Consider the following 53,786-nt stretch of genomic DNA (forward strand, 5'->3'; position numbering starts at 1 on the left):
AGGGTCGCCTTTCTTTTGCCTACGTTTCTTTGGCGAAGCAAAGAAAAGTAGGTCGGCCGCCGGGCCGAGACCCGGCCTCGGGAAAGAACAAGAAAAGCGCCCCAGGAATCACCCCCGAAACCGCTTCCGAGTCAAAGCCAACGCAATCCAAAAAGCAACGACCGCATACAAAGCCAACACACCCGCATGCACCCACCACCCTTCAGGCCACCGATCCATAAACAACGGCCGCACCAGTGCCACAGCATTCGTCAAAGGCAACCAAGCAGCCACAGACCGCACAACAGAAGGCAGCTGCTCCAGCGGGAAAAACACCCCACTCAAAAACATCATCGGCGTCATGAACAGCGTGAAGTAGTACGTAAAAAAGTCATACCCCTTAGCCAACGCATTGAAGATCAACGCCACAGAAGAAAACGTGATCCCACATCCAATCAACACCATCCAGGCCACGATCAACTTAGGGCTGTGACTGATCCCAAGTCCAAGCATCACGAACAAGATCGCAGTCACCGTAAAGATCGACTTGAACGCCGCCCACAACATCTCCGCAAGCACGATGTCATCCAGCCCCACCGGCGCATTCATGATCCCGTCCCAAGTCTTCTGCACATGCATCCGGGAAAACGCCGAATACAGCGCCTCGAAGCTCGCCGCATTCATCGCACTCATGCAGATCGACCCACTCGCCAGGAACAGGATGTAGGGCACTTGCGTGCCATCCACCGTCACCTGCCCCACCAAAGCGCCCATCCCGTAGCCAAACGCCACAAGCCAGATCAGCGGCTCCGCGATGTTCCCGATCAGGCTAGGTAAAGCAAGCTTGCGCCACACCAGCAGGTTGCGCAAAAACACCGGCCACCATCGCATCGACAGTTCAGGCGCGCGCCACACGGAGGGTGAAGGCGGCACAGGTGCCTCGGGAGAAACGGCAGAAGAAGCGGTAGTGGTTGTGTTCATAGAAAGAAGGCCTAGCCATCCTGGCGAATCTGCCGACCGGTGAGCTTGAGGAAAAGATCTTCCAGATTGGCCGGCCGATGAAAGGTGCGCAGCCCGCCGTGCTGCGTCAGCGCATCGAGCAGACGCCGCGCATCCTGCGTGTAGAAGAACACCGTCTCCCCGCTCACCTCCACGCGCGCAGCCAGCGCCTGCAGCTCGGCAGATCCGGCCAGCGACAGCGCTCCATTGCCATACACCTCGACCACATCAGGCTCCAGGTGCTCGGCGATCAGGTCGCGCGGCCGGCCTTCGGCGATCTTGCGGCCGTGGTCGAGCACCAGCAGCCGCGAACACAGGCGCTCGGCCTCGTCCATGAAGTGCGTGGTCAACAGGATCGACTTGCCCTGCTGCAACAGCACCTGCAACCGCTCCCACATCAGGTGCCGCGCCTGCGGGTCGAGCCCGGTCGTGGGCTCGTCGAGCAGCAACAACTTGGGGTCGTTCACCAGCGCACGCGCCAGCGACAGGCGCCGGCGCATACCGCCCGACAGCTCGCCGGGCTTGGCGTCGGCCTTGTGCGAGAGCGCGGCGAACTCCAGCAGCTGCGGCACGCGCGCACGCACATGCGCCTTGCTGAAGCCGAAATAACGGCCGTACACCACGAGGTTCTCGGCGCAGCTGAAGTCGGGGTCGAGGGTGTCGAACTGCGACACCACGCCCAGCTGCGCCTTGATGGCCAGCGCGTCGCGCGGCATCTGCAGGCCCAGCGCCTCGATGCTGCCGCCGTCGGGCGCGGTGAGGCCCAGGCACATGCGGATGGTGGTGGTCTTGCCCGCGCCGTTCGGCCCGATCACGCCCAGGCACTCGCCGGGCGCGATCTCGAACGAGAGGTCGTCGACGACCGTGGTCTCGCCGTAGCGCTTGCGCAGCCCACGGACCTGGAACAACGGGGAAGACGACGAAGAAGAGGGCGAGGAGGGGGTGGTGTGGGATGGCACGCGGCCATTCTGACGCAGCCGGCCGATTGGCGCAGCAGCTACATGCGCAAGCCGCTGAACTCGCTTTTCATCCAGTCGATGAAGGCCCGCGTGCGCGCCGGCAGCAGCCGCGCGTTGGGGTAGATCACGCTCACGGGCCGGGGCGCGGGCTCGTAGTCTTCGAGCACCAGCTGCAGCCGGCCCTGCGCCACGTGCGGCAGCACCTGGTAGGAGAAGAAAGTGCCGAAGCCCATGCCCGCGGCGCAGGCCTCGATGGCGGGCGCGAGGTGGTTGAACTCCAGTCGGTTGTCGGGCGTGACGTGCACGGTCTTGCCGCCATCGCGGAACGCCCATTGCGACGGTGCATCGATGCGCCCGCGCACGCAGGGTGCGCCCGCCAGGTCGCGCGGATGACGCGGCACGCCGTGCTGCGCCAGTAAGGCGGGGCTGGCCACCACCACGCGGCGGATGGTGCCCAGCGTCTGCGCCACCAGCGACGAGTCTTCGAGCGGGCTGATGCGGATGCCGACATCGATGCCCTCCTCGAGCAGGTTCACGGTGCGGTCGTGCAGCCGCACGCTGCAGCGCACCTTCTCGTGGCGCTGCATGAAACGCACGATGGCCGGCGCCACGTACATGTGGCCGAACAGCACCGGCGCGGTGATGACCAGCTGCCCCGCGGGTTCGCGCGCCTCGGCCTTCAGCGCCTGGTCGGCGGCGTCGGCTGCGAGCAGCACCTCGCGCGCGCTCGGCAGGTAGTGGCGGCCTTCCTCGGTGAGCGACAGGCGCCGCGTGGTGCGGTGGAACAGGCGCACGCCCAGGTGCGCCTCGAGCGCGGCGAGCGCGCGCACCACGGCGGGCAGCGAACTGCCGAGCGCTTCGGCGGCGCGGGTCAGGCTGCCCTGGTCGGCAATCTGCACGAAGGTCTGCATGGCTTTGAAGCGATCCATGGCGCGATTAAACCGGAAAACGCAGCAGTCAAATCCGACAAAGGCTATTCATTCATTTGATGGAAGAGAGAAGAATCGAGGCCACACCCACCCGAAGGACTCTTCATGACCGAGAACAGCAGCAACACCCGTCAGCCCGCCCAGCCCATCCAGCTCTTCGGCAGCGCCATCTCGGGCCACGTGCACCGCGTGCGCTTCTTCCTCTCGGTGCTGGGCCTGCCCTTCGAGATCGTCGAGCTCAACCTGCGCCAGCGCGAGCACCGCACGCCGGAGTTCCTGGCGCGCAACCCCTTCGGCCAGGTGCCGGTGATCGAGGACGGCGAGGTCACGCTGGCCGACTCCAACGCCATCCTCGTGTACCTCAACGAACGCTACGCCCCCGACCCGGCGCGCTGGATGCCGCGCGACCCGGTGGGCGCGGCGCGCGTGCAGCGCTGGTTCTCGGTGGCGGCCGGCCCGCTGGCCTACGGCCCGGCGGCGGCGCGCATCATGGTGCTGTTCGGCGTGGACGCCGACCGCACCGAGACCGTCAAGCGCTCGCACGCGCTGCTCGCGGTGATGGAGACCTGCCTGTCCGAGCAGCCCTTCCTCGCGGGGCCGTCGGCCACGCTGGCCGACATCGCGAACTACGCCTACGTGGCGCATGCACCCGAGGGCAGTGTGTCGCTCGACGCCTACCCGCAGCTGCGCGCCTGGCTGGCGCGCGTGGAAGCCCTGCCCGGGTTCGTGCCGATGGTGCGTTCGCCGGTGGGCCTGGCGGTGGCGTCATGATCGCTGCGCCCTTCCACGCCGGCGAGCGCGCGCTGCAATCGCTCGTGGGCTCGCGCGAGCAGATGGAGGCGGTGGGCCCGCGCGTGATCCGCGACTACATGCCCGACCAGCACCGCGAGTTCTTCGCACTGCTGCCGTTCCTCGTGGTCGGCAGCCTCGACGCCGACCTGCAGCCGTGGGCCAGCATGCTCGCCGCGCCGGCCGGCTTTGCGCACTCGCCCGACGCGACCCACCTGCGCATCGACGCGCTGCCGGGCGCCGGCGATCCGCTCACGGGCCAGCTCGCGCCCGGTGCCACGCTGGGGCTGCTGGGCATCCAGCCGCACACGCGGCGGCGCAATCGCATGAACGGCACGGTCGAGGCGCTCGATGCAGCGGGCTTCATGGTCGAGGTGCAGCAGAGCTTCGGCAACTGCCCGCGCTACATCCAGGCGCGCGAGCCGGTGTTCGCCGCGCCGCCGGCCCACGAGCCCGCCGTGCAGTGGCTCGACACGCTCGACCTCGCGGCCGAACGGCTCATCGGCGCGGCCGACACGCTGTTCATCGCCACGGCGTATCCCGACGCGGTGGCGGTGGGCGACGCGGCCGATGCGCGCTCGCACGGTGTCGACGTGTCGCACCGCGGCGGACGGCCGGGCTTCGTGCGCGTCGATGCGGGCGGCGTGCTCACGGTGCCCGACTTCAACGGCAACCGCTTCTTCAACACGCTCGGCAACCTGCAGGCGCACCCGCGCGCGGGCCTGTTGTTCGTCGATTTCGACACCGGCGAGCTGTTGCACCTGAGCGCCACGGCGGAGATCGTCACGGACGGCCCTGAGGTGGCGGCATTCGAGGGCGCGGAGCGGCTGATGCGCTTTCATGTCACCCGCGCGCTGCGCCGCCCGGCGGCGCTGCCACTGCGCTGGGGCGAGGCCGCGTTGTCGCCGCACCTGGCGGGCACGGGCCGCTGGGCCGCGCACTGACTCAGTCGAAGACGGGAATGCGTCCGTTGACCGACGGGCGGTAGTGCCAGCCGAGCGTGTCGAGATCGGGTGCGCTTCGTTGGCGCAACAGCGCTTCGAGGCCAGCAGCTGCCAGCGTGCAGGCCAGCGCCAGCCCCGGACACGCATGCATGCCATGGCCGAAGCCAAGCACGCGCCGCTGCGCACGCACGGGCATGAAGCGGTCGGGATCGGGGTTGAACGCCGGATCGCGCTGCGCCGAGGCCAGCAGCACAAGCACCGCGTCGCCCGCCGCCAGCGAGGTGCCGGCGATCTCGACGGGCTCGATCGCGAAGCGGCGCGTGTTCTGCACCGACGGGTCATGGCGCGACGTCTCCTCGACGATGGCGAGCAACCCGTCGCGCGTGCGTGCCAGCGGGCGCAGCGCGGGCTCGCGCACCAGTGCGACGAGGCTGTTGCCCAGCAGGCCCGCCGTGGCGTCGCAGGTCTGCGAGAGCAGGCCGACGAGGTTCGCCAGCAGCGCGCGAGAGAGCGGCGCGCTTGCCGCGCTTTCGGCCAGCACCGCCGCCAGCAGCGTGCCGTCGCGCGGCGAGGCGTTCGTGCTCAGGGCTTCGAAACGGTTCATCAGCGCGCCGGCCGCCACGCTCGCCGCCTGCAACTGGTCGGCGTTCGACAGCGGAGAAAGACAGGCGACGAAGTCGCGCATCCAGCGGTCCACTTGCGGCAACGTTGCCTCGTCGAAGCCCAGCAGGTGCGCCATCGCCCGCACGGGCAGCGAGAACAACGCCTCGGACAGCGGCGCCTGTGCAGGCAGCTGTCGCGCCACGTCGAGCGCGGCGGCGTGCGCCGCCTGCAGGTCGAGCCCGGCCAGCGCGCGTTGCAACGCCGGCCGGTGCGCCTGGTGCGCGGGGCCGTCGTTCATGCGCACGAGGTGACCGAACACCTCGCCCGCCGGGCTGCCCACGATCGCGCGCGGCACGGGCTCGGCGGCGGGGCGCACGCGCAGCGCGCCGTGGGTCTGCAACACCTGCATGACGACATCGGCGCGGCTCGCGACCCAGACGCGCAAGCCCTCGTGCCACGCGAGCGCCGGGCCGTCGCGCAGGGTGGCGTAGTACGGGTACGGGTCGGCGTGCGTGGCGGCGGCGACCGGGTCGGCGGGATGAGTGAGCGTGGCGGTAGTCATGGCGCGCAGTGTGCGTTCGCCGCCGCCGGCACACTTCGGCCGCGAACGAAGTGTGGGAAGCGGCGCCGCCTTAGGATGCCCGCATGGACGACACCACCGCTTCCGACTTCCAGCTCGCCCGCCTCGCCGGCGCCATCGCCGAGCCGGCCCGCGCCCGCATGCTGAACTGCCTGATGGACGGCCACGCCCGCACCGCCACCGAGCTGGCCACCGTGGCCGAGGTGGCCGCCTCGACCGCGAGCGCGCACCTCGCGCGCCTGAAGGAAGAGCGGCTGGTCGAGGTGCTCGTGCAAGGCAAGCACCGCTACTTCCGCCTGGCCAGCGACGACGTGGCCGCCGCGCTCGAAAGCCTCATGGTCGTGGCCGGCGCGCCGCGCCCCGCGGCCACCGCCTTCCAGCCCAACACGCCGAGCCGCCTGCGCAGCGCCCGCACCTGCTACGACCACATGGCCGGCACCGCGGGCGTCGCGCTGCACGACCGGCTGCATGCGCAGGGCTGGCTCAGCGGCCTTGCGAGCGGCTCGTACGAACTCACGCCCGACGGCGCGATTGCATTGGAGAGCCTGGGCGTCGAGGTCGACGCCGTGCGCCGTTCGCGCCGCCGTTTCGCCTGCGCCTGTCTCGACTGGAGCGAACGCCGCCCGCACCTGGGCGGCGCGCTCGGCGCCGCGTGGCTGCAGCTGTCGCTGCGGCGCGGCTGGGTGCGGCAGGAGCTCGACGGGCGCGCGCTCACGCTGACGCCGAAGGCGCAGCGGGAGATGCCGGAACTGTTTGCTTGAAGGAGAGGGCGCTCAGGCCTTCAGCTTGAGCAGATAGATCAGCGGGCCGGCCATCGCCGTGTCGAGTTCGAGAAAGCTCTCGAAGTCCTTGCCCGCCATCCAGTACGGGTCCCAGTTGTTGCGCTTGATGGTCTTCTGCCAGAGGTCGTGCGTGGTGGCGCGTTGCACCGCCTCGAGCAGCTGGCCGCGGCGGTAGGGCGGCACCTTCTTGCCGGTCATCACGCCGCGCCAGTTGGCCAGGTCGGCGTCCACGCCCTGCTGGCGCACCGAGGCGATCCCCTGGAACGGGTGCTTGGACGACACGCCGATGGCGCGCAGCTTGCCGTTGGCGATGTTCTCGGCGAACTCGCTGTAGCCCGAGATACCGACCGCCGCCTTGCCCGTCTCGAGCGCCTCGACCACCTGCGCGCCGCCCGGGTGCGGCTGGTAGTTCAGCGACGCCGAGGCGCCGGCCACGCGCGCCAGCATGCCGGCGAACATGTGGTCCACGCCGCCGGCCGAGCCGCCCGCGATGACCGTGTTGGCGGCATCGGCGCGCAGCTGGGCGACGAGGTCCTTGGGGGTCTTGATGGGCGAGTCGGCCTTGACGGCGACCACCTCGTAGTCGCTGGTCAGGCGCGCCACGGGCGACACGTGCGCCAGCGTGACGGCGGGCTTTTGCAGCGCCACCGCGCCGACCATCACCATGCCGCTGACCAGCAGCGCCTCGGGGTCGGCGTCGTACTTCTCGACGTACTTGGCCAACCCGATGGTGCCGCCCTTGCCGCCGATGTTCTCGTAGGTGACGGTGCCCACGGCGCCCGAGGCCAGCAGGGCGGCGCCGAGGGCGCGGCCGGTCTGGTCCCAGCCGCCGCCTTCGTTGGCGGGAATGACGATGCGCAGCTTGCTGCTCAGCGGCGCGTCGGCCGCGCGGGCGTTGCCGGCCCACAGCGCGGCCTGGCCCGCACCGGCGGCAGCGGCCGAGGCTGCCAGCCAGGTGCCGAAGCGGCGGCGGGACAGGGGAAGGGCGGCGGCAGCAGGCGGCGAAGACGGGCGCATCGTGTTTCCAGTTGTGTACGTGACAGCCAATGATGTCCGCGAAACAAGGCAAACACGCCCTCGCCCGCACAGGGAGAAACCCTGAGGGGGAAAGAGGGGCGAAAGGCGTCGGAGCCTACTGGAAAGCCACTTCCGCGAAGCTTCGCAGCTTGCGGCTGTGCAGCCGGGTGGTGCCTTCCTGGCGCAGGATCTCGATGGCGCGCATGCCGATGCGCAGGTGCTGTTCCACGCGCTCGCGGTAGAAGTGGTTGGCCATGCCGGGCAGCTTGATCTCGCCGTGCAGCGGCTTGTCGCTCACGCACAGCAGCGTGCCGTAGGGCACCCGGAAGCGGAAGCCGTTGGCCGCGATGGTCGCGCTTTCCATGTCCAGCGCCACGGCGCGGCTCTGGCTGAAGCGGCGCTGCGGCTGGTTGCCGGGCAGCAGCTCCCAGTTGCGGTTGTCGGTGCTGGCCACGGTGCCGGTGCGCATGATCGTCTTCAGGTCGGGGCCCTCGCACTTCGTGACGTCGGCCACCGCCTGCTCGAGTGCCAGCTGGATCTCCGACAGCGCCGGGATCGGCACCCACAGCGGCAGCTCCTCGTCGAGCACGTGGTCCTCGCGCACATAGGCGTGGGCCAGCACGTAGTCGCCCAGCTGCTGCGTGTTGCGAAGGCCGGCGCAGTGGCCCAGCATCATCCAGGCGTGCGGGCGCAGCACGGCGATGTGGTCGGTGATGGTCTTGGCGTTGGCCGGGCCGACGCCGATGTTGGTCATGGTGATGCCGCTGTAGTCCTCGCGCACCAGGTGGTAGGCCGGCATCTGCGGCAGGCGCGGCGGCGCGGTGCCCTGGCTGCCGTCCAGCAGGTGGGCGAAGGTGTCGCTGCGGCCCGCGGCCAGCCCGCGCCGGCGCGTGATCACGTTGCCGGGCTCGATGAAGGCGATGTACTCGCTGTTCTCGTCGGCCATGGCCTCGTGGCCCAGGCGCACGAACTCGTCGATGTAGAACTGGTAGTTGGTGAACAGCACGAAGTTCTGGAACCACTCGGGCGCCGTGCCCGTGTAGTGGCGCAGGCGGTGCAGCGAATAGTCGACGCGCGCCGCCGTGAACAGCGACAGCGGCTGCGGCTCGCCGGGCAGCGCCTCGAAGGTGCCGTTGGCGATGCCGTCGTCCATGGCGCCCAGGTCGGGCAGGTCGAACACGTCGCGCATGAGGGCGCGGCGCTCGGCACTCATGGTGCCTTCGATGTGGTCGTTCTCGGCGAACGAGAAGTGGATCGGAATGGGCTGCGTGCTGGTGCCCACCTCGATCTCGACCTGGTGGTTTTCCAGCAGCAGGCGGAACTGGTCCAGGTAGTAGCGCGAGAACAGGTCGGGCCGCGTCAGCGTGGTCTCGTAGCGGCCGGGGCCGGCCACGAAGCCGTAGCTCAGACCGGCGTTGGCCGGCGGCGTGTGGCGCGAGACGGTGTGCGTGTGCACCCGCACGAACGGGTAGCAGGCCCGCACCCGGCCCGGCAGCGCCTCGCCGGCGACAAAGCGCAGCATCGATTCGCGCAGGTGGGCCAGGCCGCCCTGGTAGATGGCTTTGACCTGGTCGAGCGCCTCGGCGGCGTCGGTGAAGCGGGCGGGAGCGACGAAGGTGGGCATGTAGGGCATGCCGTCATTGTGCAATGCGCCCGTGTCGATGGGGAGGCCGGAAACAGGGTGAGCGGGCCTCAGTCCAGCAGGCAGGCCAGCACCTTGGCCAGCATGTCGTCCACGTCCGTGGCCTGCACCGCGCCGGGCAGGGCGACGTCGCCGTGCATCACGAACACCGGCTTGCCCCATTTGAGGCCCATGGCCATCTCCGACAGCGTGCCCATGTTGCCGCCGATGGCGACCAGGCACACGCCGCTGCGCGCGATGATGCCGTTGCGCATCTCGCCCATGCCGGTGGGAATGGCCACGCTGAGCCATTCGTTGGCATGGCGGTCGTCGTCCTCGGGCAGGATGCCCACGGCGATGCCGCCGGCTTCCACTGCGCCGCGCGAGGCCGCGGCCATCACGCCGCCGCGCCCGCCGCAGACCACCGCCATGCCCGCGCCGGCCAGCGCATGCGCCACCGCGTAGGCGGCTTCGCATTCGGCCGGGCCGCCGTCGCCCGGACCGAGCATCGCCACCGGCTGGCGGTGGCGCTGCGGCCCCCACTGCCGTTGCGCCAGGCGCGTCAGCGCCTCAGTGACCGGCGCCGACAGCACCGCGCTCGCGCCTTCGTGTAAAGACATCGCCCACTCCCATCACGACCACACACACCACCATCAGCACCAGCGACAGGGCCGCCGCCACCGCGAAATCGGACCCGCCGTCGCCCACCTGCGCGAGCAGCATCAGCGGCAGGATGTTCAGCTGCGTGCCCACCAGCGCCAGCGCCGTGCCATAGGTGCCCATGGCAATCGCGGCCACCATGCAGGCGTTCGACAGCACCGAGGGCAGCACCTCGGGCAGCACCGTGTCCCGGAAGGCGCGCGCCTTCGAGGCGCCCAGCGTGCGCGCCGCCTGCGCCGGGCGCAGGTCGAGGTTGGCGAACACGGGGTACAGCGACAGCGCCACGCGCGGGATCAGGTAGTAGGCATACGCCAGCCCCAGGCCCGACACGCTGTAGATCCAGCTGCCGATCACGGCCGGGTCGGCGCCCAGCCCCGCGAGCAGCTGCGTCACGAAGCCCGCGCGGCCGAACGCGAGGATGAAGCCGTAGGCGATCACCAGCCCCGAGAACGCGAGCGGCAGGCCCAGCAGCGTCATCATCCATTGGCGCCGGCCTTCGGGCTGGCGCGCCAGTTCGATGGCGATGCAGGTGCCCACCAGCGCCGAGATCGCACCCGCCGCCAGGCCCAGGCCCAGCGTGTTGCGCAGCGCGCCCAGGAACAGCGGGTTGCCGAACAGCCGCCCGAAGGCACTGCCGCCCTCGCCGAAGGCCTCGGGCAGCAGCGCCGCCAGCGGCACCGCGAAGAACAGCGCCATGAAGGCCCAGGCGGGCCAGGCGCCAAAGCGTCGCATCACGGCCTCTTACTTGCCCAGCGCGGCCTGCGCCCAGAGCTTGTCGACCTCGGCCTTGCGCTCCGAGGCCTTCACCACGTCCAGCGGCTTGATCTGCGGCGCGGCCGGCATCTTGGCCGCGACATCGGCCGAGAGCGGCGTGCCCGGCACGGCAGGGCGCACGAAGCCCTGCGCGAACAGCGACTGGCCGGCCTCGCTCATGATGAAGTTGAGCCACAGCTTGCCGGCGTTCGGGTTCGGGCCGTTCTTCACCAGGCTGATCGCATACGGCGCTGCCACGCTGGCTTCCTTCGGGATCACGACCTCGACCGCGTCGCCCATGCCGTCGACGTGCTTGGCCTTGAGGCCGTCGTTCTCGTAGCTGATCCATACCGGGATCTCGCCCTTCAGGAACTTGGCATACGGCGTGGTGCCTTCCACGCGCAGCACGTTGCCGGCCGCGTGCAGCTTGCCGAGGTAGTCGGTGCCGGGCTGCACGTTGTCGACGCTGCCGCCGTTGGCGTAGGCCGCGGCAAAGGTCAGCACCTGGCCGATGCCGGTGGAGCGCGGGTCGAGGTAGACCACCGTGCTCTTGAACTCGGGCTTGAGCAGGTCGGCCCAGCCCGTGGGCACGTTCTTCACCAGCTTCTTGTTCACCAGGAAGGCGATGTTGAGCGTGTGGATGGTGAACCAGCGGCCCTCGGCCTCGCGGAACACGGCGGGCAGCTTGTCGAAGTTGACGGGCTTGAAGGGCGCGACCACGTCCTTCTTCGCGGCATCGACGGCCGAGGCGGCGAAGTAGTAGGCGGTGTCGGCCTGCGGGCGGCGCTTGGTCTTCTCGAGCGCGACGACGGTCGCGGCCGAGCCGATGTCGTTGTAGGTCAGCTCGATCTCGGGGTAGCGCTTCTTGAAGTCGCGGAACAGCGACTTCCAGTTGGCCCACTCGGGGCCGGTGTCGAAGGAGACGCACAGGCCTTCCTTCTGCGCCTCGGCGTACAGCGCCTTCTCGCCCGCGTAGAGCTCGGGGCCGTCGAAGGCGAAGGCGGTGCGCGCGAGGGACAGCACGGGCAGTGCGCCGGCGGCCTGGATCAGATGTCTGCGTTGCATGGGGGGCTCCTTGGAAGGAAAAGGTCAGTGGTCGAGCAGGCGAAGATGTTCGGGGGCGATGGCGATCGCTTCGGCCGCCGGCGCGGCCGACTCGGCGAGGAAGGGCTTGCCCGCGCCCGCCACGTCGAAGTCGTAGCGCGTGAGCGCGCCCAGGTAGCGCTGCGCGCCGGTGCGGCCGACCAGGCGGTTCACGCTGTCGGGCGCCGGGTCGGGGCGGATGTGTTCGGGCCGCACCAGCACATGCACCGGCGTGCCGAAGGAGCGGCTGCCGGTCTCGGCGAAGAGTTCGGCAAAGCCCATGTCGAGCCGGCCCGGCGAGGCCACCTTGGCGGGCAGGATGGTCGAGAGCCCGACGAACTCCGCCACCGCGCGGCTGGCAGGGTGCTCGTAGATCTCGCGCGGCGTGGCGATCTGCAGCAGGCGGCCGTCCTTGAGCATCGCCACGCGGTCGGCCATCACCAGCGCTTCTTCCTGGTCGTGCGTGACCAGCAGCGTGGTCGCGTTGAAGCGCTGCTGGATCGAGCGGATCTGGTCGCGCAGGTGGCCGCGCACGCTGGCGTCGAGCGCCGACAGCGGTTCGTCGAGCAGCAGCGCACGCGGATCGATGGCGAGCGCGCGGGCCAGGGCCACGCGCTGCTGCTGGCCGCCCGAGAGCTGCGCCACGGCGCGCTGTGCGTGGTCGCCCAGCCCGACGATGTCGAGCAGCTCCTGGGCGCGCTGGCGGCGCGGGGCCGTGTCCACCTTGCGCAGCTTGAGCCCGTAGGCCACGTTGTCCAGCACGCTCAGGTGCGGAAAGAGCGCATAGCTCTGGAACACCATGCCGATGTGGCGCTGGTGCACCGGCGTGCGCGACATGTCGTCGCCGCCGAGCACGATGCGGCCCGTGTGGCCGGTCTCCAGCCCCGCCACCAGCTTGAGCAGCGTCGACTTGCCTGAGCCGCTGGGCCCGATCACCGCCACGAGCTCGCCCGTGCGCACGTCGAGCGACACGTCGTGCAGGCCGTGCGCGCTGCCGGGGTAGTTGTAGCTGACGTTGTCGAGTAAGAGGCTCATGCGCGCTGCTTCACCAGAGAAGAGGAAAGAAGGGCCGACGCGCTCGCCAGCACGAGAAGGATGACGGTCGCCGCGCAGGCAAAGCCCGTCGCGCCGTAGAAGGCCTGCAGCAGCACCACCGGGTAGGTGCGGTTCTGGAAGCTCGTGAGCAGGTTCGACAGCCCGAACTCGCCCACCGAGATGGCCGCCACCATCACCAGCCCGCTGATCAGGCTCTGGCGCAGGCTGGGCAGCACGATGCCGGTGAACTGCTGCCAGCCCGAGGCGCCGAGCGTGGCGGCCGCCTGCTCCAGCCGCCCGAGGTCCAGGTGGCGCAGGTCGGTGAGCAGCGTGTTGGTGAGGTAGGGCAGCGTGAGGATCGCGTGCGCCGCGATCAAGAGCGGCATCGAGCCCAGCCACGGCGCGAGGTCGGTGTTGAACACGATCATGTAGCCGAAGGCCAGCGTGATGGTCGGCACCGCGACCGGCGTGGCGCTCACGATGCGCGCCGCGATGCTGCTGCCGCGTCGCGCGCCGTGGTACAGCGCATAGGCCAGCGGCAGCGCCAGCACCGTGTTGATCGCGCAGGCCGCCATCGCCACCACGAGGCTGCTCACGAAGGCCTTGCGGAACGAGGTGTCCAGCCACAGGTCGACATACCACTGCCCGGTGATGCCCGTGGGCAGCAGCGTGTTGGTCCAGTTGCCGCCGAAGCTGCCGATCGCCAGCAGGGCGATGGGCAGCAGCAGGTACAGGCCGTAGACGAGCGAGATGCCGCGAATCAAGGGGGTGTCTCCGAAGGTCTTGCGCACCCGGCATACTTTCCGGATGCTCTACTTTTTGCCCACGGCGGATTGCCGCGTTCCAGCGAATTCTAGGAAGCAGATGCACACTTATGGGTGAAAGTTGGATGACGACACTTGAGCAATCGGCAAGTGTTTTTCACGCGACTTTCATCAACCGGAGCCAGGCATGAAACGCGACTGCCCCACCATCCAGGAACTGCTGGCCTTCGACGCCGTGGCGCGCCAGCAGAGCATCACGCTCGCGGCCGGTGCCCTGTGCATCACCGTGAGCGCCGTCAGCAAGCAGATCGCGGGGCTCGAGGCTTTCCTGGGCCGCGAGCTGTTGCAGAAGAACGGCCGCGGCGTGCAGCTCACGCCGCAGGGGCGCGTGTACTGGCAGAAGATCTCGGGCGGCCTGCGCGCCATCGAGACCGCGACCTTCGAGGCCCGCTCGGGCGATGCCGGCGCCGGCCTGCTCACGCTGGCCAGCGTGCCCACCTTCCTCACCAAATGGCTCATTCCGCGCCTGCCGGCCTTCAGCCAGAAGAGCCGCCACGTGATGCTGAGCTTCAGCCGCCACCTGGAGCCCAGCGACGGCATCCCGGCCGGCGTCGATGCCGCCATCCGCTACGGCCCCGACGGCTGGCCCGGCGTGGTGTCCGAATACATCGCGGGGCGCGAGTTCGTGCTGATCGTGGCCCGCGCGCTGGTCGAGGGGCGCCACCGCATCGTGCAGCCCATCGACATCGTCGGCCACACCTTGCTGCACCACGAGGGCGCACCCACCGCCTGGCGCCAGTGGGCCGCGCAGCACGGCGTGCCCGAGGTGCAGACCGTGGCCGGCCCGCGCTTCGCGCAGTACTCGGCGCTGATCCAGGCGGCGCTCAACGGGCTGGGCATCGGCCTCGTGCCCAAGCTGCTGGTGCAGGAAGAGCTGGCCGAAGGCGCGCTGCTGAGCCCCTGCGGCACGCCGGTGCGCGTGGACCAGGGCCACTACCTGTGCTACCGGCCCGACCGCCTCGACCTGCCGGCCTTCGCGGCGTTTCGCGAATGGATCATGGACGAAGGGCAGAAGTCGCGCGGCGTGGAGACCGAGGCATGAAGCGGCCGTCTTCGCTACGCTCTGTCCACGGAACAACCAAGGAATCGAATCGATGAAAGTCGCAGTCATGGGTGCCGGCGCGGTCGGCTGTTATTACGGCGCCATGCTGGCGCGCGCGGGTCACGAAGTCGTGCTGATCGGCCGGCCTTCGCATGTGGAGGCGGTGCGCGCAAGCGGCCTGCGGCTGGAGACCAAGGCCTTCGATGAACAGGTGCGCCTCGATGCCAGCACCGAAGCGGGCGCCGTGCAGGGCGCCGACCTGGTGCTGTTCTGCGTGAAGTCCACCGACACCGAATCGGCTGCCGCGCAGATCCAGCCGCACCTCGCACCCGGCGTGCTGGTGCTCACGCTGCAGAACGGCGTTGACAACGACGCGCGCGTGCGCGCGGCGCTGCCGTCGCACGACGTGGCCGCCGCCGTGGTCTACGTGGCGACCGAGATGGCGGGGCCGGGCCATGTGAAGCACCACGGCCGCGGCGAGCTGGTGATCGCGCCGTCGCGCCGCAGCGACGAGGTCGCGCAGGCACTGATCGCGGCCGGCGTGTCCACGCAGATTTCCGACAACGTGCGCGGCGCGCTGTGGGCCAAGCTGGTGCTCAACTGCGCCTACAACGCGCTGTCGGCCGTGTCGCAGCTGCCGTACGGCGAGCTCGTGCAGGGCACGGGCGTGACGGACGTGATCCGCGACGTGGTCGCTGAATGCCTCGCGGTGGCGAAGGCCGAAGGCGTGGTGATTCCGGGCGATGTCGATGCGGCGGTGCGCGGCATCGCGCAGTCGATGCCCTCGCAGTATTCGTCGACCGCGCAGGACCTCGCACGCGGCAAGCGCAGCGAGATCGACCACCTCAACGGACTGGTCGTGCGGCGCGGCGAGGCGCTGGGTGTGCCGACGCCGGCGAACCGGGTGTTGTTCGTGATGGTGAAGCTGCTCGAAGGAAAACAACAGCCTCGTTGATGACGTCTTCGCGCGGAACACCGCGGAACCGGCTTTGCCGGGCCGCTGGTGTTGCCCCCGGTAGGGGGTTGGCGAAGCGACACGAAGTGCGCGAAGACTGGGGGTGAGCCTTTATCCCGGCATCGGTTCGCGCATCGTCACGAACTCTTCAGCAGCCGTCGGATGGATGCCGATGGTGCTGTCGAACAGCGCCTTCGTCGCGCCCGCCCGCATCGCCACCGCAAAGCCCTGCACCACCTCGCCCGCGTCCGCGCCCACCATGTGCAGGCCCACCACGCGGTCGCTCTTCTTGTCGACCACGAGCTTCATGAAGGTGCGCTCGCTGCGGCCCGAGAGGGTGTGGCGCAGCGACTTGAACTCGCTGGAGAACACGGTGACCTCGCCGAACTTCGCGCGCGCGTCGATCTCGCTGTAGCCGCAGGTGCCGATGTTGGGGTGGGTGAACACGGCGGTGGGAATGAACTCGTAGTCCATGCCGCGCTTGCCCTTGCCGAACAGCGCATCGACCACCACCATCGCCTCGGCCAGCGCCACGGGCGTGAGCTGCACGCGGGTCGACACGTCGCCCACCGCGTAGATCGACGGCACCGAGGTGCGGTAATGCGCATCGACCGCGATGGCGCCCTTGTCGTCGAGCTTCACGCCCGCGGCCTCGAGGCCGAGGCCCTGCGTGTTGGGCACGCGGCCGGTGGCGAAGAGCACGGTGTCGGCCTCGATCTGCTGGCCGCGCGCGAGCGTGACCACGAGGCCGTCGGGGCCGCGCGCGATCGACGAGGCCTCGCAGTTCAGGCGCACGTCGACGCCAGCCTTGCCCATCTCGTTGGCCAGAAACTGGCGCACGTCGTCGTCGAAGCCGGTAAGCAGGTGGGCGCGGCGGTGCAGCTGCGTCACCTTGGAACCCAGGCCGTTGAAGATCGATGCGAACTCGCAGGCGATGTAGCCGCCGCCCACCACCAGCAGGCGCTTCGGGAACGGGTCGAGGTCGAACATCGCGTCGGAGGTCACGATGTGTTCGCGGCCTGGAATCTCGGGCACGAAGGGCGTGCCGCCGGTGGCCACCAGCAGGTGGCGCGCGGTGTGGCGCTTGCCTTCGATTTCCACCGTGTGCGCATCGACCAGCTGGGCCCAGCCGGTGACGAGCGTGACGCCTGAATTTTTCAGCAGCGAGCCGTAGATGCCGTTGAGCCGGCTGATCTCCTTGGCGCGCTGGGTCTTGAGGTGCGCCCAGTCGAACTGCGGCGCCGCGGGCAGCTTCCAGCCATAGCCTTCGGCTTCCTCGAAAGACTCGGCATAGCCGGCCGCATAGCTGTAGAGCTTTTTCGGGATGCAGCCCACGTTGACGCAGGTGCCGCCGAGCTCGGCGGCCTCGGCCAGCGCGACGCGCGCACCGGTCTGCGCCGCCATGCGCGCGGCGCGCACGCCGCCGCTGCCGCCGCCAATGACGAAGAGGTCGAAATCGAATGGTTGCATGTGAAAGACGCTCCTTGCGGCCGACTGTAGCGGCGGGGCGATGGCGGCGCTTCGCGCGCGGGCATGGCCGTGAAGCACCGCGGCCTGCGAGGGTCTTTGCCGGGGGGCGCTTGACCCTGAAGCTGCTTCAGGGAATCCACTGCAGTCAGGCCCACGGGAATTCATCGCCACCGGCGACGTTGCCAGCGGCCTGTTGCACGACGCAAGGGAGAAACACATGGGCATGCTGGAACGACTCTTCGGTGGACATGGCGGCGCGCGCCACGGCGGTGGTGGCGGGCACCATGGTTCGCAAGGTGGCTATGGGTACGGCCGCGACGTACCGCCACCGCCACCCGGCGGCAGTGCCTGCCCGGCCTGCCGCGCGATGAACGCAGCCGGCGCACGCTTCTGCCAGCAATGCGGCACGTCGATGCTGCCCGCGGCCTGCCGGCAGTGCGGCACGGCGCTGGTGCCCGGCGCGAAGTTCTGCGCGCAATGCGGCCAGTCGACGCAGGCGACGTAGCGCGGCTGACGCGCGAAAAAGTGGCGGGCCGCCAGCGAGAATTCGCGGTTGTCGGCTATGAAGGGGGAGCCCCATGAAGAACGATTCCAACAGGCAGAAGAAAGACGGCACGGCGCTGGCGTGGCTGCCGGTCCTTGCGTTGTGCGCGGTGGCCGTCGCGCCGGCCGGCGCGCAGCTCGCGCGCAAGCCGTCGTACTACCAGCAGCAGAACCAGTCGCAGCCCGAAGGCCCGGCCGCGCAACTCGTGCCGCGCCCCGCCGTGCCCGCCTCGCTGCCGGCACTGCGCAGCCAGGGCGATTTCGACACGCTGGCGCGCGTCTACGACGCCGGCACGCCGATGCAGCTGGCCCATGTGCTGTTCGCGATCGACCGGCAGGCCAAACCGGCGCGCATGCACTACATCGACACGCCGCGCTTCCAGCTGCATGTGCGCTTCCTGCGCGACACGCGGCTCACGCCGAACACGATCAAGCGCGAGATCGACCGCAACTACCTCGTGCCCGACCGCCGCTTCCTGTTCGGCACGCTGAGCTGGCAGCAGAACATCGGCACCTTCACCTACGAGTTCTGGGAAGGCGACCGGCTCACGGTGCCCTTGCTGCGCGAGGCCGAAGCGCAGGTGAAGGCCAGCTTCTTCGCGCCGGTGAAGTTCAAGACCAACTCCACGCTGCACGAGCGCATCGCGAAGGAGGCCGGCATCGACTTCGTGAGCCAGGAGGCGCTGATCCGCGAGCAGCCCTACCTGCCGATGAACCTGGGCACCGCCACCGGCCGCGTGCGCATCGTGAACGACGCCTCGGGCCTGAACGCGCTGCTGCCCGACGACATCGCCGTGCTGCGCGAGGTGCCGATCAACCTGCCGCCGGTGGCCGGCGTGCTCACCGAGCGGCCGTCCACGGCGCTGTCGCACGTCAACCTGCTGGCCAAGGGCTGGGGCATTCCGAACGCCTACGTGCGCGATGCCGCCACGGTGCTGAAGGCGCACGCGGGCCAGTGGGTGGCGCTGAAGGTGGCGGCCTCGGGCTACCAGCTGCGCCGCCTCACGCCGGAAGAGATCGCCGCGCTGCCGCCGCGCGCCGTGCGTGCCGCCGCCACCGGCGCGCTGCCCGGCAGCAAGGCCGCGAAGCCGGACCTGCGCGAAACGCGCCTGCTGCCGCTGGCCTCGCTGCGCGCGCGCCACAGCGTGCAATGCGGCTCGAAGGCGGCCAACCTCGGCGCGGTGCTGGCCGCGCGCATTCCCTCGACCACCGTGCCTGACGGCTTCTGCATTCCGTTCGCGCACTACGACCGCTTCATGCGATCGAACGGGCTGGCCGAGCGCATCGCGCGCATGCAGCAGCAGCCGGGCTTCGCGGGCGACCCGCAGGTGCGGCAGAAGGCGCTGGCGCAGCTGCGCGACGAGATCGTGCAATGGCCCGTCGAGCCCGCCACCGCGGCGGCCTGGCGCGCGGCGTGGCAGGCGCAGCTGGGCGGGGGCGGCGTGTTCGTGCGCAGCTCGTCCAACTCGGAAGACCTGCCGGGCTTCAGCGGCGCGGGGCTTTACACCACGGTGCCCAACGTGAAGACCGGCGACGCGCTCGAGCTCGCGGTGAAGAAGGTGTGGGCCTCGGTGTTCAACCCCGAGGCCTGGGAGGCGCGCAGCGCCGCGGGCTTCGGCGCCGAGTCGGTGCTGATGGGCGTGTTCGTGCAGACCGCCATCGACTCGACCAACGCCGGCGTGATGATCACGCGCGACCCCTTCGACGCGGGCCACCCGCACGTCACCTACATCTCGGCCAAGCGCGGCATCGGCATCCGCGTGGTCGAGGGCAAGCGCGTGGCGGAGCAGGTGATGTACTCGAGCTGGTCCAAGGCCATCCAGGTGCTCAGCCGCTCGGCCGAAGAGACGGCACTGCAGCTGGACAAGGACGGCGGCGTGAAGGAAGTGCCCGTGGAAGTCGGCCGCCACGTGCTGACCGACGAGCTGGTGGTGCGGCTCGCCGCCGTGGGCGCGGCGGTGAAGCGCACCTTCAACGCGGTCGACCAGGACATCGAGTGGGCGACCGTGGGCGACAAGATCGTGCTGCTGCAGGCGCGGCCGTATGTGGAGCGGCGGCGCTAGTTCACGGCGCTCTCAGCCCGGCGTGGCGCGCGGGCGGTGGCCCGGCAGCGTGTTCAACGGAATGCGCAGGTAGGCCACGCCGTTGTCGTCGGGCGGCGGCAGGCGGCCGCCGCGCACGTTGACCTGCATCGACGGCAGGATCAGCGTCGGCACTTCGAGCGTGGCGTCGCGCGCGGTGCGCATGCGCACGAACTCGTCTTCACCGATGCCGTCGCGCACATGGATGTTGTGGGCGCGCTGCTGCGCCACCGTGCTCTGCCAGCGCGGCTCGCGCGAGGCGGGCGGGTAGTCGTGGCAGACGTACAGCGTGGTCTCGGGCGGCAACGTGAGCAGCCGGCGCATCGAGCGGTAGAGCTCGCGCGCGTCGCCGCCCGGAAAGTCGGCGCGCGCGCTGCCCAGGTCGGGCATGAAGAGCGTGTCGCCGACGAAGACCGCGTCGGCGACGAGGTAGGCCATGTCGGCCGGCGTGTGGCCGGGCACGCGCAGGGCCTGCGCCTCGATCTCGCCGATGTGAAAGCGTTCGCCGTCCTTGAACAGGTGGTCGAACTGGCTGCCGTCGGGCAGGAAGTCGCGCTCCAGGTTGTAGAGGTGGCGGAACGTGGCCTGCACCGTGCGGATGTGCTCGCCGATGGCGATGCGCCCGCCGGCCTGCGACTGCACATGGCGCGCGCCCGAGAGGTGGTCGGCGTGCGCGTGGGTCTCCAGGATCCAGTCGACCTGCAGGGCCTGCGCGTGAACGTACGCCAGCAGGCGGTCGGCCGATGCGGTGTCGGTGTGGCCGGAGCGGAAGTCGTAGTCGAGCACCGGGTCGATGACGGCGGCGCGCTTCGTCGCACGGTCCCAGACCACGTAGGACACCGTGCCCGTCGCGGGATCGAAGAAGGCCTGGGTGGTGGCGCGTGGGGGCATGGGGGGCGGGGTCATCGGCGCTCCTTCTGCGGTGCCTGGAGGCCAGGCACTCATTCAATCAATCAAGCGACAAATATTATATGAATTCATATAATGTTATTTCGCGAACTGTCATCCTCCCATGAAGACCCCGACCCACGCCATCGACCCCCAACTGCTGCGCAGCGCCGCCGGCCAGGCCGTCGCCGTGCTCAAGCTGCTGGCCCATGAGGCCCGGCTGCTGCTGCTGTGCCAGCTCTCGCAGGGCGAGATGTGCGTGAGCGACCTCGAAAGCACGCTGGGCATCCGCCAGCCCACCCTGTCGCAGCAGCTGTCGGTGCTGCGCACCGAAGGCGTGGTGGACACCCGCCGCGAGGGCAAGAACATCTACTACCGCGTGGCCGACCCGGCCCTGCTCGAGATCCTGGCGGTGCTGTACCGCCTCTACTGCCCGAAGGAGAACTGAAGATGCCCACCATCGACTGGCCTCATTTCACGCCCTGGGCCGCACTGGCCGGCGGCGTGCTCATCGGACTTTCCGCCGCGATGTTCGTGCTGCTCAACGGGCGCATCGCCGGCGTCAGCGGCGTGCTGGGCGGCTTGCTGCGCCCCATGAAGGGCGACATGGCCTGGCGCGCGGCCTTCGTGCTCGGGCTGGTCGGTGCGCCGCTCGTCTACGGGCTGTTCGCCGTGCTGCCCGCGGCGCAGATCGACGCGGGCTACGGCACGCTCGCGCTGGCCGGCCTGCTGGTGGGCGTGGGCACGCGCTACGGCGCGGGCTGCACCAGCGGCCACGGCGTGTGCGGGCTGGCGCGGCGCTCGCCGCGCTCGCTGGCCGCCACGGTGGCTTTCATCGCCGCAGGGGTCGCCACGGTGTTCGTGATGCGCCACCTGCTCAACCTGTCGTGAACCGGGAGACCTGCCATGTGGACCGCCATTGCTTCCTTGCTCGCCGGCCTTGTCTTCGGGCTCGGCCTCATCGTCTCCGGCATGGCCAACCCGGCCAAGATCCTGGGCTTTCTTGACGTGGGCGGGGCCTGGGACCCGTCGCTCGCCTTCGTGATGGCCGGCGCGGTGGCGGTGAGCACCGTCGGCTTCCTGCTGGCCGGCCGTCGCAAGGAGTCGCTGCTCGGCGGGCCGCTCGCGCTGCCCAGCCTGCGCCACATCGACCGCCGCCTGGTCGGCGGCAGCCTGCTGTTCGGCGTCGGCTGGGGCATCGCGGGCTTCTGCCCCGGGCCCGCGCTGGTTTCGCTCGGCACGGGCGAGGTCAAGGCGCTGGTCTTCGTGGGCGCCATGCTGCTGGGCATGGGCCTGTTCGAACTGCTCGAGCGCCGCCGCTTCGCGCGGCGCCCGGCCTCAGCCTGAGAAGGCGCGCGCGTTCAGCCGTACAGGTACTGCGGCAGCCACAGCGTCAGCCCCGGCCAGATGTACATGAACACCATGCACAGGATGACGATCAGCATGTACGGCATCATCCCCGCGAAGATCTGGTTGATCGTCACGTGTGGCGGTGACACCCCTTTCAGGTAGAAGGCCGACATCGCCACTGGCGGTGACAGGAACGCCGCCTGCAGGTTCACGAACACCAGCACGCCGAACAGCAGCGGGTCGATCTGGAAGTGCGCCAGCAGCGGCAGGAAGATGGGCACGAAGATCACGATGATCTCGGTCCACTCCAGCGGCCAGCCCAGCACGAAGATGATCGCTTGCGACAGCAGCAAAAACTGCAGCGGCGACAGGTTCATGCTCAGCACCCACTCCTCGACGATGCGCTGGCCGCCCAGCAGCGCGAACACCGCCGAGAACAGCGCCGAGCCCACGAAGAGCCAGCAGACCATCGAGGTGGTCTTGAGCGTGAGGAACACCGCCTCCTTGATCTTCTTGAAGTTCAGCGTGCCGGCCTGCCACGCCATCAGGAAGGCACCGGCCGCGCCGACCGCCGCCGACTCGGTGGCGGTGGTGATGCCGAACAGGATCACGCCCAGCACCACCAGCGTGAGCGTGGCCAGCGGCATCACCGACGACACCAGCATGCGCAGGATTTCGAACTGCTCGGCGTCCATGCGCCAGTAGTACCAGCCCAGCAGCGCGAGCGTGAAGAGGCAGGCCACCCAGAAGCCGGTGTAGAAGGCCTCGGGCACCGCCGCGGTCTTGGGTGCTTCGACCGCGTCGCCCAGCTGCTGCAGGCCACCCTCACTGGCAGGGGCGGCGGCGGGCTCGCTGCCCGGAGGTTCCTCGACGCCGCCGGGTGGCTCCTGCAGGCCGCTGCTTTCGGTGGTGTTCGCGGGTTCGTCGGTGCTCGGCGGCTCGGCCAGACCGGTGCCGGACGGCGCGGCTGCAGCCGGCGCGGCGGCTGCGGGTTCGCCGGTCTTCTGCGTCGCCTGCTGCGTGGCCACGGGGGCCGCCACGTTGTTGTCCTTCTGCGAGTAGATGGTCACGTACCACCACACCGAGCCCAGTGTGACGGCGGCCAGCGCCAGCGGCACCAGCGCGCTGAGCAGGCCTCGCAGCAGCATCCACCAGCTCAGGCGCACGCCCTCGACCGCGCCGCGCAAGGCACGCCCCGGCGCCACCACGGCCGCGGCGAGCGCGGGCAGCATGCGCGGGGAGTAACTGGCCGCGAGATGGGCCACCCACGGCGTGATCGGTGCGCGTTGCTGGTCGATCGGCATCTTGGGCGCCACCTTCGGTTGCAGCACGGCCCAGCCGATCACGTAGATCAGGTACAGCAGGGCGAGGAAGAAGCCCGGGAACATCGCCGCCGCATACAGCTTGACCACCGACTGCCCGGCCACGGCCGCGTACACGATGATCATCACCGAGGGCGGAATGAGAATGCCCAGCGTGCCGCCGGCCGTGATCACGCCGGCTGCCAGGCGCGTGTCGTAGCCCGCGTTGAGCATCGGGCGCATGGCGATCACGCCCATCAGCACCACCACCGCGCCCACCAGACCGCTCGCGATGCCCCAGAAGGTGCAGACGATGAGCGTGGTCACCGCCAGCGAGCCCGGCACGCGGCGGAAGGCGAGCTGCACGCTGTGGAACATCTTGTCGACCAGCGCGCCGCGCTCCATCACGTAGCCCATGAGCACGAAGAGCGGGATGGACAGCAGCGTCTCGTTGGTCATGGCCCCGAAGGCGCGCTGCACCATCAGGTCGAAGACCTTGTTGTCGAGCCAGGGCGAGGCGGGGTCGTAGAAGGCGATGAAGCCGAAGAACATGCCCAGGCCCATCAGCGTGAACGCCGTGGGAAAGCCGAGCATGATCACGAAGACGATCAGGCCCAGCATCAGCAGGCCGAGTGCGGGTTCGCTCATGCCGCACCCCCGTTGCCCGTGTCGCTCTTTCGCTGCTGCGCGGCCTGTTCGATGGCGTGGGCCTTTTCGATCACCTCGCGCTTGTCGGCCTCGTTCACGTAGCTGCTGCCGGCGAGCTGTTCGCCGACCACGTCCATTTCTTCCGCGTCCTTCAGGCGCGGCGTCCACACGCCGGTCTTCAGGCACAGCGCGCAGCGCACCATCTCGGCGATGCCCTGCAGCAGCAGCACCGCACCGGCCACGGGGATCACGAACTTGAAGGGGTACACCGGGATGGGGTCGGCGTTGAAGGTCTGTTCGTGCATCGCGAGCGATTCACCGAAGTAGGTCCAGCCCGACCAGGTGAGCGCCACCACGCCGGGCAGGAAGAAAACCGCGAACAGCACGAGGTCGAGCGCGGCCTGCGTGCGCGGCTTCATGCTGCCGTAGAAGAAATCGCCGCGCACATGGCCGGCCTGCGAGAGCGTGTAGGCGCCGCCCATCATGAAGAGCGTGCCGTACAGCATGTTGTTGGCATCGAAGATCCAGGCCGTGGGCGCGTTCAGCGCGTAGCGCTTGAACACCTCGCCGCACACCAGCAGCATCAGCGCGACGATGAGCCACGAGAAGGTCTTGCCCACCAGCATGCTGAACCGGTCGACGGCGTGGAGGAAGCGTTGGATGGTCATGTTGATGCGGGCCAGGCCCATTCCAGGAACACCGTGGAACCGGCAATGCCGGGCCACTGGTGTTGCCCCCTGCAAGGGGGAAGGCGCGCGCGACACGGGGCGCGCGAAGACCGGGGCTCAGCTCTTCTTTTTCCCGAAGTAGTGGTTGTAGGCCATCTTGAAGTCGACGCCATAGTCGTTCTGCCACTGCAGCGCACGCTCGGCGAACACGCGCTGCGACTCCAGCACCTTCTTGAAGAGCGGGTTCTCGCCGGCCTTCTTTTCCACCGTCTTGTCCCAAGCCGCGAGCTGGGCGCGCAGCACGGCGTCGGGCGTCTTGTAGAACTTGATGCCGGCCTTCTTCATGTCGGCGTAGTCCTGCGAGTTGCGCTGCACCGCCTTCCAGCTCATGTCGGCGCTGGCCGCCTGCACGGCGTAGTCGATGATGGAGCGCAGCTCCTGCGGCATCGCGGCGTACTTGCCCTTGTTGAACAGCACCTCGAACTGCTCGCCCGACTGGTGAAAGCTCTGCAGCATGCAGTTCTTCACCACGTCGGGAAAGCCCAGCACGCGGTCGCTCGAGGCGTTGTTGAATTCGGCCGCGTCGATCAGGCCGCGGTCCAGCGCGGGCACGATCTCGCCGCCGGGCAGCGGGTTCACCGCGGTGCCCATCTCGGTGAACATGTCCACGGCCAGGCCCACGGTGCGGAACTTCAGGCCCTTCATGTCCTCGACCTTGGCCACCGGCTTCTTGAACCAGCCCAGCGGCTGCGTGGGCATGGGGCCGTACAGGTACGACACCACTTCCATGTTCAGGCTCTTGTAGATCTCGTCGAGCAGCGCCTTGCCGCCGCCGTAGTTGTGCCAGGCCAGCACGGTGTTGGCGTCCATGCCGAAGCCGGGGCCCGAACCCCACAGCGCCAGCGCCGAGTTCTTGCCGTAGTGGTAGGCCACCACGCCGTGGCCGCCGTCGAGCGTGCCCTTGTTCACCGCTTCGAGCAGCTGGAAGGCGGGCACGACGGCGCCCGAGGGCAGCACCTCGATCTTCAGGCGCCCGCCGGCCATGTCGTTCACCTTCTTGGCGAAGTCGTTGGCGTACTCGTGGAAGATGTCCTTCGCCGGCCAGGTGCTCTGGAAACGCAGCGACGTGGTTTGGGCCATGCTGACCATCGGCGCGGACATCGCGCCTGCGGCCACCGCTGCGCCCTTGAGAAGGCTGCGACGGCGGGGCGATTTGCTGTCTGTCATGTGTCTCTCCATATAGTTCTCTGACCGGAACACCCAGGCCGTCGTCTTCACGTTATGGTTTCGACTGGCCGCGACCGCCATCTTTGGCGCGCCACACCTTGTGACAAACAGGGTTTTCACGAACCGGTGAAAAATTCCATCATCCGGCGTGCAGATCGATCGCCCGCAGCCGCCAAAGGCTCCGGGCTTACCCTAGAGATTCGAGAGAGAAAGCAACCATGAGTGAACCCGTTGGAGAAAAAGGCTACGCCGGCGACGTGACACCCGAGCAGGCGGCGCAGTGGATGGCGAGCGGCGAGGCCGTGCTGGTGGACGTGCGCACCGACGCCGAGCGCGAGTGGGTCGGCTACGTGCCCGGCGCCGTGCCGCTGGCCTGGAAGCAGTGGCCGGGCATGGCGATCAACCCGGCGTTCGACGACGGCGTGCGTGCCGCCGCGGAGGGCGGCAAGAAGCTGGTGCTGCTGTGCCGCAGCGGCGTGCGCTCGATCGCCGCGGCGAAGCGGGCGACCGAGCTGGGCGCGCAGGCCTACAACATCCTCGAAGGCTTCGAGGGCAACCCGGACGAGAACGGGCACCGCGGCCTGACAGGCGGCTGGCGCCGCCGCGGGCTGCCCTGGCGCCAGAACTAGAGCGCGCCGCCCGTCTCACTCGGCCGTGGCCGGGTCGATGACGCTGTACACCCGGTCCACGCGGTTGGCCGGGAAGCCGCCGAGCTCTGCGTGCCGGCGCACCAGGGCCTCGTCGGTCGCCTGGTAGACGCAGTAGATCCGGTCGTCGGCCACGTAGCTGTGGATCCACTGGATGTCGGTGCCCATGCTGCTGAGCACGCCGCAGGATTTTTGCGAGATGGCTTTCAGGTCCGCCGCGGTGAACTGGCCGGCGCCGGGGATCTCTCGCTCGATGACGAACTTGGGCATGGCGGTACTCCTGTCTAGAATCGGTCGAAGGCGACCAGTGCCTATGGTGCCGACGCGCAGCCGCCCAGCATTGCCCGTTTCGCCGGACTTGTTGACCGAAACCCCGCCCTCGCTTGCCGGGAGGTGACCATGGATGTCTTGTCGGACGTGCTGCGGACCATCCGCCTGGAGGGCGCGCTGTTCCTGAACGGGGACATGTATGCACCCTGGTGCTTCAAGGTACCCAGAGGCGCGGACATCGCGCAGGTGCTCAGGCCCGGCGCACAGCGCCTGGCCATCTGCCACCTCGTGCTGCAAGGCGAATGCTGGGCCCAGGTCGAAGGCGAGGCGCCGGTGCGCGCGCATGCCGGCGACGTGATCGCCGCGCCGCATGGCGATTCGCATGTGCTGGGCAGCGGCCTGCAGCATGCGGCGGTGGACATGTCGCATGTGGTGAGCCCGCGAGCGCCCGAACTGGCGCGCGTGCGCTACGGCGGCCAGGGCGAGCGCACCTTGCTGGTGTGCAGCTGGTTCGCGTACGAAGGCGACGCGCCCAACCCCGTCATGGCGAACATTCCGCGCCTGTTCACCACGCCCTTGCGCAGCAGGCCGGCGGGCCCGTGGATCGAGCAGTCGGTCCACTTCGTGTTGGGGGATGCGGCTTCGCACACGCCCGGCTCGGAGATGGTGGCCGCCAAAGTGGCGGAAGTGCTGTTCACCGAAGTGCTGCGCGGCTACATCGAATCCATGCCCGCCAACAACCCGGGCTGGCTGGCGGGCCTGCGCGACCCCCACGTGAGCCGCTGCCTGGCGCTGATGCACGCCGAGCCCGCGCGCAACTGGACGGTCGACGCACTGGCGCAGGAAATCCACGTCTCGCGCAGCGTGCTGGCGGACCGCTTCACCGAACTGGTGGGCGCGCCGCCCATGCATTACCTGGCGCGCTGGCGCATGGTCCTGGCCGCCGGCATGCTGCGCAAGGACCAGGGCAACCTGGCGCGCATCGCCGAAGGCGTGGGCTACGAATCGGAAGCCGCTTTCAACCGCGCATTCAAGCGCGAGTACGGCGTGTCGCCAGGGGCCTGGCGGCACAACGGCGCCTAGCGAGGCGCCGTTGCGGTGGTCAGAGTGCCGGAATGCGCAGCTTCTGTCCCGGATAGATCTTGTCGGGGTGCGACAGCATCGGCTTGTTCGCTTCGAAGATCGCGTTGTACTTGTTGGCGTCGCCGTAGTACTTCTTCGAGATGGCCGAGAGCGTGTCGCCGCGCACCACGTCGTGGTACTGGGCCGGCGGCGCCGCCGGGGCGACGAGGTTGTTGTCCACGCTCGTCACGTTGGCCACGTTGCCCGCGGCGAGCGCGGCTTTCTCGCTGGCTTCCTGCGACGGCGCCTGGCCCGCGAGGGTGACGACGCCGCTGCTGGCGGTGTAGGTCACTTCCAGTCCGGTGAGGCCGAGGTTCTGGGTCTCGATGTAGGTCTTGATGGCCGCGGCAGCTGCCGTGTTCGCATCGGGCGTGGCCGCCTGGGCCGACGAACCGCCGAACAGTTTTTCACCGGCTTCCTTGATGAAGCTGAGCAATCCCATGGTTTTCTCCTTGTGCCGTGGTGGATGGAAAAGGCGAATGTAGCGGCGGAACCGGGACCCTCCGCGTAGGCCCGCGCCGCGACTGTCAAAGAGGCGCCAGCAGGAATAACAACAAAGTCGCAATAATCGCGCGCATGTCTTCCCCCTTCCTCGCCATCGACATCGGCAACACCCGGCTCAAGTGGGCGCTTTACGAGGGGGCCTTCCCCGGTGCGGCACTGCAGGCCCATGGTGCCGAGTTTCTCGACCACATCGAACGCCTGGCCGATGGCCCCTGGGCCGAGCTGCCGGCGCCCGGTTCCATGCTGGGCTGCGTCGTGGCTGGCGACACGCTGCGGCGGCGCGCCGAAGAGCAGATCACCGAGCGCTTCGACTGCGCCCCGCGCTGGGTGGTGTCGAGCGCGGGCGAGGCCGGCATCGTCAACGGCTACGACCATCCGACGCGGCTGGGCGCCGACCGCTTCGTGGCCATGATCGGCGCGCGCCACCGCATGCTGTCGCAAGGGCCCGAGCGGCCGATGGTGGTGGTGCTGATCGGCACGGCCGTCACCGTCGAGGCGATCGATGCCAGCGGCAAGTTTTTGGGCGGCCTCATCCTGCCGGGCCACGGCATCATGCTGCGCGCGCTCGAATCGGGCACGGCGGGCCTGCACGTGCCCACCGGCGAGGTGCGTGAATTTCCCACCAACACCAGCGACGCGCTGACCAGCGGCGGCACCTACGCCATCGCGGGTGCGGTCGAGCGCATGGTGCAGCACGTGCGCTCGCACTGCGGCGCCGAACCGGCCTGCTTCATGACCGGCGGCGCGGGCTGGAAGATGGCGCCCGCCATGAACGGGGACTTCGAACTGGTCGAGAGCCTGATCATGGACGGCCTGCTCGTCATCGCGAAGGCGCGGGCCCCGGCGGCGGCCGGCTGACCCGTCTTCCTTCTTCTCACCGCCTCATCAGGGCTCGGGCTTCATCAGCGCCTCGCCCATGGCCTGGAAGGCGGGCAGGGTGAGCGGGTCGTTGCCCGCGTTGGCGGCGATCGGGTGCGCGGCGTAGCGCACGATCACCATTTCGGCCTTCGGATCGACGTAGATGCTCTGGCCGTGGATGCCGCGCGCCATGTACGCGCCGTGCGGGTTGTGCGAGACCCACCACATGTTCCGGTAGCTCCAGCCCGGCAGCAGCGCGTAGCCCGCCTTCGCGAACTTGGCCGGGTCGGCGCCGCGCTGGATGTCGTCGACCACCGCCTTGGCGATCGCCTGCTGCCCGTTGGGCGCACGCCCGCCGTTGCGCAGCGTCTCGCCGAAGCGCGCGATGTCGCGCAGCACGGTGTTCAGGCCGCCGCCGCCCGACTCGGTGCCGATGCGGTCGACCATGAAGTACGCGTCCTGCTCGGCGCCGATGCGGCGCCAGATCTTCTCGCTCAGCAGGTCGGCCAGCGAGCGGTTGGACGCGCGGCGCACGATCCAGGCCAGCACTTCGGCGTTGACCGTCTTGTAGGCAAAGGCGTCGCCGTGCGTGCCTTCCTTTTTGAGCGTGGCCAGGAATTCGTAGAACGACTTCGGGCCCGTGTAGTTGGCGCCCTGCGTGAGCATGCCGCCGGCGCGCGCATAGTCCCAGACCTCGGCCTTCGGATCGGCGTAGTTCTCGGAGTAGCGCACGCCGATGGTCATGTCCATCACCTGGCGCACGGTGGCGTCGCCGTAGGCCGTGTCCTTGAGTTCGGGCAGGTACTTGGTGACCGGCGCCGACGGGTCGAGCGTGCCTTCTTGCGCGAGGATGGCCGCCAGCGTGCCCACGAAGGACTTGGTGACCGACATCGCCAGGTGCGGCCGCTCGGGCGTGAGCGCGCCGAAGTACTTCTCGTAGACCACCTGGCCGCGGTGCAGCACCAGGATGCCGTCGGTGTAGGTGCGCGCGATCATCTGGCCGAAGGTCTGCGCCTCGCCGCCGCCCAGGGGCTGGAAGCGCACGGCCTCGATGTCGATGCGCGGCGTGGCCGCCGGCAGCGGGCTGGCGGCGCCGGGGCCGCGCCACACGTTGGCCGTGGGCACCGTCTCGCGCACGTGCGAGAAGCTCCAGCGGATGCGCGGGTACACGCCGCCGACCGGGTTGTCGAAGGTGATCTGCTTGTCGGGCGGCGGCGGAAAGCCCTGCATCCAGCCCAGCGCCTCGACCGAGGTGGCGGCGGGATCGGGCAGCGCGGGCGCCGGCGGGGTCTGGGCGAGGCTGGTGTTCACGGCAAGAAGGGTGAAGGCGGCGGCCAGCGCCGTGCGTTGAAAGAAGAGAAACGACGACACAGAAGAAGAGGGCATGCAACGGGCTCCAGTGGACGACAGAAACGGAACGGAAATCAACAGCCTCAGCGGCCGCTGAAACGCGCAGGCCGGCGCTCGATGAAGGAGCGCACGCCCTCGGCCGCGTCCTCGCTGTTCGACAGGCGTTTCTGCGTCTCGATGAATTCCGCCACGGCCGCCAGCGGCCCGTGTTCGATCGCCTTGAGCACGTTGAGCCGCGTGGCCTGCACGGCCAGCGGCGCCTGGGCCGCGATGCGCTGCGCGATCTGCAGCGCCGCGTCGAGCTCCTGGCCGGCCGGCACCACCTTCTGCACGAAGTTCAGGCGATAGGCCTCGGCGCTGTCGAATTCGTCGGCCGTGAGCAGGTGCAGCATCGCGTTGCCCAGCCCTGCGCGCTCGGCCATGCGCAGCGTGGCGCCGCCCGTGGCCATGATGCCGCGCTGCACTTCCATCTGCGAGAAGCGGCAGTTGTCGGCCGCCACCACGATGTCGGCGCCCAGCATGAGCTCGATGCCCACCGTGAAGCAGATGCCCTTCACGGCCGCGACCATCGGCTTGGTGCGGCGGCGGTAGCCCTCCAGGCCGAAGTCGTGCGGCTCCACCAGCCCGGCCGGGATCGCCTTCTCGCCGCGCTTCATGTACTCGGTGACCGCCGGCAGGTCCAGGCCCGCCGTGAAGTGGTCGCCGAAGGCATGCAGCACGCCCACGTGCAGGCTGGGGTCGTCGTCCAGCCGCGTGTAGGCCTCGGCCAGCTGCTTGAACATCGGCGGCGTCCAGCCGTTGCGCTTGGCGGGGCGGTTGATGCCGATCAGCAGCACGTGGTCGAGCACCTGCGTGTCGATGCAGCCTTCGGCGGGCGGGGTGGTGGGGGTGGCGGTCATGGCGTTGCTTGTCTCCTTGTTTTTATGAAATGCCGGATCAGTACGTATAGACGCCGCGGCCGGTCTTGCGACCCAGCTGGCCGGCGGCGACCATTTCCTTGAGCAGCGGGCAGGGGCGGTACTTGGAATCGCCGAACTGCTCCAGGTACACCTCCATCACGGCCAGGCACACGTCCAGGCCGATCATGTCGGCCAGCGCCAGCGGGCCGATGGGCTGGTTGCAGCCCAGCTTCATGCCGGCGTCGATGTCCTCGGCGGTGGCCAGGCCCTCGGCCAGCACGAAGAAGGCTTCGTTGATCATCGGCACCAGGATGCGGTTGACCACGAAGCCCGGCGCGTTCTTCACCGTGATGGGCGACTTGCCCAGCTTCTCGGCCAGCGCCTTCACCGCGTCGTGCGTGGCGTCGCTCGTGAGGTAGCCGCGGATCAGCTCCACCAGCGCCATCATCGGCACCGGGTTGAAGAAGTGCATGCCGATGAAGCGGTCGGCGCGCGAGGTGGCGGCGGCCAGCTGCGTGATCGAGATCGACGAGGTGTTCGACGCGATGATCACCTCGGGGCCCACCAGCTCGTCCACCTGCTTGAGGATCTTGAGCTTGAGCGCGTGGTTCTCGGTGGCGGCCTCGATGACCAGCTGCGCACCCTTCAGGTCGTTGTAGTCGGTCGAGCCCTTGACCAGCGCCAGCGCGGCGGCCTTCTGCTCGGCCGTGAGCTTTTCCTTCTTGATCAGGCGGTCGAGGCTGCCCGAAATGGTGGCGATGCCCTTGTCGACGGCGGCCTGGGCCACGTCGATCATCACCACGTTGACACCCGACACCGCGCAGGCCTGGGCAATGCCGTTGCCCATGGTGCCGGCGCCGATGATGCCCACAGTCTGAATCGTCATGAAAAATGCTCCTTGAAACAAAAAAAGAAAATCGGAGGCGAGGGCGGGCGCAAGGCCGCCGTCGCGCAATGGCGGTCATTGTGAATCAGCCCGGAGGGGCCGCCGTTCCCGTGGGCGACACCGGCCCGGGGTGGCTTACAGTGCTGCGATTGTTTTCAACCCCATTTTTTCGAGCCCTCGCATGACCACCCTCGGCACCCCCCTGTCCCCTTCCGCCACCCGCGTGATGCTGCTCGGCTCCGGCGAGCTCGGCAAGGAGGTGCTGATCGCCCTGCAGCGCCTGGGCGTCGAGACCATCGCCGTCGACCGCTACGAGAACGCCCCCGGCCAGCAGGTGGCGCACCACGCGCGCACCATCACCATGAGCGACCCCGACCAGCTCAAGGCGCTCATCGAGGCCGAGAAGCCCACGCTGGTGGTGCCCGAGATCGAGGCCATCGCCACGCCCATGCTGCAGCAGCTGGAAGACGCGGGCGTGGTGCGCGTGATTCCCACGGCCCGCGCCGCCCGCCTCACGATGGACCGCGAAGGCATCCGCCGCCTGGCCGCCGAGACGCTGGGCGTGCCCACCAGCCCCTACAAGTTCTGCGACTCGCTGGCCGAGCTGCAGGCCGCCATCGACGGCGGCATCGGGTACCCCTGCATCGTCAAGCCCGTGATGAGCAGCTCCGGCAAGGGCCAGAGCAAGATCGACGGCCCGGCCGACGTGCAGAAGGCCTGGGACTACGCCATGGCCGGCGGTCGCGTGAGCCACGGCCGCGTGATCGTCGAGGGCTTCATCGACTTCGACTACGAGATCACGCTGCTGACCGTGCGCGCCAAGGATGCGGCCGGTGCCGTCGAAACGAAGTTCTGCGACCCCATCGGCCACGTGCAGGTCAGCGGCGACTACGTGGAAAGCTGGCAGCCGCACCCCATGGCGCCGGCCGCATTGCAGAAGGCGCAGCAGATCGCGCAGGCCGTCACGGCCGACCTGGGCGGGCAGGGCCTGTTCGGCGTCGAGCTGTTCGTGAAGGGCGACGAGGTCTGGTTCAGCGAGGTCAGCCCGCGCCCGCACGACACCGGCATGGTCACCATGGCCACGCAGTGGCAGAACGAGTTCGAGCTGCATGCGCGCGCCATCCTCGGCCTGCCGGTCGACACCTCGCTCAAGAGCCCGGGCGCCAGCGCCGTGATCTACGGCGGCGTGGACGCCACCGGCATCGCCTTCGACGGCGTGGCCGAGGCGCTGCAGGTGCCGGGCAGCGACATCCGCCTGTTCGGCAAGCCCGAGAGCTTCGTCAAGCGCCGCATGGGCGTGGCGCTGGTGCATGCGGCCGACACCGACACGGCCCGCAAGCTGGCCAAGGAAGCCGCCTCGCGCGTGAAGCCGCGCACGGCCTGAGCGACCGAACCCTCCGGGTGAACCCGCGAGCCGGGCCCCGGTAGCCAGTTTTCGCAAGCGACCCCGCAGCGGTGCGGGCATGGTGCGGGTCTTGTCGCCAGGACGCCGGTCGGGTGCGGGTGCATGCGGATAGCCCGCAGGCGCCCCGCCCTCCACACTGAGCGCTCCGTTCGATTCACCGGAGACACCATGCTGCATCCCCAGGCGCGCGCCTTGCTGGATTTCATCGAAGCGCGCGGCATTCCGCCGACCCACACCCTGTCGCCCGCCGACGCGCGGGCCTACTACCGCGAGCGCCGCACCGCCACGCAGCCGCTGCCGGCCGAGGTCGCCGAGGTGCGCGACCTCGCCGCCGACGGGCCGCACGGCACCATTGCGGTGCGGCTGTACAAGCCGCTCGGCGCAGGCCCGGGCCCGCTGCCGGTGCTCGTGTACTACCACGGCGGCGGCTGGGTCATCGGCGACCTCGACACGCACGACGTGCTGTGCCGCGAGCTGGCCAACGGCGCGGGCTGCGCGGTGGTCGCGGTCGACTACCGCATGGGCCCCGAGCACCGCTTTCCCACCGCCGTGGACGACGTGCTCGCCGCCACGCGCTGGGTGCGCCGCGAAGCTGCCGCACTGGGGCTCGATGCGAGCCGCCTCGCGGTGGGCGGCGACAGCGCGGGCGGCAACCTCGCGGCCGTGGCGTCGATCGCCGCGCGCGATGCGGGTGACCTGCCGATCGTGTTCCAGCTCCTGATCTACCCGGCCACCGACATGCGCCGCGGCCATCCGTCGCACCAGGCGAACGGGCAGGGCTACCTGCTCACGCGCGACACGATGACCTACTTCCACGACCACTACATCACCGACGCGAAGCACGACCTCGACTGGCGCGCCTCGCCGCTGCTGCACACCGACCTGGCGGGCCTGCCGCCCGCGCTCGTGCTCACGGCCGGCTACGACCCGCTGCGCGACGAAGGCGCGGCGTATGCCGAGGCGCTCACGGCCGCAGGCAACCGCGCGAACTACGTGTGCTTCGAGCGCCAGATCCATGGCTTCATCACCATGGGCAAGGTGCTCGACGAGGCCCACACCGCCGTCGCGTTGTGCGCGGCGGAACTGCGCCGCGCGTTCGCGCCGGCCTAGGGAAAGTCCCCGCGCAAATGGATGCCGCGCGCAAGGCCCCCGCCGCTACGATCCAGCGAACACGGCGCCACCCCCCGGTCGGACGTCGTCGACCGATGCAGGAGACAGACACCATGCAGCGAACCAGGACGTCGACGCCTTCGGGCGGCGATGCACGGCAGGGCGAACGCCTCATGTGGCTCACGCCGCAACGCGTCTTCTACGCCGGGCTGCTCGGCGCCGCGGCCGAGCGCGCCATGGGCGGGCACGGCGTGTACGTGTCGCCCGCCGGTGCGCCGCCCAACCGCATCCGCATCGGCGGCGGGGCCTGGCAAAGCGGCGAGTTCATCGTGGTGCCACCGCACGTGCCGCACCAGGTCGAGAGCGCCTGTCCGCTGATCTTCAACCTGCTGATCGAATCGGAGTCGGTCGATCCCGCGCGCATGCCGGCCTTTTTGCAGCACTGCGGCCCGGTCGATGCGCCGGCCTTCGTGCAGCGCATGCGCGAGGTCCATGCCCACCTGCTGGCGGCCTCGGCGCGCGGCATCGACTTCGACGGCTTCGATTTCGACGCGCTGTTCTTCGACGGCCCGCTCACGTCGCGCCCGCTCGACGCGCGCATCCGCAAGGTGGTCGACATGCTCGTGGCCGACCCGGCCGCGCCCGCCTCGGCGGAAGACTGCGCGGCCTCGGTGCACCTGTCGTTCTCGCGCTTCCTGCACCTGTTCAAGCAGGAGACCGGCATGGCCTTTCGCGGCTTCCGGGCCTGGAAGCGCGCGCGCAGCCTGCTGCGCTATGTGCACCAGAGCGGCACGCTCACCGACATCGCGCTGGACACCGGCTACCCCGACTCCACGCACTTCAGCCATTCGATCCGCCAGGTCTACGGGCTCAAGCCCAGCGACATCGTGGCGGGCTCGCGCCGCCTCGCGCTGCACGACGCGGCCGGCGGGTTCCGGCAGTAAGCGCAGGCGGGACGGCATCGCATGCAGATCCTCCAACTCCTGCTGTCGGGCATCGCGCAAGGGTGCATCTACGGGCTCATCGCACTGGGCTTCGTGCTGATCTACAAGGCCACCGAAACGGTGAGCTTCGCGCAGGGCGACCTGATGATGCTCGGCGCGTTCGGTGCCTTCGCGGGCATGTCGCTGTTCGGCATGCCGTTCTGGCTCGCGGCGCTGCTGGCCGTGGTGGCCATGGCGGCCTTCGGCGTGCTGCTCGAGCTGGTGGTGATCCGCCCGATCCTCGGGCAGCCGCAGTTCTCGATCGTGATGCTGACCATCGGCATCGCCTACGTGGCGCGCGGCCTGATCACCATGGTGCCGGGCATCGGCACCGACACCCACACGCTGGCCGTGCCTTACAAGGACCAGATCTGGAAGCTGGGCGAGCTGGTGGTGAACCTGGAGCAGTTCGTGATCATCATCGCTACCGCGATCCTGTGCGGCCTGCTGTACGCCATGTTCCGCTACAGCAAGCTGGGCATCGCGATGCAGGCCTCGTCGCAGAACCAGCTCGCGGCCTACTACATGGGCATTCCGGTGAAGCGGCTCAACGGGCTGGTGTGGGGGCTCGCCGCCGCCGTGGCAGCCATCGCCGGCATGCTGCTGGCGCCCATCACCTTCGTGCACGCCAACATGGGCTTCATCGGACTGAAGGCCTTTCCGGCCGCGGTGGTCGGTGGCTTCGGCAGCCTGCCGGGCGCAATCGTCGGCGGGCTGGTGATCGGCATCGTCGAGTCGTTCGCTGGCTTCTACCTGCCCGATGGTTTCAAGGACACGGCGCCGTACATCGTGGTGCTGCTGATGCTCATGATCAAGCCGAACGGTCTGTTCGGCGAGAAGCTGCGCAAGAAGGTCTGAACATCCCATGCGCTTCATCTTCAAGACCAGCTACGACCAGGACATCCGCCTCGCGCGGCACGGCGGCCACGTGCTCTGGTACAGCCTGCTCGTGGCCTTCCTGCTCGTCGCGCCGTGGGTCATCGACGAGTACTGGCTCGCGCAGCTGACCTTCGTGCTGATCTACGGCATCGTCGGCCTGGGGCTGATGCTGCTGGCGGGCTTCACGGGGCAGTTCTCCATCGGGCACGCGGCGTTTCTCGGAACGGGCGCGTACACGCAAGGGGTGCTGACGAACATGGGCGTGCCGTTTCCGCTCGCGCTGCTGGCGTCGGCGGCGCTCTCGGCGGCGGTGGGCGTGGTGGTGGCGATGCCGGCGCTGCGCGTGAAGGGCATCTACCTGGGCATCGCGACGCTGTCCTTCGGCTTCATCGTCGAGGAGGTGTTCGCGCGCTGGGAAAGCGTGACGGGCGGCAACGCGGGCCTGCATGTGAAGTCGCCGCAGCTGTTCGGCTGGTCGCTGGGCTCGGGCGAAGGCTTCTACTTTCTGTGCCTGGTGGTCGCGGTGGTGTCCACGCTGGGCATCCTGAACCTGCTGCGCTCGCCGACGGGGCGCGCCTTCGTGGCGATCCGCGATTCGGAGATTTCGGCGCAGAGCATGGGCATCCACCTGGCGCGCTACAAAACGATGTCGTTCGCGATCTCGGCCGCGCTCGCGGGGCTGGGCGGTGCGCTGTATGCGCACAAGCTGAGCTTCATTTCGCCGGACCAGTTCAACATCCTGCAGTCGATCGACCTGCTGCTGATGGTGGTGATCGGCGGGCTGGGCTCGGTGCACGGCGCGTTCCTCGGTGCGATTTTTCTCATCGCGATGCCGCAGCTGATCTCGATGGGCAAGGACTGGCTGCCGGCGGTGGTCGGGCAGGCACCCGGCCTGCAGGGGCTGGTGTACGGGCTGGTGCTGATCGCCTTCGTGTTGTTCGAGCCGCTGGGGCTGTACGGGCGCTGGCTCAAGATCCGCACCTGGCTGCAGCTCTTCCCGTTCTACCGCAAGGGGCTGTTCAAGCGGCAGAAGTCGTTCACCAAATCGGACCGGCTGAGATGAGCAACGACGTCCTTCTTTCCGCGAAAGACCTGAGCGTGCGCTTCGGCGGCGTGCTGGCGGTCAACAAGGTGAGCTTCGACGTGCGGCGCGGCGAGGTGTTCACGCTCATCGGCCCGAACGGCGCGGGCAAGACGACGGTGTTCAACCTGATCAGCCGCATCTACACGCCGACCACGGGCGAGATCACCTGGCATGGCGAGGCGGGCGGGGCGATCGCGCTCACGCAGCAGGCACCGCACGCGATTGCCGCACTGGGCATTGCACGCACCTTCCAGAACATCGAGCTGTTCGAGCATGCGACGGTGCTGCACAACCTGCTGATCGGGCGCCACACGCACCGGCAGACGGGCTTCTGGAGCGAGGTGTTCTTCACGCCGGCCACGCGCCGCGCCGAGATCGCGGCGCGCGAGAAGGCGGAGCAGGTGATCGACCTGCTCGACCTGCAGCACTACCGCGACTCGATGGTGGCGGGGCTGCCCTACGGCGTTCGCAAGGTGGTGGAGCTGGCGCGCGCGCTGTGCACCGAGCCCAAGCTGCTGCTGCTCGACGAGCCTTCTTCGGGGCTCAATGTCGAGGAGACGGCGGACATGGCGTTCTGGATTCAGGACATCCAGCACGAGCTGGGGGTGTCGGTGCTGATGGTCGAGCACGACATGTCGCTGGTTTCCAAGGTGTCGGATCGCGTGCTGGCGATGAACCAGGGGGAGGTGCTGGCTACCGGGTCTCCGCGCGAGGTGCAGGCCGATTCGCGGGTCATCGAGGCTTACCTTGGGACTGTGGATGACGTGAGCAGTTTGCGGAGGGTGGTGGCGTGACTTGCTTCTTCGTTACCCCTTTGGAGGCGCCCGGTGCGCGGCACGGCGCGGTCGCCCCCACTGCGCCGGCCGCTGCGCGGCTCCCCTGCGGTGCTCGCGTTTCGCGGGGTCTCGCAGAACTCGCTTCGCTCAAACAGCTGCGAGCCCTGATCCGCGAAACGCTGCGCTCCTCGGCGGCACAGAGGGGGCGCCCACGCCGCACCGCGCACCGGGCTTCGTGGTGGCGTGAGTGTTCTGTGCGTTTCGAATGTTCTGCCTCGAACCAGGGAGTGCGCGCATGAGCGACGTCGTGCTTCAACTGCTCAACGTCGAGAGCGCCTATGGCCCGATCAAGGCCATCCGCGGCGTGAGCCTGAAGGTGCGCAAGGGCGAGATCGCCACCGTGCTCGGCTCCAACGGCGCGGGCAAGACGACGATCCTCAAGACCATCTCGGGGATCATCGATCCGCGCAAGGGCAGCATCGAGTTCCAGGGGCAGGACATCACGGCGAAAGACCCGGCCTTCATCGTGCAGCAGGGGCTGAGCCACGTGCCCGAAGGGCGCGAGGTGTTCCCGCTGCTGTCGGTGAAGGACAACCTGCTGATGGGCGCCTACACGCGCAAGGACCGCGACGGCGTGGCGCGGGACATCGAGACCGTCTTCACCTACTTCCCGATCCTGCGCGAGCGCGCCACGCAGGACGCCGGCCTGCTCTCGGGCGGGCAGCAGCAGATGCTGGCGATCTCGCGCGCCATCATGGCGGCGCCGCACCTCATCCTTCTGGACGAACCCAGCCTGGGCCTGAGCCCCAAGCTCACCAAGGAGATCTTCGAGATCGTGGTGCGCATCAACCGCGAGCGCGGCACCACCATCCTGCTGGTGGAGCAGAACGCGAACATGGCGCTCAATGCCGCCGACCACGGCTATGTGCTGGAGAACGGCCGCATCGTGATGGAAGACTCGTGCGAGCGCCTGCGCGAAAAGGACGACATCAAGGAGTTCTACCTCGGTGTCAAGGACGACGGCGTGCGCGGCGAGCGGCGCTGGAAAAAGAAGAAGACCTGGAGGTAGCCGTCGCCATGCAAGGACTCTGGGATCTGCGAACCATCGAACCCGGCCACGACATCCTCGTGCCCGGCGACACGCTCTCGGCCATGTTCTGGAACGCCGTGCGCCAGCGCGGCGACAACATCTGGATGCGGCAGAAGGAGCTGGGCATCTGGCGCAGCTGGAGCTGGCGCCAGACGGCCGAGGCCGTGCGCGAGATCGCGGCCGGGCTGCAGGCCATCGGCTTCACGCGCGGCGAGTGCGCGTCCATTCTTTCCAACACCGTCATCGAATGGGTGCTGGCCGACCTGGCCGTGCTCAGCTGCGGCGGTGTGTCGAACGGCATCTACCCGACCGACGCCGCCTCGCAGGTGCAATACCTGTGCGAAGACTCGCGCACCACGGTGCTCTTCGTGGAAGACGACGAGCAGCTCGACAAGGCGCTCGAGGTGCGCGCCCGCCTGCCCGGCCTGCGCCGCGTGGTCGTGTTCGACATGGAAGGCCTGCGCGAGCTCGACGACCCGGGCGTGATGAGCCTCGATGCGCTGCGCGCCCTCGGCCGCACGCACCTGGCGGGCGACCCGCAGGCGGTGGAGCGCAGCGTGGCGGCCTGCCGGCCCGAAGACCTGGCCATTCTTGTCTACACCTCGGGCACCACCGGCAAGCCCAAGGGCGCCATGCACAGCCACGCGGGGCTGGTGTACACCGCACGCGGCTACAACACGCTCATCGCGCAGGACGAGAAAGACGAGCGCATGTGCTTCCTGCCGCTGTGCCACATCGCCGAGCGCATGGGCGGCGAGTACTTCGCGATGTACACGGGCTCGATCCTCAACTTCGTCGAGAACCCCGAGACGGTGCCCGAGAACGTGCGCGAGATCGCGCCCACGGTGTTCACCGGCGTGCCGCGCGTGTGGGAGAAGTTCTATTCGGGCGTGATGATCGCGCTGAAGGAGGCCAGCCCGCTGCAGCAGGCCGCCTACCACTGGAGCATCGGCGTGGGCGAGACCATTGCCAACAAGGTGCTCGCGGGGCAGGAGATCGGCACGGGGCTGCGCCTGAAGTTCCGGCTCGCGCGGCTGCTGGCGCTGGACAACGCGCGCAAGCTCATCGGCATCCACCGCGCGCGCTTTCTCGTGACCGGCGCGGCGCCCATTTCGCCCGAGCTGGTCAAGTGGTACCTCGCGCTGGGCGTGCCCATGCTCGAGGTGTGGGGCATGACGGAGTCGTGCGGCGCCTCCACCGCCGTGCCCGTCACCCGCATCAAGCCGGGCTCCATCGGCCCGGCCACGGGCTACAACGAGGTGCGCATCGATCCGGCCACCAGCGAGATCCTGGTGCGCGGCCCCAATGTCTTCATGGGCTATTTGAATCTGCCCGAGAAAACCGCCGAGACCATCGACGCCGACGGCTGGCTGCACACGGGCGACGTGGGCGTGATGGACGAGGACGGGTATTTCCGCATCACCGACCGGATGAAAGACATCATCATCACGGCAGGCGGCAAGAACGTGACCCCGAGCGAGCTGGAGAACGAGCTCAAGTTCAGCCTCTACATCACCGATGCCGTGGTGATCGGCGACAAGAGGCCCTACCTCACGGTGATCGTCATGATCGACCAGGAGAACGTCGAAAAGTTTGCGCAGGACCACGACGTGCCGTTCAGCAACTACGAGAGCCTGACACGCACGCAGGAAGTGCAGGACCTGATCCAGGGTGAGATCGATCGCGTCAACGCCAAGTTCGCGCGCGTCGAGCAGATCAAGAAGTTCTTCCTGCTCGAGACGCAGCTCAGCGCCGAGGACGAGGAGCTCACGCCCACGATGAAGCTCAAGCGCAAGCTGGTGCAGACCAAGTACGCGCAGCGCATCGACGCCATGTACCGCTGACCTCTTTTTTGCCAACCCGAGGAGACAACGCTATGACGAAGCTCAAGACATTGACGACGCTGGCCGTGCTGGGCTTGATCGCGACGCTCGCGTCCGCGCAGCAGCAGGGCGTGAGCAAGGACGAGATCCGCATCGGCACCATCCAGGATCTGTCGGGTCCGCTGGCGGGCTTCGGCAAGCAGGCGCGCAACGGCATGCAGCTGCGCGTGGACGAGCTCAACGAGCAGGGCACGCTGAACGGCCGCAAGCTCAAGCTCTTCGTCGAAGACTCGGGCTACGACCCGAAGAAGGCGGTGCTGGCGGCGCAGAAGCTGGTCAACCAGGAAAAGATCTTCATCATGGCCGGCCACATCGGCACGGCGCAGAACATGGCGGCGATGCCGGTGCAGTTCGACAAGAACGTCGTCAACTACATGCCGATCACCGCGGCGCGCGAAATGTACGAGCCGCTGAACCGGCTGAAGTATTCGTTCGCGGCCACCTACTACGACCAGATCCGCCTGGCGCTGCCCAAGATGATCAAGGACAAGGGCGCCAAGAAGGTCTGCACGATCTACCAGGACGACGAGTTCGGCCTGGAAGTGCAGCGCGGCGCCGAGGCCGGCCTGAAGGCCGCGGGCATGGAGCTGGCCGAGAAGACCTCGTTCAAGCGCGGCGCCACCGACTTCAGCTCGCAGGTCGCCAAGATGAAGGCCGCCAACTGCGACCTCGTGGTGCTCGGCACCATCATCCGCGAGACCATCGGCACGGTGGGCGAGTCGCGCAAGACCGGCTTCAACCCGACCTTCCTGGGTTCGAGCGCGGCCTACACCGATCTGATCCACAAGCTGGGCGGCAAGGCTATGGACGGCGTGTACGCCACCATGACGGTGCAGAACCCCTACACCGACGAGCAGTCGCAGCCGCTGCGCTTCTGGGCCAACAAGTACAAGACCAAGTTCAACGAAGACCCGACCGTGTTCTCGGTGTACGGCTACGTGATCATCGACTCGTTCATCAAGGCCGCCACCAAGGCCGGCCCGAACCTGACGACTGACAGCTTCATCAAGGCGATGGACAGCATCACCTTCGAGCCCGACATGTTCGGCAGCCCGAAGAGCACCTACACCGCCACCAAGCGCCTGGGCAACGACCAGTCGCGGCTGTCGCAGATCAAGGACGGCAAGTGGGTCGTCGTGTCTGACTACGTGACACCGTAAGCGAGGCTCGCCCCGGTACCGTACTGGGGGCGAGCGGCTATATTCCGCGAAATCCCCTTCGCGAGACTGCCGCCATGCCCCAGTACTGGTTGATGAAATCCGAGCCCGACGAGGTCTCGATCGACGATGCCCTCGCCGCGCCCGATGCCACCGTGGCGTGGACCGGCGTGCGCAACTACCAGGCACGCAACTTCATGCGCGACGGCATGAAGGTCGGCGACGGCGTGCTGTTCTATCACTCGAGCTGCCCCGAGCCCGGCATTGCCGGCATCGCGCGCGTGGCCTCCGGCATCCAGCCTGATCCGACGCAGTTCGACCCGAAGTCGCCGTACTACGACGCCGGCGCGAAGAAGGAAGACCCGCGCTGGCTGCTGGTCGACGTGCAGGCGCTGCGCAAGACGCGGCTGCTGTCGCTGCCCGAGCTGCGCGCCAGGCCCGAGCTGGCCGATCTGGTCATCCTGCGCAAGGGCAACCGGCTGTCGATCACACCGGTGGAGCCCGCGCACTGGAAGGTCATCGAGAAGATGCTGGCCTGAACGAACCTGTTCAGGCGACTTTCGACAGGATCGGGAACAGCTTGCCGAGCCCGTCGGCCATCACCTCGACCGCGAGCGCCGCGAGGATCAGGCCCATCAGCCGCGTCATGATGTTGATGCCGGTCTTGCCGAGCACCCGCGCGATCGGCTGCGCGAGCGAAAAGGCCAGCGCGGTCGCCAGCGCCACCACCACGCCATAGCCGACCAGCAGCCCCAGCTCCCACAGGTGCTGTGTCTTGTCGGCGTAGATCACCACCGTGGAGATCGCGGCCGGGCCGGTGAGCAGCGGAATCGTGAGCGGCACCACCGCGATGGAGGCGCCCATCGACGCCTTCACTTCCACCGCGCGCAGCTCGTCGACGTTGGTCTTGCTCTCGGCCGGTTGCGCGTTGAGCATCGAGATCGAGCTCATGAGCAGCAGCAGCCCGCCGCCGACCTGGAAGCTCGCGATCGAGATGCCGAAGAAGGACAGCAGTTGCAGCCCGATGAGCGCGCTCACGGCAATGACCACGAAGGCGCTGAAGGCCGACATGCGCACTGTGCGCTTGCGCTGGGCGTCGGAATAGTCCTGCGTGTAGTGGATGAAGAAGGGCACGATGGCCAGCGGATTGACGATGGCCACCAGCGTGACCAGCGGCTTGATGAGGTCCATGGAAGTGCTCATGGCTCAGCGTCCTCCGGTCACGTCGAGCAGGGCCATGGTGGTGTAGCTGGCCTCGGGCGAGAGCAGCCACAGGACGGCACCGGCAATTTCTTCGGCGGTGCCGCTGCGCTTCATCGGCACGCCTGGGCCCATCTCGGCGGCGCGGCCAGGCTGGCCGCCGGAGGCGTGGATGTCGGTGTCGATCACGCCGGGGCGCACCGCGTTCACGCGGATGCCTTCGTCGGCCACTTCCTTGGCCAGGCCGATGGTGAAGGTGTCGATGGCTGCCTTGCTGGCCGCGTAGTCGACGTACTGGCCGGGCGAGCCGATGCGCGCGGCGCCGCTGGAGATGTTGACGATGGCACCGCCTTCGCCGCCGTGCTTCGTGCTCATGCGGCGCACGGCTTCGCGGGCGCAGACGAAGCTGCCGATCACGTTGATGCGGAACATGCGCTCCAGGCGCGCCACGCTCATCTCGTCGACGCGCGCCTGCACGTCGACCACGCCGGCGTTGTTCACGAGTGCGGTGAGGCGCCCGAGCTTGGCGTCGACCTTCGCGAACATCGCGAGCACCTGGGCTTCGTCGCCCACGTCGGCCTGCACCGCCATGGCGGTGCCGCCGCCCGCGCGGATGGTGCGCACCACCTCGTCGGCGGCCAGCGAGTTGCTGGCGTAGTTCACGGCCACGGCGTAGCCGCGCTTCGCGGCGAGCAAGGCCGTGGCGGCACCAATGCCGCGCCCACCGCCGGTGATCAAGAGCACCTGGTCCAAATCCCACCTCCTGCAGAGAAACTGTGCGTCAGTTAAAACCGACGGCCTGGATTACATCACCGAGGGCTGGCGCATCAGCGCGAGCACCGCGCCGCCCCAAGCCAGCTCGCACCGCAGTGCGCAGCACGGAGGTTACTGAATGCACAAGACCATCGACTATTACTTTGCGCCACAGAGCCCGTGGACCTATCTGGGGCATACCCGCTTTGCCGCCATCGCCGCGGCCGCCGGCGCCACCGTGCGCGTGCGGCCCATCGACATGGGCAGCGTGTTCCCTGTGTCGGGCGGGCTGCCGCTGGGCAAGCGCGCACCGCAGCGCCAGGCCTACCGGCTGCTCGAGCTGGCGCGCTTCTCGAAGCACCTGGGCCTGCCGCTGAACCCGAAGCCGAAGTTCTTTCCGGTGGCCGGCGACGATGCGGCGCGGCTGATCATCGCGGTCGACATGCACGACGGCACCGAGGCCGCGATGCGCATCAGCGCGGCGGTGTTCGCGGCCGTGTGGGTTCAGGAGCGGAACATCGGCGACCCGAACCTGCTCGAAGCCCTGGTCGCGGAATGCGGCCTGCCGGTCAAGCGCGCCGAGCAATCGCAGAGCCAGGCGGTGCAGGAGCGTTACGAGGCTTACACGCAGGAAGCGATCGACATCCAGGTGTTCGGCGCGCCGAGCTACGTGATCGACGGCGAGATCTTCTGGGGCCAGGACCGGCTCGATTTCGTCGAGCGGGCGCTGCGCGCGTAACGGCGCAAGCCGACCCGCTTTTTCTTTTTCATTCCATCGTTTCAGGAGAACCCCATGGGCCAATTCATCGACCTCACCGCCAAGGATGGCTTCACCTTTCCCGCCTACGTGGCCGAGCCCACGGGCACGCCGCGCGGTGCCGTGGTGGTGGTGCCGGAAATCTTCGGCGTGAACTCGCACATCCGCTCGGTGGCCGACGGCTATGCGGCTGACGGCTATCTGGCCGTGGCGCCGTCGACCTTTCACCGCGTCAAGCCCGGCGTCGAGCTGGGCTACAGCGACGACGACATGAAGACCGGCTTCGGCTACAAGACCGCGGTCGAGGCGCTGCCCGCGCCCGGCGTGCTGCAGGACCTCGAAGCCGCGATCGCCTACGCCTCGAAGGCGGGCAAGGTCGGCATCGTCGGTTACTGCTGGGGCGGCCTGCTGGTCTGGCGCGCAGCGGCCCTGCTGCCGGGCCTGGCCGCTGCCGCACCTTATTACGGTGGCGGCATGACGACGCCGGAAGAAAGCGCACGCCAGCCGAAGGTGCCGGTGCTCGCGCAGTTCGGCAACCGCGACCACTGGATTCCGCTGGACACCATCGAGGCCTTCAAGAAGGCGCACCCCGAGGTGGAAGTGCATGTCTACGAGGCCGACCACGGCTTCAACTGCGACCAGCGCGGTTCGTACAACGCCGAGGCGGCGAAGCCGGCGCGTGAACGCGTGCTGGCCTTCTTTGCCAAGCACGTCGGCTGATCCGGTACGTTTCAAGAAAAAAGCCCGGCAGTGCCGGGCTTTTTCATTTCTATTTCTTGGCCCCGACCCGGGTCTGCAGGAAGTCGAGCAGTGCGCGCAGCGCCGCGCTGTTGTGGCGCCGTTGCAGGTAGGCGGCCGACAGCCACATGTCCTTGCGCGCATAGCCTTCGAGCACCGGCACCAGCTCGCCGCTGTCGATGTGCGACTGCACGAGCAGCGAGGGCAGGTAGATCACGCCGAAGCCGCGCATCGCGACGCGGATCAGCGGCGCGCCTTCGGTGCAGTCCATGCGGCTCTTGACCTGCACGTCCAGCGGCTGGCCGTTGTCATCGAAGCGCCACGCGGGCTGCGTGCCCAGCAGCGAATGGGTCAGCGCCTCGTGGTGGGCGAGCTCCTGCGGGTGCGCGGGCTTGCCGTGCTTCTTCCAGTAGACCGGCGAGGCGCAGACCACCATGTGGATGAGCCGCAGCTTGCGCACGATGAGGTTGGCGTCTTCCACCGGGCCGCTGCGGATGTCGACGTCGATGCCTTCCTCGGCGAGGTCGACGGTGCGGTTGGTCAGCTGCAGGCTGATGCTCACGTCGGGGTAGTGGCGCATGAAGTCGGCCAGCAGGTCGGGGAACTCGCCGTTGCCCATGCCGTGCGGCGCCGAGATGCGCAGCCGGCCACCGGGCTGGCTGGCGCGCTCCTGCAGCTCGGCCTGGGTGAGCTCGACCATTTCGAGCATCGGCGTGCTGCGCTCGAGCAGCAGCTGGCCGGCGTCGGTGAGGCTCACGGAACGCGTGGAGCGGTTGAGCAGGCGCACGCCGAAGCGGGTTTCGAGTTCGGCGACGTACTTGCTGACCGTGGCCTTCGACATGTCGAGCCGCTTGGCGGCCTGGGAGAAGCTGCCGTGCGAAGCGACTTCCCGGAAGGTTTTGATCAGATCGAGACTGTCCATGTCAGTGAAACCCGTTGTTTTTCGCGAGGGAGCGCGGTGTGCCGATTCTCGGGGGTTTTGCCGGATAGGACCGGCGCGGGGTTCTGGTGTAAGCCGGAAGCAGTCAGGCGCCTTGCGCCCGGTTTTTTTGCGTGCACGACTTTGTTGACTGATTGTTTCGCTACAGGAAACACCGTGTCTCTGAACCGAGTGTTTTCCCGAAGGAATTCCGGCTGACACTCGCCGCACAGGCGAGCCAACGTGCAAGCCTGGTGGACATCCATCTAGCCGAACACAAGGAACAGACATGAAGACCTCGCACATTTTCGCAGCCGCCGCCCTGACCCTCCTGGCCGCCACCGGCGCCCAAGCCGAGACGTACCAAGGCGTGACCCAAGTGATCTCGTCCAAGAGCCGCGACGAAGTCAACGCCGAAGCCCAGCGCACCGCCGCAGCCCCGAACCAGAACGTCGTGCGTGGTTCGCGCGGCGCGGAAACCGTGGCCGTGTCGAAGGACCGTTCGATCGTCGAAGCCGAAGCCATCCGCACCGCCTACGCTCCCGACCAGAACGTGACCTCGGGTTCGCGCGTCAACAGCAAGGTCATCTCGACCATGGTGAACCCGATGGACGCACGCGTTCAAGCCCAGCAAGGTTCGGGCGCCGTCGCCAAGTAATTGGCCGCGAAGCCAGCCGCCTTCCGGGGCGGTCAGAGCTGACCAGAAAAAAGCCACGCATTTGCGTGGCTTTTTTCATGGGCGTTCAGCGCGTGCGGGCCAGGTAGCGCTTGCGCCAGAAGATCAGGACCAGCAGCACCGCGATGACCAGCATGGCCGACATCGCGATCCAGAAGCCGTCCGCCTTGTGCACCAGCGGGATGAACTCGAAGTTCATGCCGAAGATGCCCGCGATGAGGTTGAGCGGCAGGAAGATGGCCGTGAGCACGGTCAGCACCCGCATGATGTCGTTGGCCCGGTGGCCCTGGACGCTGAAGTGCATCTGCACGGCGGTCTCGGCGTTCTGCTCGAGCCGGTGCACGTGGTGCACCACGCGCTGGATGTGCTCCAGCACGTCGCGGCTGCGCACCATGATCAGGTCGCGCTCGCGCTGCGCGGTCTCGCCCTGCGGCACGGGCAGGGTTTCGAGCGAATCGATCCAGTCCTGCATGGCGGCGCGCTGGTCTTCGCAGATCTCGTCCAGGCGGTGCAGCGACTGGCGCGCCTCCATCAGCGCGCTCCAGTTGGTGAAGCGGCTGCGCGGGTCGATGAGCTCGGTCTGCCAGTGGTCGAGCTGCTTCGTGAGCTCGCGCCGCATGTCGAGGTAGCCGTCGACGATCAGGTTGACGATGCGCAGCATCAGGTCGGCGGGGCTGGCCGGCAGGCGGGCCGAGGTGGCGCGCACGTCGAGCGCCGGCGTGCCGCGGTCGTCGGACGAGGCCGCCGCCAGCAGCCGGGCGGCGAAGGCGTCGCGCACCGTGCCGTCCTCGGGGTGCACCGACAGCAGCACGCGGTCGAACACCGCGAAGCCGACCGGGCGGGTGTCGATGCGGCGCAGCACCGGCGGGCCGCCGCGCGACGGGCGTTGCGGCGGTGAGGGTGAGGGTTCGGCGCTGTCCTGGCCGTTGCCCGTGGCCAGGCGGCGGAACACCAGCACGTCGTACAGCGAGGTGTAGTCGTAGTGCGAGGGCAGCTGGTCGTTGAGCAGGTCGGCCACGTGCAGGTCGACCAGCTGGGTCTGGCACAGCGTCTGCAGGATCTGCTGCACCTCGGGCTGGGCCGCGCGGAATTCGTCGCGCGTCAGCGAGATCCAGAGGTAGCTGGCGGCGGCGCAGGCGCCCGGCACGGCCAGCGGCGCCAGCGAGGCGTGCTCGCTGACCTGCGAGCGGCTGATTTCGAAGATGCGCATGGACACTCGCCCCCGGTGGTTCTTCTTCCACGCCAGAAGTGCCGTGGAGGTGCGGCAGGTATGCCGCAGTAGCTATTATTTTTGTAGCAACCGGGCGGCGTCAAGCGCGAAGTAGGTCAGCACGCCGTCGGCGCCGGCGCGCTTGAAGGCCAGCAGGCTTTCGAGCACCACGGCGTCGTGGTCGAGCCAGCCGTTCTGGGCCGCGGCCTTCAGCATGGCGTACTCGCCGCTCACCTGGTAGGCGAAGGTCGGCACGCGGAACTCGTCCTTCACGCGGCGCACGATGTCCAGGTAGGGCATGCCGGGCTTCACCATGACCATGTCGGCGCCTTCGGCGATGTCGATGGCGACCTCGCGCAGCGCCTCGTCGCTGTTGCCCGGGTCCATCTGGTAGACCTTCTTGTTGCTCTTGCCGAGCGTGGCGGACGAGCCGACGGCGTCGCGGAAGGGGCCGTAGAAGGCGCTGGCGTACTTGGCGCTGTAGGCCATGATGCGCGTGTGGATGTCGCCGCGGGCTTCGAGCGCGGTGCGGATCGCGCCGATGCGGCCGTCCATCATGTCGCTCGGTGCCACAATATCGACGCCAGCTTGCGATTGTGTGAGTGCCTGCTTCACAAGCACTTCAACGGTCGCGTCGTTGAGGATGTAGCCGGTGTCGTCGAGCAGGCCGTCCTGGCCGTGGCTGGTGTAGGGGTCGAGCGCCACGTCGGTCATCACGCCCAGTTCGGGGAAGCGCGCCTTGAGCGCGGCCACCACGCGGGGAATCAGGCCGTCGGGGTTGAAGGCCTCGTCGCCTGCGGGCGTCTTGAGGCTGGCGTCGATCACCGGGAACAGCGCCATCACCGGGATGCCGGCCTGCACGCACTGCTCGGCCACGGGCAGCAGCAGGTCCAGGCTCAGGCGGTCCACGCCGGGCATCGAGGGCACGGCGTCGCGGCGCTTCTCGCCTTCCTGCACGAACACCGGGTAGATCAGGTCGTTCGTCGTCAGCGCATGCTCGCGCACCAGGTTGCGGGTGAAGGCATCGCGGCGCAGCCGTCGCGGGCGGCCGGCGGGGAACATCGCGAGCGGGGAAAATGGTGACGTCATATATCTAAAATTGTGCCTGAAGCGCGAAATCGCAGCCCAGCGCTGCTGGAGGCAAGTTGTCTGACAACTACGGAAATTAATAGAACTTAAGTTCTAGATTTTTGTTGTAAAAGTCAAAGAAACTGCCTCAATCGCTTGAAACCTTGTTTCGTCTTTGTTAAATTCTGAAGCGGGCGGCTTGCCGCTCCCCGCTTTTCCTCCCTGAGCGGGTGCCTTGATGTGTGACAGCAAAAGGGCTTCCCAGCCCGACGTGAAGACGTCGGGCTTTTTTTTGCCCGAAACCTTGGCAAAGGGCCCCGAAGAGGGGCCAGTGTGCAGCCACCACTAAACTGCCGCCATGCTCTGGGTCAAATCTCTTCACATTGTTTTCATTGCCAGCTGGTTTGCCGGGCTGTTCTATCTGCCGCGCATCTTCGTCAACCTGGCGATGGTGCCCCCCGAGTCGGTCGCGGAGCGTGAGCGCCTGCTGCTGATGGCGCGCAAGCTGCTGCGCTTCACCACCTTCCTGGCCGTGCCGGCGCTGGTGTTCGGCGCCTGGCTCTGGCTGGGCTACGGCATCGGGCGCGGCCCCGGCAACGGCTGGATGCACGCCAAGCTGGCCCTGGTGCTGGTGGCCATCGGCTACCACCATGGCTGCGGCGTGCTGCTGCGCCGTTTTGCGGCGGGCGGCAACCGCCGCAGCGACCGCTGGTACCGCTGGTTCAACGAGTTGCCCGTGCTGCTGCTGCTGGGCATCGTGATCCTGGTGGTGGTGAAGCCCTTCTGAGCCCGTGTGACGGTAGACATGCCGCACAAGTCTGCCGCGCTCCCCCTGGCGCTGGCCTATGCGGCGCTGATCGTCTATGCCAGCCTGTACCCCTTCGCTGACTGGCGTGACCAGGGGATCGCGCCCTGGGCCTACCTGTCGGCGCCCTGGCCCAAGTACTGGACGGGTTTCGACTTCGGGGTGAATGTGGCGGGCTACGTGCCCTTCGGTTTTCTGTGTGCGCTGAGCGTGCTGCGCACGGGCAGCAGTCACAGTGTGTGGCGTGCGCTGTTGCGTGCCACGGCGGCGGGCGCGGCGATCGCGTTTGCCATGGAGACGCTGCAAAGTTATCTGCCGGCGCGCATTCCTTCCAACGTCGACCTGGGGTTGAACACCGCCGGCACGGTGCTCGGCGCGGTGCTGGCCGCGGCGCTGGAGCGGCTGGGTGCGATCGCGCACTGGAGCCGCGTGCGCTCGCAATGGTTCGTCGAGGACGCACGCGGTGGGCTTGTGCTGCTCGCGCTCTGGCCCTTTGCGCTGCTGTTCCCCGCCGCCGTCACCTTCGGCCTCGGCCAGGTGTTCGAGCGGCTGGAGACGACGATTTCCGAGTGGCTGCTCGACACGCCCTTCATCGACTGGCTGCCCGTGCGCCAGTTCGAGCTGGAGCCGCTGGTGCCGGCCGTGGAGCTGCTGTGCGTGATGCTCGGCGCGCTGGTGCCGTGCCTGCTGGGCTACCTGGTGGCGCGCAACGTGGTGCAGCGCGCGGTGCTGCTGCCGCTCATCCTGCTCGCGGGCGTCGCGGCCTCGGCACTGTCGGCGGCCATGAGCTACGGCCCCGAGCATGCGTGGGCCTGGCTCGATCTGCCGGTGCAGGTCGGGCTGGCCGCGGCGGTGTTCGCGGGCGTGCTGCTGCTCTTTGCGCCGCGCCGGCTGTGCGGGGCGCTGCTGCTCATGGGGCTCGTGCTGCAGCTGAGCCTGCTGAACCAGGCACCCGAGAGCGCCTACTTCGCACAGACCCTGGCCACCTGGGAGCAGGGCCGCTTCATCCGCTTCCATGGCCTGGCCCAGTGGCTGGGCTGGGGCTGGCCCTTCGCGGTGCTGGTCTACGTGGTGGCCGCGCTGTCGCGGCGCCGTCGTCCGGCGCCGCCCTGAGCGCGCTCATAAAATCGGTCGATGCCCAGCACCACTCCCGCCGCGCCGTCCGGCTACTACGGCCGCCACATCTTCTTCTGCCTGAACGAACGCAAGAACGGCGAAGACTCCTGCGCCCTGCACAACGCGCAGGAAGGCTTCGACCGCTGCAAGGCCAAGGTGAAGGAGCAGGGGCTCGCCGGGCCCGGCAAGGTGCGCGTCAACAAGGCCGGCTGCCTCGACCGCTGCGCGGGCGGACCCGTCGCGGTGGTCTATCCGGAGGCGGTCTGGTACACCTTCGTGGACGCCGAGGACATCGACGAGATCGTCGAGTCGCACCTGAAGAACGGCCAGGTCGTCGAGCGGCTGGTGTTGCCGCCCGACGTCGGTCGCTGAACTTTCCCGCGGACCCCGTGCTCGTACCGTGCACGTTGCCGGCATCGCCGGCCCAGCCAACCCCAGCGCCATGAACTCCCAGACCGAAAAAATCAGCCTCCAGGGCGCCGCGGGCGTGATCGAGGTGCAGCGCGACCTGCCGTCGGGCGACGCGCGCGGCATCGCGGTGATCGCCCATCCGCACCCGCTGTTCGGCGGCACGATGGACAACAAGGTCGTGCAGACCCTGGCCCGCGCCTTCGTGTCCTGCGGCTGGACGGCCGTGCGCTTCAACTTCCGCGGCGTCGGTGCCAGCGAAGGCGCTCACGATGAAGGGCGCGGCGAGCTCGAGGACATGCTGCATGTCGTCGGCCAGCTCGCGCCCGAAGGCCAATTGGCCATTGCCGGCTTTTCCTTCGGTGCGTTCGTGGCCAGCTGCGCGGCCGAGAAGCTCTGGGCCGCACGCGACGTGCGGCAACTGGTGCTGGTGGGCACGGCCGCCTCGCGTTTCTCGGTGGCCACGCTGCCGGCCGAAGCGCACGAGCGCGCGCTGGTGGTCCATGGCGAAGCCGACGACACCGTGCCTCTCGCCGCCGTGATGGACTGGGCACGCCCCCAGTCACTCCCTGTCACGGTTATTCCGGGGGGCGGCCATTTCTTTCACGGACAATTGCCGCTGCTCAAAAGCCTGGTCGCCCGCCATCTGCGCGCGGGCACCGAATGAAAGCCTTTCAGGCTTGTTTTCGCCTCTTCCCACACTCTCCATGAATCGTTTTTTCACTGCGCTTCGCGCACTGGTGCTGACCGCTGCTGCCTCGGTTGGCGTGATCGCCGCCGCCCAGATGCCGGCCCCGCCTGAAATCGCCGCGCGCAGCTACCTGCTGCTGGACGTGACCGCGAACCAGATCCTGGCGCAGAAGGACATCGACAGCCCCGTCGAGCCGGCCTCGCTCACCAAGCTGATGACCGCGTACGTCGCGTTCGACGCGCTGCGCGCCAAGAAGATCACGCTGACCCAGACCCTGCCAGTGAGCCCGCGCGCCTGGAAGATGCCCGGTTCGCGCATGTTCATCGACCCCAAGATGCAGGTGCCGGTGGAAGACCTGATCAAGGGCGTGATCGTGCAGTCGGGCAACGACGCCACGGTGGCGCTGGCCGAAGGCGTGGGCGGCACGGTGGAGCACTTCGTCGAGATGATGAACGCCCAGGCCAAGGTGCTGGGCATGAAGAACACCACCTACAAGAACCCCGAAGGCCTCACGGCGCCCGGCCACACCACCACCGCGCGCGACCTGAGCATCCTGGCCACGCGCCTGGTGCGCGACTTCCCCGAGGAAGCCAAGTACTACGCCATCAAGAAGTACCGCTACCCAGGCACCCCGTCGACCAACGACACCAACCGCAACCTGCTGCTGTTCCGCGACCCGACCGTCGACGGCCTGAAGACCGGCCACACCGACGCCGCCGGCTACTGCATGATCGCCACCGCCAAGCGCGACTTCCCGAACCTGACCGGCGGCCGCCGCCTGCTGTCGATCGTGCTGGGCGCCAGCAGCGAAG

At 68.4% G+C, this 53,786-nt stretch carries 57 protein-coding genes (1 of these 57 running past the window's edge); 31 read left to right on the top strand and 26 right to left on the bottom strand.

The features are described from left to right. Positions 1-108 precede the first annotated feature (108 nt). Genes AC07YS_RS23725 through AC07YS_RS23735 form a run of 3 tightly spaced genes read right to left on the bottom strand, consistent with a single transcriptional unit; the run spans position 109 to position 2,866 of the window. On the bottom strand, positions 109-960 hold the full coding sequence (locus AC07YS_RS23725; RefSeq protein ID WP_495268030.1) for an ABC transporter permease: 852 nt from the start codon (positions 958-960) through the stop codon (positions 109-111). A gap of 11 nt (positions 961-971) precedes the next feature. Further along, positions 972-1,937: an ATP-binding cassette domain-containing protein gene (locus AC07YS_RS23730; protein ID WP_062481101.1), complete on the bottom strand. Its 966-nt coding sequence runs from the start codon at positions 1,935-1,937 to the stop codon at positions 972-974. Positions 1,938-1,975: 38 nt separating this feature from the next. Further along, positions 1,976-2,866, bottom strand: a complete 891-nt coding sequence (locus tag AC07YS_RS23735; protein ID WP_495268031.1) for a LysR family transcriptional regulator — start codon at positions 2,864-2,866, stop codon at positions 1,976-1,978. A gap of 105 nt (positions 2,867-2,971) precedes the next feature. Between AC07YS_RS23735 and AC07YS_RS23740 the strand changes: the two genes are divergently transcribed. Then, entirely contained in the window at positions 2,972-3,637 is a 666-nt protein-coding gene (locus AC07YS_RS23740) for a glutathione S-transferase family protein (RefSeq protein ID WP_493195277.1), read from the top strand. Further along, positions 3,634-4,599 carry a flavin-nucleotide-binding protein gene (locus tag AC07YS_RS23745; protein ID WP_495268032.1) on the top strand — a complete coding sequence of 322 codons (966 nt, stop codon included), beginning with the start codon at positions 3,634-3,636 and terminating at the stop codon, positions 4,597-4,599. Before AC07YS_RS23740 ends, AC07YS_RS23745 begins: the two co-directional genes overlap by 4 nt. A 1-nt stretch (position 4,600) precedes the next feature. On the opposite strand, the gene AC07YS_RS23750 is transcribed toward AC07YS_RS23745, so the two are convergent. Beyond that, positions 4,601-5,764 (bottom strand): cytochrome P450, encoded by a 1,164-nt coding sequence (locus AC07YS_RS23750; RefSeq protein ID WP_495268033.1) that lies wholly within the window; start codon positions 5,762-5,764, stop codon positions 4,601-4,603. Positions 5,765-5,847: 83 nt separating this feature from the next. Between AC07YS_RS23750 and AC07YS_RS23755 the strand changes: the two genes are divergently transcribed. Further along, positions 5,848-6,543, top strand: coding sequence for an ArsR/SmtB family transcription factor (locus AC07YS_RS23755; RefSeq protein WP_070061854.1), 696 nt, complete (start codon positions 5,848-5,850; stop codon positions 6,541-6,543). A 12-nt stretch (positions 6,544-6,555) separates the two neighbouring features. Here AC07YS_RS23755 and AC07YS_RS23760 read toward each other — a convergent pair whose 3' ends face one another. From AC07YS_RS23760 to AC07YS_RS23790, 7 genes are all read right to left on the bottom strand, one after another. Then, on the bottom strand, positions 6,556-7,581 hold the full coding sequence (locus AC07YS_RS23760; RefSeq protein WP_167395071.1) for a Bug family tripartite tricarboxylate transporter substrate binding protein: 1,026 nt from the start codon (positions 7,579-7,581) through the stop codon (positions 6,556-6,558). Between the two features lie 115 nt (positions 7,582-7,696). Beyond that, on the bottom strand, positions 7,697-9,214 hold the full coding sequence (locus tag AC07YS_RS23765; protein ID WP_492686960.1) for an AMP nucleosidase: 1,518 nt from the start codon (positions 9,212-9,214) through the stop codon (positions 7,697-7,699). Between the two features lie 59 nt (positions 9,215-9,273). Next, a complete protein-coding gene (locus AC07YS_RS23770) occupies positions 9,274-9,822 on the bottom strand; it encodes a TIGR00725 family protein (protein WP_062481403.1) in 549 nt (182 codons plus the stop codon). Further along, entirely contained in the window at positions 9,773-10,594 is an 822-nt protein-coding gene (locus tag AC07YS_RS23775) for an ABC transporter permease (RefSeq protein WP_062481405.1), read from the bottom strand. Before AC07YS_RS23775 ends, AC07YS_RS23770 begins: the two co-directional genes overlap by 50 nt. 9 nt (positions 10,595-10,603) lie before the next feature. Beyond that, positions 10,604-11,680: an extracellular solute-binding protein gene (locus AC07YS_RS23780; RefSeq protein WP_062481407.1), complete on the bottom strand. Its 1,077-nt coding sequence runs from the start codon at positions 11,678-11,680 to the stop codon at positions 10,604-10,606. 24 nt (positions 11,681-11,704) lie between these two features. Continuing rightward, positions 11,705-12,733 carry an ABC transporter ATP-binding protein gene (locus AC07YS_RS23785; RefSeq protein WP_495268034.1) on the bottom strand — a complete coding sequence of 343 codons (1,029 nt, stop codon included), beginning with the start codon at positions 12,731-12,733 and terminating at the stop codon, positions 11,705-11,707. Then, positions 12,730-13,497: an ABC transporter permease gene (locus AC07YS_RS23790; RefSeq protein WP_495268035.1), complete on the bottom strand. Its 768-nt coding sequence runs from the start codon at positions 13,495-13,497 to the stop codon at positions 12,730-12,732. The genes AC07YS_RS23785 and AC07YS_RS23790 overlap by 4 nt, the downstream gene beginning before the upstream one ends. A 187-nt stretch (positions 13,498-13,684) precedes the next feature. Between AC07YS_RS23790 and AC07YS_RS23795 the strand changes: the two genes are divergently transcribed. After that, complete coding sequence (locus tag AC07YS_RS23795) at positions 13,685-14,599, top strand: LysR substrate-binding domain-containing protein (RefSeq protein ID WP_070061858.1); 915 nt, start codon at positions 13,685-13,687, stop codon at positions 14,597-14,599. A gap of 52 nt (positions 14,600-14,651) precedes the next feature. Beyond that, complete coding sequence (locus tag AC07YS_RS23800) at positions 14,652-15,554, top strand: ketopantoate reductase family protein (protein WP_495268036.1); 903 nt, start codon at positions 14,652-14,654, stop codon at positions 15,552-15,554. Positions 15,555-15,665: 111 nt separating this feature from the next. Here AC07YS_RS23800 and gorA read toward each other — a convergent pair whose 3' ends face one another. Then, complete coding sequence (gene gorA, locus AC07YS_RS23805; protein ID WP_495268037.1) at positions 15,666-17,024, bottom strand: glutathione-disulfide reductase; 1,359 nt, start codon at positions 17,022-17,024, stop codon at positions 15,666-15,668. Positions 17,025-17,247: 223 nt separating this feature from the next. Here gorA and AC07YS_RS23810 point away from each other — a divergent pair, with 223 nt between their 5' ends. Further along, entirely contained in the window at positions 17,248-17,529 is a 282-nt protein-coding gene (locus AC07YS_RS23810) for a double zinc ribbon domain-containing protein (RefSeq protein WP_495268038.1), read from the top strand. Between the two features lie 73 nt (positions 17,530-17,602). Further along, positions 17,603-19,630, top strand: coding sequence for a PEP/pyruvate-binding domain-containing protein (locus AC07YS_RS23815; RefSeq protein ID WP_495268039.1), 2,028 nt, complete (start codon positions 17,603-17,605; stop codon positions 19,628-19,630). 12 nt (positions 19,631-19,642) lie between these two features. On the opposite strand, the gene AC07YS_RS23820 is transcribed toward AC07YS_RS23815, so the two are convergent. Beyond that, positions 19,643-20,554, bottom strand: coding sequence for an MBL fold metallo-hydrolase (locus AC07YS_RS23820; protein WP_495275733.1), 912 nt, complete (start codon positions 20,552-20,554; stop codon positions 19,643-19,645). Between the two features lie 106 nt (positions 20,555-20,660). On the opposite strand from AC07YS_RS23820, the gene AC07YS_RS23825 reads away from it, so the two are divergent. The 3 genes from AC07YS_RS23825 to AC07YS_RS23835 are packed head-to-tail and all read left to right on the top strand — an operon-like array spanning position 20,661 to position 21,883. Beyond that, positions 20,661-20,984, top strand: coding sequence for an ArsR/SmtB family transcription factor (locus AC07YS_RS23825; RefSeq protein WP_062478840.1), 324 nt, complete (start codon positions 20,661-20,663; stop codon positions 20,982-20,984). A 2-nt stretch (positions 20,985-20,986) separates the two neighbouring features. After that, on the top strand, positions 20,987-21,427 hold the full coding sequence (locus AC07YS_RS23830) for a YeeE/YedE family protein (RefSeq protein ID WP_070061865.1): 441 nt from the start codon (positions 20,987-20,989) through the stop codon (positions 21,425-21,427). 15 nt (positions 21,428-21,442) lie between these two features. Continuing rightward, positions 21,443-21,883 (top strand): DUF6691 family protein, encoded by a 441-nt coding sequence (locus AC07YS_RS23835; protein ID WP_487847432.1) that lies wholly within the window; start codon positions 21,443-21,445, stop codon positions 21,881-21,883. A 14-nt stretch (positions 21,884-21,897) separates the two neighbouring features. Here the strand turns inward: AC07YS_RS23835 and AC07YS_RS23840 are convergent, their stop codons facing one another. From AC07YS_RS23840 to AC07YS_RS23850, 3 genes are all read right to left on the bottom strand, one after another. Then, positions 21,898-23,835: a TRAP transporter large permease subunit gene (locus AC07YS_RS23840; protein WP_495268041.1), complete on the bottom strand. Its 1,938-nt coding sequence runs from the start codon at positions 23,833-23,835 to the stop codon at positions 21,898-21,900. Continuing rightward, complete coding sequence (locus AC07YS_RS23845; protein ID WP_495268042.1) at positions 23,832-24,503, bottom strand: TRAP transporter small permease subunit; 672 nt, start codon at positions 24,501-24,503, stop codon at positions 23,832-23,834. Before AC07YS_RS23845 ends, AC07YS_RS23840 begins: the two co-directional genes overlap by 4 nt. A 117-nt stretch (positions 24,504-24,620) precedes the next feature. Further along, positions 24,621-25,730: a TRAP transporter substrate-binding protein gene (locus AC07YS_RS23850; protein ID WP_070061869.1), complete on the bottom strand. Its 1,110-nt coding sequence runs from the start codon at positions 25,728-25,730 to the stop codon at positions 24,621-24,623. A 218-nt stretch (positions 25,731-25,948) separates the two neighbouring features. Here AC07YS_RS23850 and AC07YS_RS23855 point away from each other — a divergent pair, with 218 nt between their 5' ends. After that, on the top strand, positions 25,949-26,359 hold the full coding sequence (locus AC07YS_RS23855; protein ID WP_062478826.1) for a rhodanese-like domain-containing protein: 411 nt from the start codon (positions 25,949-25,951) through the stop codon (positions 26,357-26,359). 15 nt (positions 26,360-26,374) lie between these two features. Here AC07YS_RS23855 and AC07YS_RS23860 read toward each other — a convergent pair whose 3' ends face one another. Continuing rightward, positions 26,375-26,647, bottom strand: coding sequence for a DUF4242 domain-containing protein (locus AC07YS_RS23860; RefSeq protein WP_095950262.1), 273 nt, complete (start codon positions 26,645-26,647; stop codon positions 26,375-26,377). A 129-nt stretch (positions 26,648-26,776) separates the two neighbouring features. Between AC07YS_RS23860 and AC07YS_RS23865 the strand changes: the two genes are divergently transcribed. Next, entirely contained in the window at positions 26,777-27,730 is a 954-nt protein-coding gene (locus AC07YS_RS23865; RefSeq protein WP_495268043.1) for an AraC family transcriptional regulator, read from the top strand. 19 nt (positions 27,731-27,749) lie between these two features. Here the strand turns inward: AC07YS_RS23865 and lysM are convergent, their stop codons facing one another. Beyond that, positions 27,750-28,211: a peptidoglycan-binding protein LysM gene (gene lysM, locus AC07YS_RS23870; protein ID WP_062478819.1), complete on the bottom strand. Its 462-nt coding sequence runs from the start codon at positions 28,209-28,211 to the stop codon at positions 27,750-27,752. 134 nt (positions 28,212-28,345) lie between these two features. Here lysM and AC07YS_RS23875 point away from each other — a divergent pair, with 134 nt between their 5' ends. Continuing rightward, positions 28,346-29,131 (top strand): type III pantothenate kinase, encoded by a 786-nt coding sequence (locus AC07YS_RS23875; RefSeq protein ID WP_062478816.1) that lies wholly within the window; start codon positions 28,346-28,348, stop codon positions 29,129-29,131. Positions 29,132-29,158: 27 nt separating this feature from the next. Here the strand turns inward: AC07YS_RS23875 and AC07YS_RS23880 are convergent, their stop codons facing one another. From AC07YS_RS23880 to AC07YS_RS23890, 3 genes are read right to left on the bottom strand one after another with little or no spacing between them, the layout of a single operon-like run. Further along, positions 29,159-30,517: a serine hydrolase domain-containing protein gene (locus tag AC07YS_RS23880; RefSeq protein ID WP_492730572.1), complete on the bottom strand. Its 1,359-nt coding sequence runs from the start codon at positions 30,515-30,517 to the stop codon at positions 29,159-29,161. Between the two features lie 47 nt (positions 30,518-30,564). Then, positions 30,565-31,380, bottom strand: coding sequence for a crotonase/enoyl-CoA hydratase family protein (locus AC07YS_RS23885; protein ID WP_101491348.1), 816 nt, complete (start codon positions 31,378-31,380; stop codon positions 30,565-30,567). Between the two features lie 37 nt (positions 31,381-31,417). Continuing rightward, complete coding sequence (locus AC07YS_RS23890) at positions 31,418-32,266, bottom strand: 3-hydroxybutyryl-CoA dehydrogenase (protein WP_390348149.1); 849 nt, start codon at positions 32,264-32,266, stop codon at positions 31,418-31,420. A 181-nt stretch (positions 32,267-32,447) separates the two neighbouring features. Here AC07YS_RS23890 and purT point away from each other — a divergent pair, with 181 nt between their 5' ends. From purT to AC07YS_RS23940, 10 genes are all read left to right on the top strand, one after another. Next, on the top strand, positions 32,448-33,650 hold the full coding sequence (gene purT, locus AC07YS_RS23895; RefSeq protein WP_492686973.1) for a formate-dependent phosphoribosylglycinamide formyltransferase: 1,203 nt from the start codon (positions 32,448-32,450) through the stop codon (positions 33,648-33,650). Positions 33,651-33,839: 189 nt separating this feature from the next. Continuing rightward, positions 33,840-34,781, top strand: coding sequence for a LipP1 family hormone-sensitive lipase (lipP1, locus tag AC07YS_RS23900; RefSeq protein WP_369630474.1), 942 nt, complete (start codon positions 33,840-33,842; stop codon positions 34,779-34,781). A gap of 113 nt (positions 34,782-34,894) precedes the next feature. Next, positions 34,895-35,725 (top strand): helix-turn-helix domain-containing protein, encoded by an 831-nt coding sequence (locus AC07YS_RS23905; RefSeq protein ID WP_495268044.1) that lies wholly within the window; start codon positions 34,895-34,897, stop codon positions 35,723-35,725. 21 nt (positions 35,726-35,746) lie between these two features. Beyond that, positions 35,747-36,622: a branched-chain amino acid ABC transporter permease gene (locus AC07YS_RS23910; protein ID WP_062478794.1), complete on the top strand. Its 876-nt coding sequence runs from the start codon at positions 35,747-35,749 to the stop codon at positions 36,620-36,622. 7 nt (positions 36,623-36,629) lie between these two features. Continuing rightward, positions 36,630-37,706, top strand: coding sequence for a branched-chain amino acid ABC transporter permease (locus AC07YS_RS23915; RefSeq protein WP_062478791.1), 1,077 nt, complete (start codon positions 36,630-36,632; stop codon positions 37,704-37,706). Next, positions 37,703-38,521: an ABC transporter ATP-binding protein gene (locus AC07YS_RS23920; RefSeq protein ID WP_095747054.1), complete on the top strand. Its 819-nt coding sequence runs from the start codon at positions 37,703-37,705 to the stop codon at positions 38,519-38,521. The genes AC07YS_RS23915 and AC07YS_RS23920 overlap by 4 nt, the downstream gene beginning before the upstream one ends. A 277-nt stretch (positions 38,522-38,798) precedes the next feature. After that, positions 38,799-39,572, top strand: a complete 774-nt coding sequence (locus AC07YS_RS23925) for an ABC transporter ATP-binding protein (RefSeq protein ID WP_056576626.1) — start codon at positions 38,799-38,801, stop codon at positions 39,570-39,572. An 8-nt stretch (positions 39,573-39,580) separates the two neighbouring features. Further along, the gene (locus AC07YS_RS23930; protein ID WP_495268045.1) at positions 39,581-41,437 is read left to right on the top strand and encodes an AMP-dependent synthetase/ligase; all 1,857 of its coding nucleotides are present in this window, start codon (positions 39,581-39,583) and stop codon (positions 41,435-41,437) included. 32 nt (positions 41,438-41,469) lie between these two features. Beyond that, positions 41,470-42,636 carry an ABC transporter substrate-binding protein gene (locus AC07YS_RS23935; RefSeq protein ID WP_062478783.1) on the top strand — a complete coding sequence of 389 codons (1,167 nt, stop codon included), beginning with the start codon at positions 41,470-41,472 and terminating at the stop codon, positions 42,634-42,636. A gap of 74 nt (positions 42,637-42,710) precedes the next feature. Further along, positions 42,711-43,172: an EVE domain-containing protein gene (locus AC07YS_RS23940; RefSeq protein ID WP_095950250.1), complete on the top strand. Its 462-nt coding sequence runs from the start codon at positions 42,711-42,713 to the stop codon at positions 43,170-43,172. A 10-nt stretch (positions 43,173-43,182) separates the two neighbouring features. On the opposite strand, the gene AC07YS_RS23945 is transcribed toward AC07YS_RS23940, so the two are convergent. Further along, on the bottom strand, positions 43,183-43,836 hold the full coding sequence (locus AC07YS_RS23945; RefSeq protein WP_056576614.1) for a MarC family protein: 654 nt from the start codon (positions 43,834-43,836) through the stop codon (positions 43,183-43,185). Positions 43,837-43,839: 3 nt separating this feature from the next. After that, complete coding sequence (locus AC07YS_RS23950) at positions 43,840-44,586, bottom strand: SDR family oxidoreductase (protein WP_447747690.1); 747 nt, start codon at positions 44,584-44,586, stop codon at positions 43,840-43,842. A 139-nt stretch (positions 44,587-44,725) separates the two neighbouring features. On the opposite strand from AC07YS_RS23950, the gene AC07YS_RS23955 reads away from it, so the two are divergent. Together AC07YS_RS23955 and AC07YS_RS23960 are read left to right on the top strand one after the other, a co-directional pair. Further along, positions 44,726-45,325: a 2-hydroxychromene-2-carboxylate isomerase gene (locus AC07YS_RS23955; RefSeq protein WP_495268046.1), complete on the top strand. Its 600-nt coding sequence runs from the start codon at positions 44,726-44,728 to the stop codon at positions 45,323-45,325. A 54-nt stretch (positions 45,326-45,379) separates the two neighbouring features. After that, complete coding sequence (locus tag AC07YS_RS23960) at positions 45,380-46,063, top strand: dienelactone hydrolase family protein (RefSeq protein ID WP_495268047.1); 684 nt, start codon at positions 45,380-45,382, stop codon at positions 46,061-46,063. A 49-nt stretch (positions 46,064-46,112) separates the two neighbouring features. Here the strand turns inward: AC07YS_RS23960 and AC07YS_RS23965 are convergent, their stop codons facing one another. Beyond that, positions 46,113-47,003 carry a LysR family transcriptional regulator gene (locus tag AC07YS_RS23965; RefSeq protein ID WP_070061881.1) on the bottom strand — a complete coding sequence of 297 codons (891 nt, stop codon included), beginning with the start codon at positions 47,001-47,003 and terminating at the stop codon, positions 46,113-46,115. Positions 47,004-47,289: 286 nt separating this feature from the next. Here AC07YS_RS23965 and AC07YS_RS23970 point away from each other — a divergent pair, with 286 nt between their 5' ends. Continuing rightward, on the top strand, positions 47,290-47,658 hold the full coding sequence (locus tag AC07YS_RS23970; RefSeq protein WP_062478764.1) for a hypothetical protein: 369 nt from the start codon (positions 47,290-47,292) through the stop codon (positions 47,656-47,658). Between the two features lie 85 nt (positions 47,659-47,743). On the opposite strand, the gene AC07YS_RS23975 is transcribed toward AC07YS_RS23970, so the two are convergent. Next, a complete protein-coding gene (locus tag AC07YS_RS23975) occupies positions 47,744-48,886 on the bottom strand; it encodes a magnesium transporter CorA family protein (RefSeq protein WP_495268048.1) in 1,143 nt (380 codons plus the stop codon). A gap of 75 nt (positions 48,887-48,961) precedes the next feature. Then, a complete protein-coding gene (gene hemB, locus AC07YS_RS23980; protein WP_235944285.1) occupies positions 48,962-49,975 on the bottom strand; it encodes a porphobilinogen synthase in 1,014 nt (337 codons plus the stop codon). Between the two features lie 337 nt (positions 49,976-50,312). On the opposite strand from hemB, the gene AC07YS_RS23985 reads away from it, so the two are divergent. The 5 genes from AC07YS_RS23985 to AC07YS_RS24005 all read left to right on the top strand — a co-directional run. Then, a complete protein-coding gene (locus AC07YS_RS23985) occupies positions 50,313-50,741 on the top strand; it encodes a CopD family protein (protein ID WP_062478845.1) in 429 nt (142 codons plus the stop codon). 18 nt (positions 50,742-50,759) lie between these two features. After that, on the top strand, positions 50,760-51,872 hold the full coding sequence (locus AC07YS_RS23990; RefSeq protein ID WP_495268049.1) for a VanZ family protein: 1,113 nt from the start codon (positions 50,760-50,762) through the stop codon (positions 51,870-51,872). 21 nt (positions 51,873-51,893) lie between these two features. Beyond that, on the top strand, positions 51,894-52,247 hold the full coding sequence (locus AC07YS_RS23995) for a (2Fe-2S) ferredoxin domain-containing protein (protein ID WP_095950244.1): 354 nt from the start codon (positions 51,894-51,896) through the stop codon (positions 52,245-52,247). Between the two features lie 70 nt (positions 52,248-52,317). After that, positions 52,318-52,950, top strand: a complete 633-nt coding sequence (locus tag AC07YS_RS24000; protein WP_070061889.1) for an alpha/beta hydrolase — start codon at positions 52,318-52,320, stop codon at positions 52,948-52,950. A 40-nt stretch (positions 52,951-52,990) separates the two neighbouring features. Then, positions 52,991-53,786 carry the 5' portion of a D-alanyl-D-alanine carboxypeptidase family protein gene (locus AC07YS_RS24005; protein ID WP_062478853.1) on the top strand. Its footprint extends 374 nt past the window's final position, so the window shows 796 of its 1,170 coding nt (coding positions 1-796); it begins with the start codon at positions 52,991-52,993; its stop codon lies off the right edge, out of view.

The sequence above is a fragment of the Variovorax sp. GW458-11-26-14-LB1 genome (assembly GCF_059423965.1).

What these genes read in the sequence shown, in the direction of transcription:
- AC07YS_RS23920 (WP_095747054.1), top strand. Translation starts at nt 37,703, where the DNA reads ATGAGCAACGACGTCCTTCTTTCCGCGAAAGACCTGAGCGTGCGCTTC.
- AC07YS_RS23775 (WP_062481405.1), bottom strand. Translation starts at nt 10,594, where the DNA reads ATGCGACGCTTTGGCGCCTGGCCCGCCTGGGCCTTCATGGCGCTGTTC.
- AC07YS_RS23815 (WP_495268039.1), top strand. Translation starts at nt 17,603, where the DNA reads ATGAAGAACGATTCCAACAGGCAGAAGAAAGACGGCACGGCGCTGGCG.
- AC07YS_RS23910 (WP_062478794.1), top strand. Translation starts at nt 35,747, where the DNA reads ATGCAGATCCTCCAACTCCTGCTGTCGGGCATCGCGCAAGGGTGCATC.
- AC07YS_RS23985 (WP_062478845.1), top strand. Translation starts at nt 50,313, where the DNA reads ATGCTCTGGGTCAAATCTCTTCACATTGTTTTCATTGCCAGCTGGTTT.
- AC07YS_RS23855 (WP_062478826.1), top strand. Translation starts at nt 25,949, where the DNA reads ATGAGTGAACCCGTTGGAGAAAAAGGCTACGCCGGCGACGTGACACCC.
- AC07YS_RS23765 (WP_492686960.1), bottom strand. Translation starts at nt 9,214, where the DNA reads ATGCCCTACATGCCCACCTTCGTCGCTCCCGCCCGCTTCACCGACGCC.
- AC07YS_RS23820 (WP_495275733.1), bottom strand. Translation starts at nt 20,554, where the DNA reads ATGACCCCGCCCCCCATGCCCCCACGCGCCACCACCCAGGCCTTCTTC.
- AC07YS_RS23935 (WP_062478783.1), top strand. Translation starts at nt 41,470, where the DNA reads ATGACGAAGCTCAAGACATTGACGACGCTGGCCGTGCTGGGCTTGATC.
- AC07YS_RS23810 (WP_495268038.1), top strand. Translation starts at nt 17,248, where the DNA reads ATGCTGGAACGACTCTTCGGTGGACATGGCGGCGCGCGCCACGGCGGT.
- AC07YS_RS23840 (WP_495268041.1), bottom strand. Translation starts at nt 23,835, where the DNA reads ATGAGCGAACCCGCACTCGGCCTGCTGATGCTGGGCCTGATCGTCTTC.
- AC07YS_RS23875 (WP_062478816.1), top strand. Translation starts at nt 28,346, where the DNA reads ATGTCTTCCCCCTTCCTCGCCATCGACATCGGCAACACCCGGCTCAAG.
- AC07YS_RS23740 (WP_493195277.1), top strand. Translation starts at nt 2,972, where the DNA reads ATGACCGAGAACAGCAGCAACACCCGTCAGCCCGCCCAGCCCATCCAG.
- AC07YS_RS23850 (WP_070061869.1), bottom strand. Translation starts at nt 25,730, where the DNA reads ATGACAGACAGCAAATCGCCCCGCCGTCGCAGCCTTCTCAAGGGCGCA.
- AC07YS_RS23830 (WP_070061865.1), top strand. Translation starts at nt 20,987, where the DNA reads ATGCCCACCATCGACTGGCCTCATTTCACGCCCTGGGCCGCACTGGCC.
- AC07YS_RS23735 (WP_495268031.1), bottom strand. Translation starts at nt 2,866, where the DNA reads ATGGATCGCTTCAAAGCCATGCAGACCTTCGTGCAGATTGCCGACCAG.
- AC07YS_RS23995 (WP_095950244.1), top strand. Translation starts at nt 51,894, where the DNA reads ATGCCCAGCACCACTCCCGCCGCGCCGTCCGGCTACTACGGCCGCCAC.
- AC07YS_RS23990 (WP_495268049.1), top strand. Translation starts at nt 50,760, where the DNA reads ATGCCGCACAAGTCTGCCGCGCTCCCCCTGGCGCTGGCCTATGCGGCG.
- AC07YS_RS23785 (WP_495268034.1), bottom strand. Translation starts at nt 12,733, where the DNA reads ATGAGCCTCTTACTCGACAACGTCAGCTACAACTACCCCGGCAGCGCG.
- lysM (WP_062478819.1), bottom strand. Translation starts at nt 28,211, where the DNA reads ATGGGATTGCTCAGCTTCATCAAGGAAGCCGGTGAAAAACTGTTCGGC.
- AC07YS_RS23825 (WP_062478840.1), top strand. Translation starts at nt 20,661, where the DNA reads ATGAAGACCCCGACCCACGCCATCGACCCCCAACTGCTGCGCAGCGCC.
- AC07YS_RS23755 (WP_070061854.1), top strand. Translation starts at nt 5,848, where the DNA reads ATGGACGACACCACCGCTTCCGACTTCCAGCTCGCCCGCCTCGCCGGC.
- AC07YS_RS23880 (WP_492730572.1), bottom strand. Translation starts at nt 30,517, where the DNA reads ATGCCCTCTTCTTCTGTGTCGTCGTTTCTCTTCTTTCAACGCACGGCG.
- AC07YS_RS24000 (WP_070061889.1), top strand. Translation starts at nt 52,318, where the DNA reads ATGAACTCCCAGACCGAAAAAATCAGCCTCCAGGGCGCCGCGGGCGTG.
- AC07YS_RS23925 (WP_056576626.1), top strand. Translation starts at nt 38,799, where the DNA reads ATGAGCGACGTCGTGCTTCAACTGCTCAACGTCGAGAGCGCCTATGGC.
- AC07YS_RS23770 (WP_062481403.1), bottom strand. Translation starts at nt 9,822, where the DNA reads ATGTCTTTACACGAAGGCGCGAGCGCGGTGCTGTCGGCGCCGGTCACT.
- AC07YS_RS23930 (WP_495268045.1), top strand. Translation starts at nt 39,581, where the DNA reads ATGCAAGGACTCTGGGATCTGCGAACCATCGAACCCGGCCACGACATC.
- AC07YS_RS23865 (WP_495268043.1), top strand. Translation starts at nt 26,777, where the DNA reads ATGGATGTCTTGTCGGACGTGCTGCGGACCATCCGCCTGGAGGGCGCG.
- AC07YS_RS23800 (WP_495268036.1), top strand. Translation starts at nt 14,652, where the DNA reads ATGAAAGTCGCAGTCATGGGTGCCGGCGCGGTCGGCTGTTATTACGGC.
- AC07YS_RS23860 (WP_095950262.1), bottom strand. Translation starts at nt 26,647, where the DNA reads ATGCCCAAGTTCGTCATCGAGCGAGAGATCCCCGGCGCCGGCCAGTTC.
- AC07YS_RS23905 (WP_495268044.1), top strand. Translation starts at nt 34,895, where the DNA reads ATGCAGCGAACCAGGACGTCGACGCCTTCGGGCGGCGATGCACGGCAG.
- AC07YS_RS23845 (WP_495268042.1), bottom strand. Translation starts at nt 24,503, where the DNA reads ATGACCATCCAACGCTTCCTCCACGCCGTCGACCGGTTCAGCATGCTG.
- AC07YS_RS23885 (WP_101491348.1), bottom strand. Translation starts at nt 31,380, where the DNA reads ATGACCGCCACCCCCACCACCCCGCCCGCCGAAGGCTGCATCGACACG.
- AC07YS_RS23965 (WP_070061881.1), bottom strand. Translation starts at nt 47,003, where the DNA reads ATGGACAGTCTCGATCTGATCAAAACCTTCCGGGAAGTCGCTTCGCAC.
- AC07YS_RS23955 (WP_495268046.1), top strand. Translation starts at nt 44,726, where the DNA reads ATGCACAAGACCATCGACTATTACTTTGCGCCACAGAGCCCGTGGACC.
- AC07YS_RS23970 (WP_062478764.1), top strand. Translation starts at nt 47,290, where the DNA reads ATGAAGACCTCGCACATTTTCGCAGCCGCCGCCCTGACCCTCCTGGCC.
- AC07YS_RS23945 (WP_056576614.1), bottom strand. Translation starts at nt 43,836, where the DNA reads ATGAGCACTTCCATGGACCTCATCAAGCCGCTGGTCACGCTGGTGGCC.
- AC07YS_RS23890 (WP_390348149.1), bottom strand. Translation starts at nt 32,266, where the DNA reads ATGACGATTCAGACTGTGGGCATCATCGGCGCCGGCACCATGGGCAAC.
- AC07YS_RS23745 (WP_495268032.1), top strand. Translation starts at nt 3,634, where the DNA reads ATGATCGCTGCGCCCTTCCACGCCGGCGAGCGCGCGCTGCAATCGCTC.
- AC07YS_RS23795 (WP_070061858.1), top strand. Translation starts at nt 13,685, where the DNA reads ATGAAACGCGACTGCCCCACCATCCAGGAACTGCTGGCCTTCGACGCC.
- AC07YS_RS23750 (WP_495268033.1), bottom strand. Translation starts at nt 5,764, where the DNA reads ATGACTACCGCCACGCTCACTCATCCCGCCGACCCGGTCGCCGCCGCC.
- AC07YS_RS23915 (WP_062478791.1), top strand. Translation starts at nt 36,630, where the DNA reads ATGCGCTTCATCTTCAAGACCAGCTACGACCAGGACATCCGCCTCGCG.
- purT (WP_492686973.1), top strand. Translation starts at nt 32,448, where the DNA reads ATGACCACCCTCGGCACCCCCCTGTCCCCTTCCGCCACCCGCGTGATG.
- AC07YS_RS23760 (WP_167395071.1), bottom strand. Translation starts at nt 7,581, where the DNA reads ATGCGCCCGTCTTCGCCGCCTGCTGCCGCCGCCCTTCCCCTGTCCCGC.
- AC07YS_RS23940 (WP_095950250.1), top strand. Translation starts at nt 42,711, where the DNA reads ATGCCCCAGTACTGGTTGATGAAATCCGAGCCCGACGAGGTCTCGATC.
- hemB (WP_235944285.1), bottom strand. Translation starts at nt 49,975, where the DNA reads ATGACGTCACCATTTTCCCCGCTCGCGATGTTCCCCGCCGGCCGCCCG.
- AC07YS_RS23960 (WP_495268047.1), top strand. Translation starts at nt 45,380, where the DNA reads ATGGGCCAATTCATCGACCTCACCGCCAAGGATGGCTTCACCTTTCCC.
- AC07YS_RS23975 (WP_495268048.1), bottom strand. Translation starts at nt 48,886, where the DNA reads ATGCGCATCTTCGAAATCAGCCGCTCGCAGGTCAGCGAGCACGCCTCG.
- AC07YS_RS23725 (WP_495268030.1), bottom strand. Translation starts at nt 960, where the DNA reads ATGAACACAACCACTACCGCTTCTTCTGCCGTTTCTCCCGAGGCACCT.
- AC07YS_RS23780 (WP_062481407.1), bottom strand. Translation starts at nt 11,680, where the DNA reads ATGCAACGCAGACATCTGATCCAGGCCGCCGGCGCACTGCCCGTGCTG.
- AC07YS_RS23835 (WP_487847432.1), top strand. Translation starts at nt 21,443, where the DNA reads ATGTGGACCGCCATTGCTTCCTTGCTCGCCGGCCTTGTCTTCGGGCTC.
- gorA (WP_495268037.1), bottom strand. Translation starts at nt 17,024, where the DNA reads ATGCAACCATTCGATTTCGACCTCTTCGTCATTGGCGGCGGCAGCGGC.
- lipP1 (WP_369630474.1), top strand. Translation starts at nt 33,840, where the DNA reads ATGCTGCATCCCCAGGCGCGCGCCTTGCTGGATTTCATCGAAGCGCGC.